36 protein-coding genes and 1 pseudogene (2 of these 37 only partly in view) are annotated in these 57,671 nt (G+C 62.7%); 20 read left to right on the top strand and 17 right to left on the bottom strand.

From position 1 onward, the window contains the following. From E4631_RS15385 to E4631_RS15350, 8 genes are all read left to right on the top strand, one after another. Positions 1–767, top strand: the 3' portion of a protein-coding gene (locus tag E4631_RS15385) for a LytTR family DNA-binding domain-containing protein (protein WP_166647989.1). 28 nt of this gene lie to the left of the window's left edge; only the last 767 of its 795 coding nucleotides appear in the window; the start codon falls outside the window, past its left edge; it ends in the stop codon at positions 765–767. 703 nt (positions 768–1,470) lie between these two features. Continuing rightward, positions 1,471–4,671: a TonB-dependent receptor gene (locus E4631_RS15380; protein WP_133656411.1), complete on the top strand. Its 3,201-nt coding sequence runs from the start codon at positions 1,471–1,473 to the stop codon at positions 4,669–4,671. 27 nt (positions 4,672–4,698) lie between these two features. Next, positions 4,699–6,375 carry a RagB/SusD family nutrient uptake outer membrane protein gene (locus E4631_RS15375; RefSeq protein WP_133656412.1) on the top strand — a complete coding sequence of 559 codons (1,677 nt, stop codon included), beginning with the start codon at positions 4,699–4,701 and terminating at the stop codon, positions 6,373–6,375. A gap of 87 nt (positions 6,376–6,462) precedes the next feature. Continuing rightward, positions 6,463–7,599 (top strand): glycan-binding surface protein, encoded by a 1,137-nt coding sequence (locus E4631_RS15370; protein WP_133656413.1) that lies wholly within the window; start codon positions 6,463–6,465, stop codon positions 7,597–7,599. A 497-nt stretch (positions 7,600–8,096) separates the two neighbouring features. Beyond that, positions 8,097–8,933 carry an oxygenase MpaB family protein gene (locus tag E4631_RS15365; RefSeq protein ID WP_133656414.1) on the top strand — a complete coding sequence of 279 codons (837 nt, stop codon included), beginning with the start codon at positions 8,097–8,099 and terminating at the stop codon, positions 8,931–8,933. After that, entirely contained in the window at positions 8,930–9,325 is a 396-nt protein-coding gene (locus E4631_RS15360) for a DUF2809 domain-containing protein (RefSeq protein WP_133656415.1), read from the top strand. Before E4631_RS15365 ends, E4631_RS15360 begins: the two co-directional genes overlap by 4 nt. A 168-nt stretch (positions 9,326–9,493) precedes the next feature. Then, on the top strand, positions 9,494–10,834 hold the full coding sequence (locus E4631_RS15355; protein ID WP_133656416.1) for an SWIM zinc finger family protein: 1,341 nt from the start codon (positions 9,494–9,496) through the stop codon (positions 10,832–10,834). 54 nt (positions 10,835–10,888) lie between these two features. Then, a complete protein-coding gene (locus E4631_RS15350; protein ID WP_240734949.1) occupies positions 10,889–14,032 on the top strand; it encodes a DUF6493 family protein in 3,144 nt (1,047 codons plus the stop codon). Between the two features lie 122 nt (positions 14,033–14,154). Here the strand turns inward: E4631_RS15350 and E4631_RS15345 are convergent, their stop codons facing one another. Further along, positions 14,155–16,707, bottom strand: coding sequence for an excinuclease ABC subunit UvrA (locus E4631_RS15345; RefSeq protein WP_133656418.1), 2,553 nt, complete (start codon positions 16,705–16,707; stop codon positions 14,155–14,157). A gap of 477 nt (positions 16,708–17,184) precedes the next feature. On the opposite strand from E4631_RS15345, the gene E4631_RS15340 reads away from it, so the two are divergent. The 4 genes from E4631_RS15340 to E4631_RS15325 all read left to right on the top strand — a co-directional run bounded on the left by E4631_RS15340 (position 17,185) and on the right by E4631_RS15325 (position 21,251). After that, positions 17,185–17,640, top strand: coding sequence for a hypothetical protein (locus E4631_RS15340; RefSeq protein ID WP_133656419.1), 456 nt, complete (start codon positions 17,185–17,187; stop codon positions 17,638–17,640). A gap of 3 nt (positions 17,641–17,643) precedes the next feature. Then, positions 17,644–18,810: a serine hydrolase gene (locus tag E4631_RS15335; RefSeq protein ID WP_133656420.1), complete on the top strand. Its 1,167-nt coding sequence runs from the start codon at positions 17,644–17,646 to the stop codon at positions 18,808–18,810. A gap of 47 nt (positions 18,811–18,857) precedes the next feature. After that, positions 18,858–19,787, top strand: coding sequence for an isoaspartyl peptidase/L-asparaginase family protein (locus E4631_RS15330; RefSeq protein ID WP_133656421.1), 930 nt, complete (start codon positions 18,858–18,860; stop codon positions 19,785–19,787). Positions 19,788–20,129: 342 nt separating this feature from the next. Continuing rightward, positions 20,130–21,251: an acyltransferase gene (locus tag E4631_RS15325; protein ID WP_133656422.1), complete on the top strand. Its 1,122-nt coding sequence runs from the start codon at positions 20,130–20,132 to the stop codon at positions 21,249–21,251. 14 nt (positions 21,252–21,265) lie between these two features. Here the strand turns inward: E4631_RS15325 and E4631_RS26805 are convergent, their stop codons facing one another. Together E4631_RS26805 and holA are read right to left on the bottom strand one after the other, a co-directional pair. Further along, positions 21,266–24,838 carry an AAA domain-containing protein gene (locus tag E4631_RS26805; protein WP_133656423.1) on the bottom strand — a complete coding sequence of 1,191 codons (3,573 nt, stop codon included), beginning with the start codon at positions 24,836–24,838 and terminating at the stop codon, positions 21,266–21,268. Between the two features lie 86 nt (positions 24,839–24,924). Continuing rightward, complete coding sequence (holA, locus tag E4631_RS15315; protein ID WP_133656424.1) at positions 24,925–25,977, bottom strand: DNA polymerase III subunit delta; 1,053 nt, start codon at positions 25,975–25,977, stop codon at positions 24,925–24,927. A 266-nt stretch (positions 25,978–26,243) separates the two neighbouring features. Here holA and tyrS point away from each other — a divergent pair, with 266 nt between their 5' ends. After that, positions 26,244–27,560, top strand: a complete 1,317-nt coding sequence (tyrS, locus tag E4631_RS15310; protein WP_133656425.1) for a tyrosine--tRNA ligase — start codon at positions 26,244–26,246, stop codon at positions 27,558–27,560. Between the two features lie 226 nt (positions 27,561–27,786). On the opposite strand, the pseudogene E4631_RS26955 reads toward tyrS, so the two are convergent. Next, positions 27,787–27,966: pseudogene (locus tag E4631_RS26955) on the bottom strand (histone H1); the annotation flags it as partial. Between the two features lie 258 nt (positions 27,967–28,224). Further along, a complete protein-coding gene (locus tag E4631_RS15300; RefSeq protein ID WP_133656427.1) occupies positions 28,225–29,463 on the bottom strand; it encodes a pyridoxal phosphate-dependent aminotransferase family protein in 1,239 nt (412 codons plus the stop codon). A 269-nt stretch (positions 29,464–29,732) separates the two neighbouring features. Between E4631_RS15300 and accC the strand changes: the two genes are divergently transcribed. From accC to E4631_RS15285, 3 genes are all read left to right on the top strand, one after another. Further along, positions 29,733–31,244 (top strand): acetyl-CoA carboxylase biotin carboxylase subunit, encoded by a 1,512-nt coding sequence (accC, locus tag E4631_RS15295; RefSeq protein WP_133656428.1) that lies wholly within the window; start codon positions 29,733–29,735, stop codon positions 31,242–31,244. A gap of 16 nt (positions 31,245–31,260) precedes the next feature. Continuing rightward, positions 31,261–31,560: a hypothetical protein gene (locus E4631_RS15290; protein WP_174805442.1), complete on the top strand. Its 300-nt coding sequence runs from the start codon at positions 31,261–31,263 to the stop codon at positions 31,558–31,560. Positions 31,561–31,632: 72 nt separating this feature from the next. Then, entirely contained in the window at positions 31,633–32,505 is an 873-nt protein-coding gene (locus tag E4631_RS15285; RefSeq protein ID WP_133656429.1) for a hypothetical protein, read from the top strand. Positions 32,506–32,556: 51 nt separating this feature from the next. Here E4631_RS15285 and E4631_RS15280 read toward each other — a convergent pair whose 3' ends face one another. Further along, entirely contained in the window at positions 32,557–33,627 is a 1,071-nt protein-coding gene (locus E4631_RS15280; RefSeq protein ID WP_133656430.1) for a LacI family DNA-binding transcriptional regulator, read from the bottom strand. Between the two features lie 314 nt (positions 33,628–33,941). Between E4631_RS15280 and E4631_RS15275 the strand changes: the two genes are divergently transcribed. The 4 genes from E4631_RS15275 (at position 33,942) to E4631_RS15260 (ending at position 38,650) form a co-directional block, all read left to right on the top strand. Then, positions 33,942–34,928 carry an arabinan endo-1,5-alpha-L-arabinosidase gene (locus E4631_RS15275; RefSeq protein ID WP_133656431.1) on the top strand — a complete coding sequence of 329 codons (987 nt, stop codon included), beginning with the start codon at positions 33,942–33,944 and terminating at the stop codon, positions 34,926–34,928. Between the two features lie 122 nt (positions 34,929–35,050). Next, positions 35,051–36,193, top strand: a complete 1,143-nt coding sequence (gene tal, locus E4631_RS15270; protein ID WP_133656432.1) for a transaldolase — start codon at positions 35,051–35,053, stop codon at positions 36,191–36,193. Positions 36,194–36,360: 167 nt separating this feature from the next. After that, entirely contained in the window at positions 36,361–37,338 is a 978-nt protein-coding gene (locus tag E4631_RS15265) for a glycoside hydrolase family 43 protein (RefSeq protein ID WP_133656433.1), read from the top strand. 142 nt (positions 37,339–37,480) lie between these two features. Beyond that, positions 37,481–38,650 carry an MFS transporter gene (locus E4631_RS15260; protein ID WP_133656434.1) on the top strand — a complete coding sequence of 390 codons (1,170 nt, stop codon included), beginning with the start codon at positions 37,481–37,483 and terminating at the stop codon, positions 38,648–38,650. A 131-nt stretch (positions 38,651–38,781) separates the two neighbouring features. Here E4631_RS15260 and E4631_RS15255 read toward each other — a convergent pair whose 3' ends face one another. From E4631_RS15255 to E4631_RS15205, 11 genes are all read right to left on the bottom strand, one after another. Next, positions 38,782–40,476, bottom strand: a complete 1,695-nt coding sequence (locus E4631_RS15255; RefSeq protein WP_133656435.1) for a beta-xylosidase — start codon at positions 40,474–40,476, stop codon at positions 38,782–38,784. Between the two features lie 142 nt (positions 40,477–40,618). Next, a complete protein-coding gene (locus E4631_RS15250; protein ID WP_133656436.1) occupies positions 40,619–42,676 on the bottom strand; it encodes a glycoside hydrolase family 127 protein in 2,058 nt (685 codons plus the stop codon). 162 nt (positions 42,677–42,838) lie between these two features. After that, positions 42,839–44,947, bottom strand: coding sequence for an alpha-galactosidase (locus E4631_RS15245; protein WP_205704248.1), 2,109 nt, complete (start codon positions 44,945–44,947; stop codon positions 42,839–42,841). A gap of 102 nt (positions 44,948–45,049) precedes the next feature. Continuing rightward, positions 45,050–46,897, bottom strand: coding sequence for an NPCBM/NEW2 domain-containing protein (locus tag E4631_RS15240; RefSeq protein ID WP_133656438.1), 1,848 nt, complete (start codon positions 46,895–46,897; stop codon positions 45,050–45,052). A gap of 25 nt (positions 46,898–46,922) precedes the next feature. Further along, complete coding sequence (locus E4631_RS15235) at positions 46,923–48,440, bottom strand: arabinan endo-1,5-alpha-L-arabinosidase (protein ID WP_133656439.1); 1,518 nt, start codon at positions 48,438–48,440, stop codon at positions 46,923–46,925. Between the two features lie 140 nt (positions 48,441–48,580). Then, positions 48,581–50,632 (bottom strand): alpha-L-arabinofuranosidase C-terminal domain-containing protein, encoded by a 2,052-nt coding sequence (locus E4631_RS15230; protein WP_133656440.1) that lies wholly within the window; start codon positions 50,630–50,632, stop codon positions 48,581–48,583. A gap of 193 nt (positions 50,633–50,825) precedes the next feature. After that, positions 50,826–52,313 carry an L-arabinose isomerase gene (araA, locus tag E4631_RS15225; RefSeq protein WP_133656441.1) on the bottom strand — a complete coding sequence of 496 codons (1,488 nt, stop codon included), beginning with the start codon at positions 52,311–52,313 and terminating at the stop codon, positions 50,826–50,828. A gap of 84 nt (positions 52,314–52,397) precedes the next feature. Then, a complete protein-coding gene (locus E4631_RS15220; protein WP_133656442.1) occupies positions 52,398–53,099 on the bottom strand; it encodes an L-ribulose-5-phosphate 4-epimerase in 702 nt (233 codons plus the stop codon). An 80-nt stretch (positions 53,100–53,179) separates the two neighbouring features. Further along, positions 53,180–54,916, bottom strand: coding sequence for a ribulokinase (locus E4631_RS15215; RefSeq protein ID WP_133656443.1), 1,737 nt, complete (start codon positions 54,914–54,916; stop codon positions 53,180–53,182). Positions 54,917–55,024: 108 nt separating this feature from the next. Next, entirely contained in the window at positions 55,025–56,233 is a 1,209-nt protein-coding gene (locus E4631_RS15210; protein WP_133656444.1) for an aldose epimerase family protein, read from the bottom strand. A 362-nt stretch (positions 56,234–56,595) separates the two neighbouring features. Next, a protein-coding gene (locus E4631_RS15205) for a RagB/SusD family nutrient uptake outer membrane protein (RefSeq protein ID WP_133656445.1) crosses the window boundary here: on the bottom strand, positions 56,596–57,671 show its 3' portion. The gene runs 460 nt beyond the window's last position; the window shows 1,076 of its 1,536 coding nt (coding positions 461–1,536); the start codon falls outside the window, past its right edge; the stop codon is at positions 56,596–56,598.

The raw sequence follows: 57,671 nt of genomic DNA, 5'->3' as shown, positions 1-57,671 counted from the left end.
CCCCTACGGCCGCCCAGGTTCGCAGCTTCGCGGCCCGCTACGGCCTGCCGACTCACGACGTGCACGAGGTGCGCAGCATTAAAAAAGGCCTGGCCTGGTTTGCCGAGAACGACATGCCCGCCCTCATTTTCTCCGATATTGAGCTGTTGGATGGCAACGTGTTCAGCCTCTACGAGCAGGTGCGAGTGACCTGCCCCATCATTTTCCTCACGGCCTACGACCAGTTTTTGCTGCCCGCCTTCCAGGCCAATGGCATCGGCTACCTGCTCAAACCCTTTACGTACGAGCAGTTTGCCGCCGCCCTGGCCAAGTATGAGGGCCTGCGCGCCAGCTTCGCCCCAGGCCCCGCACCGGCCCTACCCCCCACCCAGGGCCTGCCGGCGGCCGTGGTCGAGCAGCTGCGGGCGGCCCTGCACCAGCCGGCCCCCAGCTACCGCCAGCGCCTGACCGTGCGCCAGCCCAACAACAGCTTCTACCTGCTGCCCGCCGCCGACGTAGCTTTTTTGCAGGCCGACGAGGGGATAGTCTTTGCTATCGACCAGCGCGGGGCGCGCCACCCACTGGCCGGCACCCTCACCGAGTGGGAGCAGCAGCTCGACCCTGCTCATTTCTTCCGCCTCAATCGCAGCGAGTTGGTGCAGCTCAGCGCCGTGGCCAAGGCCGAGCCGTATTTCAACAACCGCTTGCTGGTCAAGCTCCGGCACGGGGCCACGCTCACCAGCAGCACCACCCAAACCGCGGCCTTTCGCCGCTGGCTGGAGGGGTAGCGACCAGGCCCTGAACCTACATATTGCGCGCTGACCTAGCCGACCCAGATGCGGGATTCGGCTGGGTCAGCGCGCGGTAGCCATGCCCCTGCGCGGCAGAAAACAAGTGCCTGCCTACCGTCCCAGACCCAGCGCTCCAGCACCCTAGGTCATAAGAACTGAGTAATTACTCACTTTTTATGCCGCTAAACGCAAAAAAATAACGCTGCAATCCAACTCTGGCCGCGCCATCTTCCCCTGGCTTTACTAGTATCATTCTATCAAAATTTGATAAGAAAATGCCAATAATTAGTTTTTTTCTTCTAAGAAGCAGCCCCTTTTGCCACCAGCCGCAAATTGGCGGGTGAACGGGTATCAAAAAAGCAGCTGGTAGCGGACGTAAAAACACTTTTCTGCAGATTACATGTAGTTCAGATGTACTTGTGATGTAGTACCTTGCCTGCGTTAACGACAGCACCCTGGGAAAGAATAACCCTCACAAACGTTTGCGATAGTTTGGCTTCAGGGCTGCTCGCCTACGGGGCTAATCGGTTTCTTCATACCTCTCTTTTTCACTTTTCTCCAGTCCCACCCAATGAAACAGCGATTTTCGTCTGCTTAACCCCGTGCCCGTGCTGCCCGTCGGCCACGGCGCGCCCACAGCAGCTAGCCCGCCCAACAGGCGCGGGCCATTAATCCAAGTTTCCATATTTACTCACTCTGTATGAAGAATTTTACTCCCCTGATAGTAGCTACTATGCTGGCGGCGGGGCCGCTGGCGGCGCAGGCCCAGACCTCCATCAAAGGGGTGGTCACCGGCGGGCCTAAAAACGACCGCCTACCCGGCGTGAGCATCGTGGTGAAAGGCACGACGCGAGGCACCACCTCCAACTCGGATGGCACCTACGCGCTGGTGTTGCCCACAACCACGGCTACGCTCATATTCTCCTACGTGGGCTACGAGCCCACCGAGCGCAAAGTGAACAGCACCCAAACTACCCTCGACGTGAACTTGACCGAGCAAAAAGCGCTCGATGATGTTGTGGTAGTAGGCTACGGCAGCGTAAAGCGCAGCGACCTCACCGGCTCGGTAGCGGTGGTCAAGACCGAAGACCTGCTCAAAACCATTCCGACCAGCATCAACCAGGGCTTGCAGGGCCAGGTGGCCGGCGTATCGGTAAACCGCAGCGACGGGGCGCCGGGTGCGGGTATCAGCCTCACCATTCGGGGGGCCAACTCGCTCTCGGGCAACACCGAGCCGCTTTACGTTATCGACGGCATTCCCTACATCGCGCCCGCGGCCTCGGCGGCCTCGGCGGGCACGGGCATTGCCTCGCAGCAAAGCACCAACGCGCTCTCGTTCCTGAACCCCCAGGACATTGCCAGCATGGAAATCCTCAAGGACGCCTCGGCCACGGCCATCTACGGCGCCCGCGGGGCCAATGGCGTGGTGCTCATCCAGACCAAGAAGGGCCAGGCCGGCACCGACAAGGTGGAGGTCATTGCCAACACGACCCTCTCGCATATAGCGAAGCGCATTAAGGTGCTCGACGCCTACCAGTACGCCCTGTTTCAGAACGAGGCGTACCAGAACAGCATTACCTACAACGGGTACGCGCCGACGCAGGCGCCCTTCCCCGGCATCACGGGCCCCGACCCCCTCACGGGTAAGGTAGTGCGCCAGCCGGCGCCCGAAGACTACCTCACCGGCCTGCAGGGCACCTCTTACCCCGACGGCTTTACGGGTACCAACTGGCAGGACCAGATTTTACGCACGGCCGTTACCAAGGACTACACGGTGCGCATGTCGGGCGGCAGCGACAAGGGTGGCTACTCCATCTCGGGCAACGTGCTCGACCAGCAAGGCATCGTAAAGAACTCCAGCTTCACGCGCTATGGCCTGCAGGCCAACATCAACCGCAAGCTGTTTAAGTGGCTGGAGTTTGGCACGAGCAACAACGTGACGTTCAGCAACTACAACCTGGCTAAGTCAAACTCTAACGGCAACGAGGCCAGCCTCATCAGCTCGGCGCTGGTATTTCCGCCCACGTTCCCCACGGTGGTAGACGCCGCCGCGCTGGCCCGTGAGAACAACGTGTCGTGGTACGCCGCCGCCAACCCGCTCACCTACTTGCAGCAGGCCAAAGACCAGACGGCCTCGACCAGCATTTACTCGGCCAACTACCTGCAGGTGCAGTTTACGCCCTGGCTGAGCTTTCGGCAGAACATCGGGGTAAACTTTAGCGGCAACAACCGGGAGGTCTACTATGGACGCCGCCTGCAGGAAGGCCGCACCGTGAACGGCTCCGCGTTCGTGTCGGACGATACGTGGCGGGCACTCACCCTAGAGTCGCTGCTGAACTTTAATAAGACCTTTGGCCAGGACCACTCGGTGAGCGCCGTAGTAGGTGCCACGCGCGAAAACAACAGCTACTACATGCGCAACATGTCGGCCACGGGCTTTCCCGACGACCTGCTGCAGGACAATAGCATCGGTAACGGCGCCAACCAGCGGCAGTTGAACAGCAACAAGTCGGACGGTGCGATTATGTCGCTGCTGGGCCGCGTCAACTACAGCTACAAGGGCCGCTACATGGCTACCGTGTCGTTCCGGCGCGACGGGTCGAGCCGCTTCAGCGAGCTGAACAAGTACGCCAACTTCCCCTCGTTTTCGGTGGGCTGGAACGTGAACGAGGAAAGCTTTATGCAGCGCATGCAGGTCTTCAGCACCCTGAAGCTGCGCGGCGGCTACGGCCTCACCGGCAGCCAGGCCATCGGGCCCTACGGCACGCTGTCGCTGCTCTACTACACGCCCTATGTGGCGGGCGGCAGCCTGCAGCCGGGCTACTCTGACAACCCCTACATCGGCCCGGCCGACCCGAACCTGCGCTGGGAAACGACCGGCCAGTATAACGTGGGCCTAGACCTTGGCTTTATGCAGAACCGCTTCACCTTTACGGTGGATGTGTACCGCAAGCTCACCCGCGACCTACTCCAGCGCATTTCGCTAAACCCGAGCAGCGGCTCGTTTTACCAGCAAACCAACTTCGGCTCGGTCGAGAATAAAGGCCTGGAGCTCTCGGGCATCGGCACGGTCCTGAGTACGCAGCGCTTTAAGTGGAACGTCAACGCCAACATCTCCTTCAACCGTAACAAGCTGCAGGACCTGCCCGGCGACCAGTACGCCCCGCGCCTATACTTCGGCGCCGACCAGTTCTTCCTGCAGCGCAACGGCCAGCCCATCGGGGCAATACTCGGCTACGTGGAGGACGGCTTCTACGACAACCTGGCCGAGGTGAAGGCCGACCCGCAGTTTGCTAACCAGTCGGAGGCCGTGCAACGCCAGCAGATTGGGGAGATTAAGTACAAAAACCTGGACAACAACCCCACCAGTATCAGCGCCTCCGACCGCACTATTATCGGCAACACCAACCCCAAGTATGCCTACGGGGTGACCAACAACTTCACGTACCGCAACTTCAACCTGAGCCTGTTTGTGCAGGGCGTACAGGGCGGCGACATCATCAACAGCAACCTCTACCAGATTCGGATGGGCCAAGTGGCCAACGTTCCGCAGTTTGTGTACGACGGCCGCTGGACGCCCGAAACCGCCGCCACCGCCACCTGGCCCAAGCCCCTGACCGCCGACACGCGCCAGGCCCGCCTCTCGAACCGCCTCGTGGAGGACGGCTCCTACGTGCGCCTCAAGAACATCAACTTCGGCTACGTTTTTAACAAGCCCCTACCCTTCATCGACAGCATCAACCTGTACGGGGCCATCGGCAACGTGCTTACTATTACGAAATACAGCTGGTACGACCCGGACGTGAGCGCTTTCGCCGGGGATGCTACCCGCCGGGGCGTGGACATGAACTCCTACCCCACCAGCCGCACCTATACCCTGGGGCTGCGCCTGGGCTTCTAACCGTATTTCTCCCACCCTGCCTGCTATATGAAAAAGCTCGTTACCTCGGCCCTCCTCGCGGCCACGCTGCTGGGGGCCACCTCGTGCAAAGACTTCCTCACCGAGAAGCCGGTTTCCGGCGTGGCCCCCGCCCAGATTACCTCGGCCGACCTGTACATTAATGGCGCCCTGAACACGATAATCGGGGAAACCATGTTCCGCTACGGGCCTTTCCCCAACCTGTGGGACTACGACAACGACGACGCGACCGGGGCCACCTGGGCCTTCGGCGATATTGGCGCCGGCAACTTCCAGAACTACTGGGGCATCGACAACGGCTGGAACGGCCCCTACATCCTGATTAACCACTGCAGCTTTGCGATGGCCCGGATTCAGGCCCTGACGATGGACGCGACGGCCCAGAAGGATGCCATTGCGCAGCTGCGGTTTTTGCGGGCCTGGGGCTACTACCTGCTGGTGCGGGCCTACGGGCCGGTGCCGCTGCTCAAAAAATCGGTGGCCGACGGCGAAACGCCGCAACTACCCCGTTCGCCCGTGAAGGACGTGTACGCCTTCATTATCGAAGACCTGAAAGCGGCCGAAGCCGACCTCTACCCGGCCGCAAATGCCGTGGTGGGCCACCCCAACCAGACGGTAGCCAAGAGCCTGCTGGCCAAGGTATACGTGACGATGGCCTCGGGCTCGCTGGCCAGCGGGCAGGTCACGGTGATGGGCGGCCCCACCTACAAGCTGGTGGCGGGCAAGCGCGTGTTGCTGGCCCCGGTGGCCCTCACCCACACCAAGACCGTGGTAGGAGGCCTGGAAGGACTGAACTCGACCGACTACTTCAAGCTGGCCCGCGACAAGGCCCAGGAAGTGATGAGCAGCGGCGCGTACACGCTCTTCCCCACTCACGCCGAGGTGTGGACGGTGGGCAACCAGAACAAGGGCGAACACATCTGGTCGCTGCAAACTATCTCAAACGACCCGAATTTTGGCAACGAGGTGTCGATGTTCCACATCGGGCGCATTAATCCAGCGAACAACGAGATTGAGGGCGGCTGGATTGCCTCGTCCGACCACTGGTACCACCTGTTTGAGGACAACGACCAGCGCATTACCACGGGCGTGCTGCACCGCTGGAAGCTCTACGGCAACTTTATGTACTACCCCTATTCCGACAGCTCGGTGGTGAAGGGCACCGACATGAGCGCCGAGGCCCAGGCCAAGCGGGCCCGCTACGGCTACCAGCCCACCGACGTGGGCAACATCGACGACGCGCACGTGGCGCGGCTGCGCAAGTTTGAAGCCATCAGCGACCGCACCGTCACGCGCGGCAACTTCAACTACCCGCTGCTGCGCTACCCCGATGTGCTGCTTATTTACGCCGAAGCGGCCAATGAGGCCAACGGCGGCCCCACGGCCGAGGCCCTGGAAGCCGTGAACAAGATTCGCCGCCGCAACGGGGCTTCCGAGGTGAAAACCATGAGCCAGCAGGCCTTCCGCTCCTTCGTGCTGGAGGAGCGCCGCCGCGAACTGGCCCACGAGGGCGACCGCCGCTGGGACCTGCTGCGCTGGGGCATCTACCTGCCCGTGATGAACGCGCTCGACAGCGACGAGAACAACGTGCTGAAGCGCCGCAGCACCAAGCACCTGCTGATGCCTATTCCGGTGACGGAGCTCAACATCAACCACGAAATCTCGGGCAACAACCCTGGCTGGTAAGCTTGCCGGCCCGTTGCGGGCGGCCGGTACCAGCCGGCCGCCCGCAACGGGCCTTCTTTCCCTCACCCTACTCCTGACCCTCTCTCCATGTTAAAGTTATATAGAACTTTCCGCCACACTTTTGCCTACGGCTTGGTGCTGAGCGCCATTGCCTTATCGTCCTGTAAAAAGGAAGATATAAGCAGCTGCGGCGGCACGCCGGGTATCATGACCGTATCGGCCACGACCAGCCGCTCGACTGCCGTGACCACGGGCAACCTGGCCGACTGGGTCATTATCCAGGGCAGCAACTTTTGCAGCGTCAGCAGCGTGGCCTTCAACGACGTAGAAGCCGACCTGAAAAATGCCTACATCACCCCGAACGAGATTACCTTGCAGGTACCGCGGGTGGTGCCCAAAAACGTAACCAACACCATCACGGTCACCACGGCCGGCGGCACGGCCCAGGCCAAGTATACCGTGTCTATTCCGCCCCTGGCCGTGACGGGCATGTCCAACGAGTACGCGCTGGCGGGTGAGAAAGTAGGCCTGGCCGGACAAAACTTTGACCTCTACGGCGTTACTGCTGCCACGGGCAAAGTATACTTTAATACTACGGCGGTAGCTATCACCAAGGCCACGCCCGATTCCGTCTACTTTATAATGCCAGCCGGGGTAGCAGTGGGTGCCGTTATTAAAGTAGCAGGAACCAACAACTTCGAAAAACAGGCTACCTTCCGCTACAAAGACGACCGGAATATTCTCTTCAACTACGATAAAAATGGTAGTGTGTGGGGCGGCACCGACTTTATTACCTCGGGCGCCGCGCCGGGCTCTATCAGTGGCGCCTACCTCCGCGTGAACCAAAGCATTGCTGCCTGGACCTGGACGGAGGTGAGCGCCAACAATAACATTGTAATTCCGGCCGATGCGCTAGCCAAGCCCGGCAACTACCTGCTGAAGTTCGAGATGAATACCCTCAAGCCGTTCACTACCAATACTCTGCGCATAGCAATTGATGGTGACCCCGGCGGAAACCCTCCCGTTAATACCTACCTCTGGCATCCTACTACCCCCTTCAGCACTGGCGGCAAGTGGCGCACCCGCAGCGTCAAACTGAGCGATTTTCTTACCAAAACAGACCCCACTAAAGCTACTCACGAGGTTCGCGTCATCATCTTTGACGGCGACGCGCTGGAGGCAGATATGTCCTTCGACAACTTCCGGATTATACCGGTCAATTAGGTTCTTAGCCTAACTGGGCACAGTATTTTAGCTCTACTACCGTGCGTTGCTAGCGCCGTCGGCCCCAGGCCGGCGGCGCTTTTGCGTGGGGGCTCTGGTGGTTTGCACGGCGCATAGCCGCCTACCCCACCTCACTCGGGCCAAGCCAGCACCTTAGCCAAAAGGAGCTGGCTGACCGCCCCAAGTATTAGGTGTTGATGTTATGCAGGCGGGTCGTTCTAACGTGCGCCTCACCCCCTAGCCCCCCCCTCCGAAAAGGAGAGGGGAACTAGCACTAGTTTTATAATTCAGTATAAATTACTGATTTTTATGATTTTAAGCTAAAAACAGTTCCCATCTCCTTTTTGGAGAGGGGGTTAGGGGGTGAGGCGCACACGGAGGCAGACAAGAACTGCGTAACATCAGTTAGGTGTTGATTAACTTTGCATTTCAAAGTAGTAGTAAAAACAAAGCTTTAACTGGGCACCTCGCCCTACCCCTGCTTGTTAGCGCAGCCTATGGAATATTTCGTGGCCCAAAGCTCCATCGTGCGCCGCATCTGGGGCACCTCCGATACGGTACTCTTCATCTTTGCCGGGGCGGCGGCCGAGTTTGCCCTTAACAAAGCTGTGGACTGGCTCTACTTCACCGGGCGGCTGCCGGCCGACCCGCTGGGCCGCCTATTTTCGACGGTGGACTACTCGCGGCGCATCCTGTTTTCGGACCAGGCCGGCGCCGAGCGGGCCATTGCCAGCATTGCCGCCATTCACGGCGCGGTGGAGGCCAGCCGGGGCCAGCGCATTCCGGATTGGGCCTACCGCGACGTGCTGTACCTGCTCATCGCGTATTCCATCCGGGCCTTCGAGCTGCTGGAGCGGCCCCTCACGCCGGCCGAGTGCGGGGAGATAGTGACCGTGTTTGGCCAAGTGGGCCGGGGCCTGGGCATCCCCGATTTGCCAGTTTCCTACCCCGCCTGGCAGGCCGACCGCGCCCGCCACCTGGCCACCGACCTGGAGCTAAGCGCCTGCACCACCGACCTGTACCGGCAGTACCGCAAGCACCTGGGCGGCCCGCGCTACTGGCTGCTGCGCGGGGTGCAGGGCCTGGTGTGCCCGCCCACCGTGCGCCGGCAGCTGGGCCTGGGCACGGGCGCGTGGCTGCGGCCGGCGCTGGCTTTTTACCGCGCCACGAAGCAGCTGGCCGTGAGCCAGTGGCTGAAAAACGCCATGCTGCCCACCGAGTACGCGGCGCGCATTCGGGCGCTGGATGAGGTGCCGGCGCTGGCCCGCCCGGCCGCCGCTCCAGTCGCCTACCCCCCTCCCGCGCCTGAAGCGCCGGTAGCCTCTTGCCAATGACCCGCTTCCATTACCGTTATTTCCTGCTTGCGGCCGGGCTGCTGGCCCTGGAAATCTGCATTGCCCGCTTTGCCCACGACCGCTTCGTACGGCCTTACGGGGGTGATTTTCTAGCCACTATTCTACTTTATTGTTTGCTGAAGAGCGTCTGGCCAGCCCCGGCGGGCCGGGTAGTGGCGGTGGCGTTGCTGGTTTCCTACGCCATCGAGGTGGCGCAGCTGGCGCACCTACTTAGCTGGCTGGGCTGGCAGCATTCGCCGGCGGCGCGACTGGTGCTGGGCAGCCAGTTTGAGTGGGGCGATATGCTGGCGTATACGCTGGGGGCGGCCTTAGTGCTGGGGCTGGAGCAGGTGCGCGGACGGCGCACAGCGCGGGATTTGAGCGAGCAGTGAGGCTATCAGTAGGAAAGACTACTGCTAAACAAGGTTGCATGAGGAGGGCAGAATTTTACTAAAATTATTTGCCAATTTTTTTAGTAATTATCATTTATACCGTCCATCTTTGCCAAACCAAAACGGCATACTTCCCTACCCCATCTACCTCTTCCTCCTTTCTGAGCTATGTCAGAAATAACCTACGCCTACGCCCAGCCATCGGCCCTACTGGCTACTGCTGCTGGTAATTCGCTGCAACTCGCAGCTTATGCCGAAGAGGCACCGGCCGGCGGCGCGGCTTGCTTTTTTCGGGGGCAGCTACGCGACGCGTGGCTGGCGGCGCGGGGACTAAGCACATTAGCCAAAGTGGTGGCCGCGCGGTTCGTGCCGCTGGGCGCGGTGCTGCGCGACCCTATCGTGACGGCCGGTGCGGGGCAGCTGCGCTTCGAGGCGTTTTCGTCGTGCAACGGCGTGTACGCCCGCCTCGACCTGGGACCGGCCGCGCTCGACGGCGAGTTTGTGGCCAGCGGTACCACCAACGTCGATTTCAACGAGCCGATGGTGAATGCGCTGGCCCGCATTGGCCGCCACGAGCCGGTGGGCCTGGCCGTGGGCCAGCAGGCCGTGGCCCTGACCCGCGCCACCGGCACCGTCACCGAGCGCAAGGTGGCCCTACCCCTGCGCTGGCTCAAGGGCCTTACCGCCGCCCAGGGCTACCTGGCTCAGATGGAGGAGCGCCTGCGCCTCGGCCGCGCCCAGGCGGCCCAGCTGCTGCACAGCCTGCCGGCCGGCGCGGCTAAGGCTGATATGTTCCTCACACTGCGCGGGGCGCGGCCGCATTTTGGGCTGGTGCCGGCGCCGGGGGCCATGCGGGTGGGCGGCGCGCACCGCCTGCGCCTGCTCGACGGCCTGCTGCCGCTGGCCCAGGCCGCCCGCCTCTACGCTACCCCCGACGGCCAGGCCAGCGCCGTAGTGCTGGAGCTAGGGGGCGGCCACGAGTTTCTGCTGGCGCTGTCGGCGGCGGCCAACCGGGGCTTTTCGGGTGAGGGAACCCAACTGAGAGAGCTGCTCAACGAGCTGCCCGCCGAGTGGCTGGCGGGAGCCAACTACCTGTTTCGGGCCAACGAAGCCTTCAACCCGACCTTGTTCGGGCTGGCCCACGACCTGGCGCCCGATACCGTGGCACGGCTCTGCGCCAGCCTCTCGGCCATGGGCCTGCTGGGCTTCGACCTTACGGAAAATCAGTATTTCTACCGCCGCCTGCCCTTCCGCACCGACCGCATCTTGCAGCTCAACCCGCGCCTCAAAAACGCCCGCGCCCTACTCGCCGCGCCCGACGAGGTGCAGCTGGTGGGCGTGGGCCCTAGCGGCCGCACCGAGGCCCGCGTGCGCGGCACCGACGTGTGGCACACCGTGCTGGTGGGCGGCCCCGAGCCCCCGCGCTGCACCTGCCAGTGGTTTACCGCACACCAGGGCCAGCGCGGGTTGTGCAAGCACGTGTTGGCCGCGCAGCTGCGGTTTGGGTAAGGAGGAAATCACAATCATATTTCACTAACAGACAGAATATTATTAATTATAAAAATGCTACCTACTGTCGAAATTTTTGAGCAAATCATCCTCCATCAAAGCGCAGCAGAATTAGTACCCTTTCTGTTAGCGCTTGACAAACAAGGAATAGTAGCTATCCGCAAACGGGTTCAAACCCTGGCAAGCGAGCTAGAAGATATTAGGCAGAAAGGGGAACAACATTGGGAGAAAGGCCCAACTCAGTTACAGCAATCTTTATTTTTTTTAACACGCTTGGCGACTTACTCTAAAAAAGAAGCCTTGGCACCGCCTTTTGCCAACAGCTTATGGGTACTAAGTCGGCCATCGGTTTCTACTTCTACAAGTGGGTTCTTGCCACTCAATGAGCTAACGGATTATGCTTGCCAACTGCTGGTTCACCGGCGGCCCGAATGGCTGGATACTTGGCTAGGCAATACTGCGGATAGTCGCTCCTTAAGAAGCTTGAATTTTGACTTTTTACTGAAGTTAGAATCAAGTGCGCTCATTGTACCAACCGCCAAGCTGTTAGCCCTGTCAGGCGTTACAGAGTTGTCTAATTATGGCAAAGAGGCCAATACACTATGGCAATTACATGGCTACTTAAAAGCGGGAGTTAAGCTTACCAATAGCCAGCTGACAGACCTAACTCAACTCACTAAATTCTTTCCCTGGCTCCGTGAAGGCGAGTTATTACCTGCCATTGAAGACCTTATTCTTGAGCGTATTAAGCGCAATAAAGATTTGCTCGAACGAAGTGTTCCGTATTTTTTTGAGTTTGACACGGAAATTAATTGGGGATTTGCCCAAACTGTAGACCACATAGATAGAAAATGGATTACGTGGCACGAGATGCTTGCTCGCCTCACCGCCACCCACCACCTCGACCGCGCCGATATCCTCACGCGGTGCCTGCTGGCGCTGCGCCGCGACTTTCGCCGCCCGCTGCTGACGTGGTTTAAGGAGCTGTTTGTGAGCCTGCAGCCCACGCGGGCCGAGCGCCTGGCCCGCCAGGCCGAGCTGACGGAGCTGCTGGCTCACCCGCTGCCGCTGGTGGTCAATCTTGCCATCGAGCAACTCAAAGACGTATGGCCGGAGCCGGGGTTTGCCCTGGCTCCGTTGCTGCACTACGCCGATACCCTGCTGCTGCGGCCCGACCTCAAAACCGGCCTCAAAACGCTGCTCGCCGGCCTGGCCAAGCTACCCAGGCAGGATGCCGCCCACGCGCCCGCCGTGGCCCGGCTGCTGGCCGCCGCCCTCGCCCACCCCGACGCCACCGTGCAGGAGCGCGCCGCCAAAGGCCTGGCCGACCTGCTGGCCGCCAAAAAGCCGCTCCTACCCCCCGCCGACACGACCGAAACCCTCGCCACGCTGGCCGACCAGGCCGAGCTGCTGGGCGCCGCCGCCCGCACCGCGCTGGCGCCCTGGCTGGCGGCCCCTACCCCCGCGCCCGCCGCCGACGCCCCTGCAGCTTATGCCCCGCGGACGCAGTTCGTGCCGGATATTTCGCCCGCCACGGCCATCGCGCCGGTAGCCGACTGGCACGAGCTGCTGTTCCTCACCGGCCAGGTGCTGCGCCACGACGCCCCCGCCGCTCTGGAGCGCTGGCTCGATGGCCTGCTGCGGCTGCACGAGCAATTGCCCGAAGGCTACGCGGCGCAGCTGGAGCCGTATCTGGTGCAGGCGCTGCCGTTTTTGCAGGGTAAGAGCGGGGCGCAGGCCGAGGCTATTTTGGCGGGCAACTCGACGCAGGGGCACGCCGGGTTGGCTGAAGCACTGCTGCTGAGCTGGCACGCGGGGTTTCGGCGGTTGCGCGTAGCCAAAGTGCCGCTGCTTGGCCGCCACCTGGCTAGCGACCCGCTGGTGACGCTGGAACAGCAGCGCCTCAGCTTTGCCGAAGAGTTGTTGCACCGGGGCATAAGCCTGCCCCTACTGAGCACACCCAGCCACGCACCTTATTGGGTAACACCTACTGCTTTAATAATCCGCCTATTAGCTTATGAGCAAGCCCAGCAGGAACCCAATGCCGCCGACCTGGTGGTGGCCTTGGCCCGCACTGCCCACGCCTACCCCGCCGAAGCCGAGGCGGCACTCACCAAGCTCCCTGAACTGCGCCACGAGGGCCTACGCGAGCTTCTGCACTGGCTGCTGAGCCCGGATGCGGCGGCGCTGCCGGCCACGGTGGGCAACCCAAAATCCCTGCTTCGGCAATTTACCGAACGGCTGGCGCGCTTGCTGCCGGGCGCAGTGGCGCTACCAAGCTCCATCACGGAGGCCCTACCCTGGCTATGGGCCGTGGCCGCCCGCACCAAATATCCGGAGGGCAATTTTCCAGAGCTAACTGGCCTGACACCAAATGCCTGCCCTGGCGTAGTGCAGCCGTGGCAGCCCCGCTGGGAATTGCAGGCGCAGGCTAAATCCTACGTTGACAAGTGGAAGCCCGGCCAGCCTACCATCACGGAGCGCTGGACGAAACTGCGCCTGCTACCAGCCGGTGCGCCCGGCGCCCTGCCCAATAGCCTACTGCTGTATTCGGCCCACGCTACACAGTTGCTGACTCAGCAACCCTACTGGCACCAGTTGGCATTGGCTTTCGAATATCCATTTTTGCAGGCGCTGCTGCCTCACTACCCAGCCCCGCTGCAGTGGCACGCCTTGCGGGTGGCCGCCGTACGCAATGAAGCCGATGCTACCAGCCGCGATATCCTTACCCAGGCTCTACACGGCCTATTGCTGCCGGGGACGGCGCTCGATGAGCCCGCCTCCTTGCTGCTGGCCGTGGGCCTAGTGCACTACGCCCCCACCTGCCGGGCGCTGGCCCAAGAGGTTTTGCTTGCTGCCGTAGTCCATCAGCGCCTCGTGCCGACCGCGCTGGGCCGGGCGTTGGGCCAGCTGCTAGCCGCCGATTACGCCCCGGTAGCGCGCTTGGCCGATGCGTTGCCCCAGCTCCGCGCCATCTCGCCCGAAGCAGATGATGCCCTGCGCCAAACGCTCGATGTCTTGCTGCCCGAGCTGCCGGCCCTCCCCCCCCGCAACCTGCGCAAGCTGCTCGAAGCCTACGCCGACCTCGTGGCCCGCACCGGCCGGGCGGTGCCGCCGGCTGTGCAAGGCCGCTTGGCTGACTGGAGCCAAACGGCTACGCTCAAGAAGATTACGGCCAGCTTACGGCAGCCCGTGTAGCAACGCGACCCTTCGCGTCTCGCCGTTGAACGATGACACTCGAACGAAGGAGCCCAACTGGCGCGGGCACCGAGACGCGAAGGGTCGCGTCGCTACCATCCTAACCTTGGCGGGATATACCCCTACCCCCCCGCCAGGAAGCTAGCTAGGTAGGGGGCGGTGCGGCTGGCTTTGGATTGCGCTACTTCGGCGGGCGGACCGGCGGCCACGATGCGGCCGCCTTCGTCGCCGGCGCCGGGGCCCACGTCGATAACCCAGTCGGAGCCGGCCACCACGCGCATATCGTGCTCCACTACCAACACCGAGTGGCCGCCCTCGACCAGACCGTTGAGCTGGGTGAGGAGCTTTTCGACGTCGGCGGGGTGCAGGCCGGTGGTGGGCTCGTCGAGCACGTAGAGGGTGTGGGCGCGGGCCTGGCGCTGCAACTCAGTGGCGAGCTTGATGCGCTGGGCCTCGCCGCCGCTGAGCTCGGTGGCCGACTGGCCGAGGCGCAGGTAGCCCAGGCCCACGTCGCGCAGCACGGTGAGGGCGCGGCGCACGCTGGGCTCGTCTTCGAAAAAAGCCCAGGCCTCGTCCACGGTCAGGCGCAGCACGTCGGCCACGTTCTTGCCCTGGTAAGTGATTTCGAGGGTTTTGGCATTGTAGCGCGCGCCGTGGCAGGTGGGGCAGGGCGAATACACGCTGGGCAAAAACAGCAGCTCGACCATCACGAAGCCCTCGCCCTGGCAGGTTTCGCAGCGGCCCTTGGCCACGTTGAAGGAGAAGCGGCCGGCGTCGTAGCGCCGTTTTCGGGCCTCGGGCGTGGCCGCGAAGAGCTTGCGCACGTGGTCAAACAGGCCGGTGTAGGTAGCCATATTGGAGCGCGGCGTGCGGCCAATGGGCTGCTGGTCCACGCGCACCAGGCGCTTCACCAAGTCGAGTCCGGCTGTAATTCTGCCTTCGGCAGCCGCGCCCTGTTCGGCCAGGTCGAGGATTTCTTCGGCGGTTTCGCCCACACTGGCTTCGGCTTCGTCGCGGCCCATCCCCAGCGCTTCGCTTACCAATTCTATCAATACCTGGCTAACAAGTGTTGACTTACCCGAGCCCGACACACCCGTTACAGTTGTAAACACCCCTAGTGGAAATGTAGCATCGAGGCCGCGCAGGTTGTGGCGGGTGGCGCCGGCCAGCTGCAGCCAGCCCGCCGGCTTACGCGGGGTGCGGGGGGATAGGGCAGCTTGGTCGAGCAGGAATTTGCGGGTTTGGGACTCGGCCACGTCGGCCAGGCCGGCGGGCGGGCCGCTGTAGAGAATCTGGCCGCCTTGCTCGCCGGCGGCGGGGCCTACATCTACGAGCCAGTCGGCGCGGCGCACCACGTCGAGGTTGTGCTCCACTACGAAAAGTGAATTACCGGCTCTTTTGAGGCTGTCGAGCGCTTTCAGCAGCGCCTGGGTATCGGAGGGGTGCAGGCCAGCCGAGGGCTCATCGAGCACATATACTACGCCGAACAAATTGGAATAGAGCTGAGTAGCTAGCCGCAGGCGCTGTAATTCGCCGGGCGAGAGCGTGGGCGTGCTACGCTCCAGGGCCAGGTAGCCGAGGCCCAGGTCGAGCAGTACTGCGAGGCGGGCGCACAGGTCCTGAGTGATGCGGCGCGTCACTTCGGCCTGCTCGGGATGGGCCGCGTCGTGCTTTTGGGCGGTGGCCGTGCCCTCCGCAAAGGGGCGCAGCCGGGCCGCCACCTGCTGGAGGGGTAGGCGCGCCAGGTCGGCAATATCAAGGCCGGCGAAGGTGACGCTCAGCGACTCGGGGCGCAGGCGCTTGCCGTGGCAAAGCGGGCATTCCTGGCTCAGCATGTACTGCAATACGCGCTTTTTCATGAGCGCGCTTTGGGTGTTTCCAAATGTATACAGCACGTGTCGCCGGACGCTCGAAAAGGTACCCATGTAGTTGGGCTGCTCTTTTCTTTTCAGCGCCCGCTGGGTTTCGGCGGGCGAGTAGCCGGGGTACACGGGCACCACGGGCTGCTCGTCGGTGAAGAGAATCCAGTCGCGCTCCTTTTGGGGCAGGTCGCGCCAGGGGCGGTCCACGTCGTAGCCCAGCGTGACTAAAATATCGCGCTGGTTCTGGCCGCCCCAGGCCTGGGGCCAGGCCGCAATGGCCCGCTCGCGGATGGTGAGCGAGGGGTCGGGCACCATCGAGTCTTCGGTTACTTCATATACCCGGCCCAGGCCGTGGCAGCGCGGGCAGGCACCCTCGGGCGTATTAGCCGAAAAGCCTTCGGCGTAGATAATGCCCTGGCCTTTGGGGTAGTCGCCGGCCCGCGAGTAGAGCATCCGCACGAGGTTGGAGAGCGTGGTGACCGAGCCCACCGACGAGCGCGTGGTGGGCGCGCCGCGCTGCTGCTGCAAGGCCACGGCCGGCGGCAGCCCATCGATGCTATCGACTTCGGGCACCGATAATTGGTGAAAAAGCCGCCGTGCGTAGGGCGACACCGACTCCAGGTAGCGCCGCTGGGCCTCGGCGTAGAGCGTGCCAAACGCCAGGCTCGACTTGCCCGAGCCCGACACGCCGGTGAAGACGACTAAGGCATCGCGCGGGATATCGACGTCGATATTTTGGAGGTTGTGCTCGCGGGCGCCGCGCACGCGCACAAAGCCGGGGGTAGGGAGGGGGAGATTGGTAGTACCAGGCATAGACAGGAAAGCGGTGCAACGCGCCGCTGGCCGTTACTACGCAATATGCAGGGGCAACATCTACCGCTGCCCGCACAAATACCAGTGTTCCCTACCCCCCACCAGCGGCTACGGGTGCCCTGTTGTGCAGCGTTTTGCTGATAAGCTTAGGGTTATCGCTATCGAGCTGATATACGGCCCGGTAGTGCCCCTGGTGGCCGGCGCACCCATAAACTGCGCGGCTTTGGCGGCCGCGGCCGCGTCGGGGGCGGGTAGGGCGCGGGAGTAGCCTGGGCGTGGGCGGTGGCGCAGGTGGCCAGTAGCAGGCCCGTGGCCAGCCAGGAAAGCTAAGACTTCATACGAAGAAAAGGAAGGGGGTAAGACAAGCGGCCGCAAAGCTACCGGCAGCCGAAAGCTACGGGCAGCCCACCACTTTTTGGCTAGGCTTGGTGCCGTGTACATTTGGCCCGGCGCGAGCTGTTCTTGCGCGCACTTGCCATGACCAGATTCTTACTCGGCGGCCCTGCCCTGCTCCACGCGCTGGCGCTGGGTGGCCCCGCGCGCCAGCAGCTGCTAGGCCAGGGGGCCAGCACCATCACGCTGCTGGTCCTCAACCAGGCGCCCTGCACCGTGCCTACCCCCCGCACGGTTATCCAAGCCAAGCTGGCTTACCACCTGGCCGCGGGCGAGCAGTCGGACTATGGCTTTGCCGTTTCCATTAAGTTTCAGACCACTACCCCCGGCCGCACTTATTCGGAGGGGGAGCTGGGCATTCGGGAGATAACGCGGCGCAGCGATACGCTCACCATTCGCTACCCGCTGGCCGCCGTTTGGGCCGATGCCCGCCTGCGCCGGCCCATCACCTGCTATTTCTACCTGCACCGCAACACCGCGCCCGGCCGCAGCCGCGTCGTGGCCCAAACGCCGGCCATCATTTTTCAGGAATGTCAATAGCCCATGTCTGCTAAAACGCTGCTCCTTGCCCTGCCGCTGCTGGCCGCCTGCACCCGCGCCGCGGCGCCCACTACCCCCACCGCGCGCGCCGAAGCGGCGGCCTACTACCCCGCGCCCGGCGCCGGCTGGCAGCACCACGCCCCAGCCACCGAAGGCCTCGACCCGGCCCGGCTGGCCGAGGCCGTGGCCTTCGCCCAAACCCAGGAAACCACCCAGATGACGCCTGACTTCTCCACGCAGGAGGAGATTTTTGGCAAGCTGCTCGGGCCCATGCCCACCAGCCGCGCCGCCACCAACGGCCTGGTGCTGCGCCACGGCTACATCGTGGCCGAATGGGGCGATACCGAGCGCCCCGACCCCACCTACAGCGTGGCCAAGAGCTACCTCTCCACCATTCTGGGCATTACCCTCGACCGGGGGCTTATCAAGGATATGCACGAGCCGGTGGCCGATTACGTGCACGACGGCGGCTATGACTCGGCGCATAACCGCCTTATTACCTGGGAGCACCACGCCCGCCAAACCAGCGAGTGGCAGGGTGAGCTGTGGGGTAAAAATGCCGATTTTATCGGCCACGAGGCCTTTGGCCAGGGCGAGCGCAAGCCCCGCCCGCTGCAAGCGCCGGGCTCCTACTTCGAGTACAACGACGTGCGCATCAACCGGTTGGCGCTGTCGCTGCTGCGGGTGTGGCAGCGCCCGCTGCCCGAGGTGCTGCGCACCGAAGTGATGCAGCCCATCGGAGCCTCCGCCACCTGGCAGTGGATGCCCTACCCCACCGCCGTGGCCGAAGTCAATGGCCTGCCAATGCCCTCAGTGAGCGGCGGCACGCGCTGGGGCGGCGGCCTGCGCATCAGCGCCCGCGACGAGGCCCGGCTGGGCTACCTCATGCTGCGGCGTGGGCGCTGGGGCCGGCGCCAGGTGGTGTCGCCGGGCTGGGTGGCGCAGGCCACCGCGCGCGGCCCCGTTGGCCCCGACTACGGCTACCTCTGGTGGCTCAACACCGCGCAAAAAGCCTGGCCCGATGCTCCAGCGGACAGCTACGCCGCCCTGGGCGCGGGCCAGAATACCATCTGGGTCGACCCGGTGCACGATATCGTGGTGGTGTGGCGCTGGCACAACGGCAACCCCAACGAGCTGCTGAAACGGGTGCTGGCGGCGGTGCAGCCGTAGCTTTCGGCTAATATATTCTTCCCGCCCTACCCCCTCTCGCGTTGCTAATGGCTTCTTCCGCAGCTTTTCCCGTTACCATTTTGCTGCACGGCGGGTCGGGCCGCTTGCATCCGGCTGGCACGCCTTTTTTGCAGCAGGCTGCTTATAACGAAGCCCTTACGCAGGCTACCGAGGCCGGCTACGCGGTGCTGGCCCAGGGCGGCAGCAGCCTCGCTGCCGTGGAAACCAGCCTGCGCCTGCTCGAAGACTGCCCCTTGTTTAATGCCGGCCGGGGCGCGGTATTTTCGCACGCCGGGGTAAATGAGCTGGACGCCGCCCTGATGGACGGGGCCACCCTGCGCGCCGGGGCCGTGGCCGGCGTGCGCACGGTCAAAAACCCCATTTCAGCGGCGCGGGCCGTGCTGGAGCGCTCGCCCCACGTGCTGCTCACGGGCGCCGGGGCCGACGAGTTTGCCGCCGCTACCGGCCTCGAGCTGGCCCTACCCCCCTGGTTTCGCACCGAGGAGCGCTGGCAGCAGTTTGAGGCGCTACGGCGGGGCCAGGCGCCGGGGGCCAAATTCGGTACCGTGGGCGCCGTGGCCCTCGACCAGGCCGGGCACCTGGCGGCCGGCACCTCCACGGGCGGCATGCTGAATAAAAAGTATGGCCGGGTGGGTGACTCGCCCCTCATCGGGGCCGGCACCTACGCCAACGCGGTGTGCGCCGTGTCGGGCACCGGGCACGGTGAATTTTTCATTCGCTACACCGTGGCCCACGACATTGCCGCACTCATGGAGTACCGGGGCCTGTCGGTACAGGCAGCGGCCGAGTTGGTTATTCACCAGAAAGTGGCCCCGGCGGGCGGCCTGGGCGGCGTTATCGCCCTCGATGCGCAGGGCAATATGGCCATGCCCCACAGCACCGAAGGCCTGTTCTGGAGCTACCGCAGCGCCGACGGGCGGGCGGCGACCAATGTGTGCAATATGGTAATTGAGTAGGATTAGTAGTAGTCACAAAGTGCAGTTGCGCTAAACACGTGTTGGTTAGAGCAGTTTCGGGGTAAGTGCATGTGTTATCAGCGGCGGGCTGCCGGCTTTTGGGCCGGCTGTTCGCTTACGGTGCGCGCCGTCCGTTCAACGATGAGCGGACAGCCGGCCCAAAAGCCGGCAGCCCGCCGCTGACACTGGTTCCGGAACCGCTGCAGGTGCTTGATGTGGGTCCCAGGTTGGCTGGCTAAGCTCATCTTGGCCGTAATTTGCAACTGCATTTCCTGCTATTTAATCTTTAAATAAGACTGTGCTGTCCAGCTTAGCGGCGGCTATTTTTCGTCTTCTACCCCCATGAGAGAACTCAAAGGGCTGACCGGCCTGCGGTTTCTGGCCGCGTTCTACGTGTTTGTGTTTCATTTTGACATGCCGCACCGCACCCCGCTCACGTACCTGCCGAGCCGCGTGGAGGCGCTCATCCAGGAAGGCCGGCTGGGCGTGTGCGTCTTCTTTGTGCTGAGCGGCTTTGTACTCACCTACAGCCACTTGCGAGACTACCCAACCGCCGATTTACCGAGCTGGCGCTATTATATGGGGTTTCTTTATAAGCGACTGGCGCGCATTTACCCGGTTTTTTTTGTGGGCTTGGTGAGTTGCCTACTCATCAGCCAATGGCAGGGCACGCGGCCCTCGCTGCTGCTGGTGGGGCTCAGCGCCACATTTCTGCAAACGTACATTCCGCGGGTATCCATGCAGTGGTATGACATGGGGGCGTGGTCGGTGGCAAATGAGTTTTTCTTCTACCTCCTCTTCCCGCTGCTGCTGCCCTTGCTGCTGCGCCTGCAACAACGCGGCTTGTTAGTAGGGCTGCTGGTGGGGCTGGCGCTGCTGAGCACCGGGCTGGGGCTAGGGCAATGGCTGCGCCCCGGCTTGTTTCGCTACGAGCTGGTGTTTGCATTTCCGCCCAGCCGCCTCCCCGAATTTGTGGCCGGTATGGTTGGCGCGCTGCTGGTGATGCGCCAAGGCTGGCGGGTGCCGGCCAGGGCCGCGGTGGCGCTGCTGCTGCTCACGGCGGGCTACCTGGCCTGGGCGGGGCCGCTCACAGAAGGCCGCCTCACGCACCATTGGCTGGTGGTGCCCACGGTGGTAGTACTGCTGGTAGTACTGGCCCAGCCCCAGCAGAGCCGGGCTTTTGCGTGGCTAAGCAGCCGGCCCATGCAGTACCTGGGGCACATTAGCTACAGTTTCTACATTGCGCAGCTACCCCTGGTATTTTTGCTCGACCCGCTTTGGCAATCGGGCCGCCTGCGCCACACCGACTGGTGGGTGGCCCCGGTCGCGCTGCTGGCCAACCTGCTGGGGGCGGTGCTGCTGCACGAGCTGGTCGAGAAAAAAGCCCACGCTTACCTGCTCACCCGCTACCACGCCTACGTGGGCCGGGGCCGGCTGGTAGCCACGGGAACTCAGGCCGGGTAAGCTTCTTCTGCGGCCTACCCCCCCACCCAGCCGCCACCCGCGCGCACGCGCTCCAGCAGCGCCGCGTGGTGCGGGGCGCGGCTCAGCACCAGCTCATTGCCAAGCAGCACCAGCTGCTGCCGCGCCCGCGTCACGGCCACGTTGAGCTTGCGGTCCACCTGGCCAGTTTCGTCGGGCGAAACCATATTTTCCAACTGGTGCTCGTGGTGACAGCAGAAACTCACAATTATCACCTCGCGCTGCGAGCCCTGGTAGCGCTCCACGGTATCGACGCTGACCTGGGCCAGTTGCGGCAAATCATACTCCTGGGCCAGCTGGGATAACCTAGCCCGGATGCGGGCCGCCTGGTTGCGGTAGCTGGCAATAATGCCCAGGGTGGCGTCGGGGTCGAAGGCCGGGCCATAGCCCTGAACTACTTGCAGGGCGGCACGGGCGGCCAGCTCGGCTTCCTGGCTCGATTCTTTTTGCGAAAAGTCGTCGGGCTGGCGGCGGGTGGGCACGAACACGAGCCGCTGGCGGCGCAGCGCCGCGCCGAAGGCATCGGCCGGGTTGGCGGGCGCGGCCCAGGCGCTGGGGTTGAGGCTGGCGTGCTGCCAGGGACTCGGGCTGCGCAATTGGCCGCCATAGAAGTCGTCGTTGACGAGCGCGGCCAGCTCGGCGTGGGCGCGGTACTGGTTGGCCAGCGTGCCGTGGGCGTAGGGCCACTGCGCCTCGGCCCGCCGAAACAGGCGCTCGAAATACGAGTTGCGCAGGTTGGTGAGGCCCAATTGCTCACGCAATAGCTCAGCCACGGCGGGGGCCACGGCGCTGGTTTCGGTTTCCTGGGTCACCACGGCGGGCAGCTGGCGGTGGTCGCCGATGAGGATAAATTTCTTGGCTTTCGCTAATAAAGCCAACATGGGGCCTTCGAGCACCTGGCTGGCCTCGTCCACCACGGCCACGTCAAAATTCTTGAGCTGAAACAGCTCGGGCCGCCCCAGCAAGCTGCTAATGGTGCCCACGTAGAGCGGCGTGCTGGTGAGGCGCGCCCGCACCATCTGGCGGGTGGGCAGGTCGCGAATCATGTTATCCAGCAAATACGGCCGGTAGGCGGGCGAGGTACCCAGCCGCGAGCCGATGCGGATAAACGGCAAGCCGGCGTCAATCAATTGCTCGCAGATTTCGTCCACCGCGCGGTTGGTGTAGGCGGCCAGCAGCGTATTTTTATCGTCGGCCACGAGCCGAATAGCCAGCTCGCGCAGCACCGAGCGGGTTTTGCCGGTGCCGGGCGGACCGCAGAGCACAAACCAGTCGGGCGCGGCCAGGGCGCGGGCCACCACCTCGTCGGCCGCCGTGGCAGGGGTAGGACGGGCAGCATCCCAGCCCTCGGGCGGGCGCGGGCCGGTGCGGGCCAGCAGCTGGCGGCGGCGGGCCGGGGGCAGGCTCAGGAAGCTGGTCAGGCCGGCCCACTCGCGGCGGAAGGTGTCGTAGGTATCGGGCTCCATGGCCCAGTGCGAGTGGCCATGCAGGTAGCGCGGCGCCAGGCGGCGGTTGCGCACGGCCAGCACCACGCGGCCATCGGCGCCGAGGTCCTCGGCCAGGGTCACTTTAACCACCTGGGCATCAAGCACACTGAGCGAATGGGTGGCGGGCTGCATGGGCGCGTGGGCCTCAGCTTCCGCCTTTCTTCGGGGGTAAAGAATGAGCGTGTCGCCGGCCCGGAAATTCACCTCCCTACCCCCCGCCGGGCGCTGGAAGATGAGGTGCGGGCCCAGGCCGTCGCGGGCATCGTCGGGGGCGTTGCTGTGGTCTTCGATTAATTCGAGCTCATCGAGCAAGCTGAAATTCTGGTGCTTGCGGGCCTGGGGCAACAGCCACAACCCGGCCTGGCCGCCAGCGTCGCCGGGGCGGCCCTCGTCGCCGAGCAGGGCCAGGCGCATTTCGCGCGCCGCGAAGCGGGTCAGCTCCAGGCAGTAGGCGCGCTCGGTGCGGTCGGCGCTGCTCCAGACGTTGGCCGTTTTTTCGGCCTTTTCGCGGTTGAAGGGCGGCACGGCGGCCAGGTTGGGGCGCAGCACGGAGGCCAGCAGGGCGGCCGTCTGGCCGGGGCCGGTGGCGCGGGCCAATTGTAATTCGAGCCCTACTAATTGGTTGCGGGCGGCCAGCAACTGGTCCACGAGGGCCAGGTTTTGCAGCACCGGGCGCACGGCCGGCTGGTCCTCGGCGGCGTTGGAGTAGAGGATACTGGTGCGGCCCCGGCCGGCGGTTTCGCCATCGGCCCCAAATACTGATTCCAACAGTAAACGGTAGAGCTGGGCCTGGGCGGCGTGGTTGGTCCAGGGCTCGGCCACGGGCACTTTCACCGAGCTTTTGAGCTCCACCAGGTCGTAGCCGGTGGGGCTTTCGTGCAGCAGGTCGAGGCGACCTTGCAGGCCGTAGGTAGCCGACAGAAAAGTGGGTTCGAGGAAGCAGTCGGTCAGGCGCAGGGGCTGCTGCTGGTAGCCGCTGCGCGAGCTGGCCGCGAAGCCCTGCCGCTGCGCCTGCCGCAGCGTGCGGTGATGCCGGCGCAGGTCGTTCAGCAGCTCAGGCACGCCGGTACGGGTCTGAAACTCGGGCAACGTGCTCAACGTGAGAGGCTCGGCCCGAAAAAGCTTTTTGGTCAAAAAGTACTCCAGGTCGAAATCAGTACTTGGTGCTTGGGTTGCGGCGTCTGGTTCAGCAGTTAGCTCGTTCTCATTCCTAGCTTCCTCGCCAGTTGACAATTGATACTTGTTAACTGATACTTGACTGGCCGCGTGGCTCACCTCCTCGTCGAGCAGGCGGTTGACCAGGTTGCCCACTACCAGCGAGCGCGAGGTTTCATCGGGCAAAAACGACTTCAGCAAGGCCAGCTCGCCGAAGGTGCCGTCGCGCTGCGCACATTCGGCCAGGGTGGTTACGCTGATGAGGTAATCGGGCTCCAGCACCACGCGGCGCGGGCGCACGCGGCCATCGGGCAGCAGCACCGGGCCGATGAGGTTGAGCGCCGGGTGCAGCGCGGCGGCGGGCAGCAGCAGGTTCTCGTAGGCTTCGGGCAGCACCAATTGGAATGGGCCAGCCGGGCGGCCGTCGGCGGGCGTACTCATTTCGACGGTAATCGCGCCGCTGGCCAGGTCGGCGTGCACTACCTGCACCCGCCACACGGCGCGCGGGTCGGCGGCTTCGGGGACATCAGGCCGGGCGGGGGGGGTAGGGCCGGCGGGCCGCACCGCATCGAGCGCGGTGGGGGGGGTAGGGCCGGTGTAGGCCTCGCCGGTGAGGGCGGCGAGCAATTCGGCCACGGCCGCAAAGCCGGCGGCAACCTCGGCGGCGGTGCCGGGGTAGCTTTCGTGCAGCACCAGGTTGGCGGCCACGCGCAGGTCTTGCAGGCGCGCGCGCAGGCCGGGGTCCAGCTCCAGGGCGTAGCAGGCACCACCTATCGCCTGAAACAGGTTGCCAAACGGCGCCTTGCGGCGCTTGTAATCGGCCCGCAGCAGGCTTTCAAGCAGCTTGCGCAGGCGCGGCAGCTGGTCGGCGGGCGCGGCGGTGGGGTCGGCTAAAGCGGCGAGGCGGGCGTGGGGCGAATCAGACAAAACAGCGGGGCAGAAACTACCCTTAAAGGTAAGCCCAGACCGTAAAAATAGCTATGGCCGAATAATAGCCGAGCCACCAGCGGCCCCTACCCCACCGCCGACACCGGCACGGTATGCAAAATGAGCCACACCAGCTCGCGCAGAATTTCACCCTCGTCCATGCTGCCGCTCTCGATGCCCTTGCTCTGCGCGTCGGCCCGCCGGATGAGGTGAATGAGGTCGATGGTGCGCTCGGGGCTGAACTGGCGCTGGGCCAGCTGATACTCCTTCTGGGCAAACTTGTTGATGCCCATTTTCTGCATATCAACGTCCGAGGGGTTATTGCCGGCCTGGTGCAGCATGAGCAGGCGGGTGAAGAAGTTGAAGAGCAGCGTGAGGTTGGGAATCAGCGGGTTGGCCTTGGGGTTGGCGGCGAAATGCGTGAGAATGCGGTTGGCCTTCAGCACATCGCGCTGCACCAGGGCGCGCTGCAGCTCAAAAATATTATACTCCTTGCTGATGCCCACCATGCGCTGCACCAGGTCTTCGTCAATGGCCTGGCCGGCTTTCACGTTGAGCAGCAGCTTGTTTACTTCGTTGGCCAGCCGGCTCAGGTCGGCGCCGATGTACTCGGCCAGCAGGGCCGTGGCGCCGGGCGTAATCTGCTGCTTGCGGCTGCGCACGTAGCCGCCCAGCCACTGCGGCACTTGGTTGTCGTAGAGCTTTTTGCTCGTCATCAGGGCCACGCCGGGCGCGGTGGCCAGCAGCTTGCCCAGCTTCTTGCGCGAGTCGAGGGTTTTGTGCTTGTAGCAGAGCACGAGCACGGTGCTGGTGAGCGGGTTTTTGAGGTAGGCTTCGAGAAAAGGCCAGACTTTTTCGGTTTCCAAATCGGCCACGGCCTGCGCTTCTTTCACGATGACGACCGAGTAGTCGCTCATCATCGGGAAGCGCTTGGCCTGGCCCAGAATGCCCGAGGCGTCGGTGTCTTTGCCATAGAGCACCGTTTGGTTGAAGCTGCGCTCACTCTCGGGCAGCACCGCGCTTTCGAGTGCGTCGGCCACGGTATCAATGAAATACGGCTCCTCGCCCTGCAAAAAATACACCGGCTGAAACTGCCGCTGCTGCACTTGCTTAAGGATAGCGTCCGAATCGAGTATCAAGGAGAAAGTAGTAGAAAAGCGAAAAACTAGCCGCTTGGCAAGCTCAGCAAAGGTAAAACAGCCGCTTTACCTTTGCCCTTCGTTTTCAGATAACTGATTTACTACCGACTGTCATGCTCATCTGGCGTCCGCTTGCCGAAGCATCTCGTGTGTAGTAGCGCTCAACGTCGTTGCAACGATGCGAGCAAGCTGCTTCGGCAAGCGGACGCCAGATGAGCATGACAGAACCAAAAATATTACTCACTTACTCGAATCCCCTTTTTCTCTTGGACCTTCTCTCCGAACTCCGCTGGCGCGGCATGTACCACGATGCTATGCCCGGCACCGCCGAGCACCTGGCCAGCGCTGCGCCCGTGTCGGGCTACATCGGCTTCGACCCCACCGCGGCCTCGCTGCACATCGGCAACCTGGCCACCATTATGCTGCTCGTGCACTTGCAGCGCGCCGGCCACCGCCCGGTGGCGCTGGTGGGCGGCGCCACCGGCATGATTGGCGACCCCAGCGGCAAATCGGCCGAGCGCAACCTGCTGGATGAAGCAACCCTGCGCGCCAACCAGGCGGGCATCCGGGCGCAGCTCGAAAAATTCCTGGATTTCAACGACTCGCCCACCGGTGCGCTACTCGTTAATAACTACGACTGGTTCAAGGACTTCGGCTTCCTGGGCTTTCTACGGGAGGTAGGCAAGCACCTCACCGTGAACTACATGATGGCCAAGGATTCGGTGAAGCGCCGCATCGGCGGCAGCGACGACAGCGCCGGCGCGGGGGGTAGCGAGGGCATCAGCTACACCGAGTTCAGCTACCAGCTGCTGCAAGGCTACGACTTTTTTCACCTCTACAAAAACCTCGGCTGCACCCTGCAAATGGGCGCCAGCGACCAGTGGGGCAATATCACCACCGGCACTGAGCTCATTCGCCGCCTCACCGACGGCCAGGGCAAGGCCTACGCCCTCACCGGCCAGCTAATCACCAAGGCCGACGGCACTAAATACGGCAAAAGCGAAACCGGCACCGTGTGGCTTGACCCGGCCCTGACCTCGCCCTACCAGTTCTACCAGTTCTTCCTGCGCGCCGAAGACGCCGACGCCCCGCGCCTCATCCGCGTGTTTACACTGCTAAGTGAAGCTGAAATCAATGCGCTCGAAGCTGAGCACGCCCAGAATCCCGGCCTCAAAACGCTGCAAAAGGCGCTGGCCAAGGACGTAACCATCCGGGTGCACTCCGAGGCCGCCTACGAGGCGGCCGTGGCGGCCTCCGAGGTGCTGTTTGGCAAAGGCGACCTGTCGGCGCTGGACGAGGCCACGCTGCTCGATGTGTTTGCCGGCGTGCCGCACCTGCGCGTGCCCCGCGCCGAAGCCCAGGCCCTACCCCTCGCCGTGCTGCTGAGCGAGGCCACCGACAAGCAAATTCTGCCCTCGCGCGGTGAGGTGCGCAAGCTGGTGCAGGCCAACGGTCTGAGCATCAATGGTCAGAAAGCAACGTCTGCCGATGCCCCGGTGGCCGAGATGCCGCTGCTGCTCGACCGCTACCTGGTAGTGAAAAAGGGCAAGAAAGAATACTTCCTGGTAGAGCTAACTACCTAACCAGCAGCCTAACCGTAGACCAATAACGCAAAAAGCCCCGCCGGTTGGCGGGGCTTTTTGATTAAGAGTCGGCCACAAAATCCGATTAATCCGGTCGAATCCGTGGTTCAGACAGCTACTTCTTCTTGGCAGCGGGGGCAGCCTTTTTGGCGGCGGCCGGTGCGGCTTTCTTCGCGGCGGCGGGAGCGGCCTTTTTAGCAGCAGGAGCGGCAGCCGGAGCACTGTCTTTCGACGAGTTCTTCTGGTTTTGCACGGTCAGGCGAATTTCCTGGGCCATGTTCTTGAGCTCCTGCATCCCTTTGCGGACGCGGGTACCAGCGGCCGCGTTGTGCTTATCGTACGACTTTTCGAAGTCGTCTTCCAGCGACGTAACGAGGTCCTTCAGTTTGTTGAATGGGTTGGCCATGAAAGGTAGTTGAAAATGGGTGAGAAAAAGGGGAATTGTGCTTACGCGGCCCTAATATACAGGCACTTTCTACGCAAGCAACTTTTTCTGGTTTTTTTAAAACCCCATTTCTAGCCTCACAGGGCAGTTTTTAAGAAAAATATGTCTGTTTGATGGATTTCTAAGCCGGGATTTATCCCCTTAAAATACAATAACCCTACGCAGCCAGCTTTTGCAACTGGGCGCGTAGGGTTAGTAGTGGGGGTAGCAATCAGCCTTTTAGGCGGTAGCAGGCTGTTTGCTGTAAAGACCCTTGTCGAGCTTGGCGGCAATGGCCTCAAAAGCGGCAATTGTTTGGCGCACATCGTCGAGCGTGTGCACGGCCGTTGGGATGAGGCGTAGCATAATAATGCCCTTGGGCACCACCGGATACACTACGATAGAGCAGAAAAGGCTGTGATTCTCACGCAAATCGAAGGTTAGGGCCGTGGCGTCAGAAATCTGACCGTTGAGGAACACCGGCGTCACCGGCGACTCGGTGGTGCCGATGTTGAAGCCTTTTTCGCGCAGGCCGCTTTGCAGGGCACGCACGATGGTCCAGAGGTTTTCGCGGTACTCGGGGTGGTTGCGAATCAACTCCAGGCGCTTGAGCGCGCCCACTACCAGGGGCATGGGTAGGGACTTGGCGAAAATCTGGCTGCGCATGTTGTAACGCAAATATTCAATAACGCCCTCCTGGCCCGCTACGAACGCGCCAATGCTGGCCATGCTCTTCGCGAACGTGTAAAAAACCAGGTCTACCCCCTCCGTAACGCCCAAATGCTCGGCCGTACCGGCGCCCGTGGGGCCCAGCGTGCCAAAGCCGTGCGCGTCGTCAACGAAGATGCGGAAGTTAAACTTTTCCTTCAGCTTCACGATTTCGCGCAGCTTGCCGAGGTTGCCCGACATGCCAAACATGCCTTCGGTGATAACCAGAATGCCGCCGCCGGTTTCGTCGGTGAGGCGCTTGGCGCGCTCCAGCTGCTTTTCGAGGTTCTCAATATCGTTGTGCGGGAATACGAAGCGCTTGCCCTGATGCAGGCGTACGCCGTCGATGATGCAGGCGTGCGACTCGGCATCGTACACAATGGCATCGTGGCGGCTCACCAGCGAGTCGATAATGCTCACTACCCCCTGGTAACCGAAGTTGAGCAGCAGGGCGGCGGGCTTCTTCACGAAGTCGGCCAGCTCATTTTCGAGCTGCTCGTGCAGGGTCGAATTGCCGCTCATGATGCGCGCACCCATGGGGTAGGCCATGCCGTAGGCGGCCGCGCCGTCCATGTCGGCCTGCCGCACTTCGGGGTGGTTGGCCAGGCCGAGGTAGTTATTTAGGCTCCAGGTGAGCACTTCTTTCCCGCGAAACATCATGCGGGGCTTAATATCACCTTCGAGCTTGGGAAAGGTGAAGTAGCCGTGGGCGTAGTGCGAGTGTGAGCCCAGCGGGCCCCGATTGGCCGTAACGCGGTCGAAAATATCCACTGAAAACTAGGGGGGAATAGGTAAGAGGGCGAAAACGGCGAACTCAGCCGGCGCGCACGTCCTTAAGATTAGCTAAACGACAAAGATAAGCCTACTCAGCCGTTGTACATAATTTGGGCGTGGCTGCAAGGTAGGGATTACCCCTTTATTACCGAGGAAGTGATTTAAGGTTTTCTTTGTGGCTGTAAATCGGAGTGGCACTCCGTTTAGCGTTGAACGAGTCGCTCACCCAGAAACGGAGTACCACTCCATTTTACTGCCCACCCCACATGAAGAAAATTGCTAAGCTCCTGGTTGCCAATCGGGGCGAAATTGCGCTGCGCGTGCTGCGCTCGGCCCGCGAAATGGGCATTGCCACGGTGGCCATCTACTCGGAGGCTGACCGCCTCTCGCCCCACGTGCGCTACGCCGACGAGGCCGTGTGCGTGGGCCCGCCCGCCTCAAAGGACAGCTACCTGCGAGGCGATAAAATTATTGAAATCTGCCACCAGCTGGGCGTCGATGCCATTCACCCCGGCTACGGCTTCCTGTCGGAGAATGCCGGCTTTGCCCGCGCCGTGCGCGCGGCGGGGCTCATTTTTGTGGGCCCCAGCCCCGAGGCCATGGAGCTGATGGGCGACAAGCTTTCGGCCAAGCAAACAGTGAAGGCCTATAATATTCCGCTGGTGCCGGGCACCGACGAGGCCATTTCCGACGTGGAGGCGGCCAAGCAGATTGCCCAGGAAGTGGGCTTCCCGATTCTGATTAAGGCCTCGGCCGGCGGCGGAGGCAAGGGTATGCGCCTGGTGCATCATGCTGACGAGTTTGAGGAGCAGATGCAGCTGGCGGTGAGCGAGGCCATGTCGGCGTTTGGCGACGGGGCGGTGTTCATTGAGAAATTCGTAACCGGGCCGCGCCACATCGAGATTCAGGTACTGGGCGACGAGCACGGCAACATCGTGCATTTATTTGAGCGCGAGTGCTCGATTCAGCGCCGCCACCAGAAGGTGATTGAAGAGGCACCCTCGGCCGTCCTTACCCCCGAACTGCGGGCCGAGATGGGCCGCTGCGCCGTGGAAGTGGCCCGCGCCTGCCAGTACGCGGGCGCCGGCACCGTCGAGTTTTTGCTCGACGACCAGCACCGCTTCTACTTCCTCGAAATGAATACCCGCCTGCAGGTCGAGCACCCGGTGACCGAGATGATTACGGGCCTCGACCTAGTGAAGGAGCAGATTCGGGTGGCAGAGGGCCAGCCCCTACCCTTCCGCCAGGAAGATTTGGCCATCAACGGCCACGCCCTGGAACTGCGCGTGTACGCCGAAGACCCGCAGAACAACTTCCTGCCCGACATTGGCCGCCTCAGCACCTACGTGCGGCCCCAGGGCCCCGGCGTGCGCGTGGACGATGGCTTTGAGCAGGGCATGGACATCCCCATTTACTACGACCCCATGATTGCCAAGCTGGTAGCCTACGGCGCTACCCGCCAGGAGGCCATCGCCCGGATGCTGCGCGCCATTGCGGAGTACCAGATTACGGGCATTGAGACGACGCTGCCCTTCGGCACGTTCGTGCTCCGGCACCCGGCCTTCGTGAGCGGCCACTTCGACACAAATTTCGTGCGCGACCACTTCAGCGCCGCCGTGCTGGTTCCCGGCATGCCCGACGAGGGCACCGCTCAGGTAGCCGCCGCCCTGGTGGCCATGCTACTGAGCGAAAAGCAGGCCCCTACCCCCTCGGTAGCGGGCGAAACGGCCGGCGCGCCGGTTTCGGCGTGGCGGCGGAACCGGCTGGGAGTGGGGTAGGGAAGTTCAACATCTAATGAATATTCTTGAGCTCAGAGAAGCGTTAGTAGCTGCTAATATTAGTCAGGGTGCGTATTGGCTCAGCGGTGGCCTGCCAGTTGAAGCCTATACAATAGGCCAGGTCGGTGAAAACTGGGAGGTTTATTATAGTGAGCGAGGACAGAAAGCAGGTTTGCAGACATTCACCTCTGAACCGGAGGCTTGCACCTATTTTTTCAACCTTATCACAACTGATAAGACCACTCTCATCACAAGGCGAGAGCCCACTGCAATAACTCGTGCATTGAATCTTCTCTTTCGGCGCAAAAACAATTAGATTTCTTTGCCCAAACTGGCGCGAGTTTAGGCAAAGCCGTAACTCGCGCCAGAACATTTAGCATAGCAACTAGTGCTTTACCTTATCCGCGACCACCTCTTCCCAGTGCTCGTGTTTTTGCACGCGCTGTTAGCGGGCGTGCCGCCCAATGACGGCCACGGGCGCTTTACCCGCCTGCGCCACTACCGGGTGGCGCGGGTGGCGCGCCTACCCCCGCCCATTCGGGAAAGCTCGGGGCTGGCGGCGGCCGACTCGGCGGGGCAGGTGTGGACCCACGGCGACGGCGGCACGGCGGCCACACTCTACCGGGCCGGCCTCGACGGGCGCTTGCGCGGCGCCCTACCCCTGGCGCCGCTGCCCAATCGCGACTGGGAGGAGCTGACCCGCGACCCGGCCGGCCGCTTCTACGTGGGCGACTTTGGCAACAATGGCAACGACCGGCGCGACCTGGCCATCTACCGCCTTACGCGGGGCGCGGGCGGGGTGCGGGTCGATACCATCGCGTTTCGCTACCCCGACCAGACGGCTTTTCCGCCGGTGGCGGCCCGGCGGCACTTCGACTGCGAGGCCATGGTGTTTTACCGCGACTCGCTGCACCTCTTTACCAAAGACCGCAGCCCGGCGCACCGCACGCGCTACTACGTGGTGCCCGCGCGGCCCGGCCGCTACGTGGCCACGCTGCGCGATAGCCTGCGCCTGCGCACGCTGGTAACGGGCGCGGCACTCAGCCCCGATGGCCGCCGGGTAGCGCTGCTGGGCTACGGCGGGCTGTTTATACTTGACGGCCCGCCTGGCCCGCGGCTATTCAGCCAGCCCAAAACCTACCGGCGGCTGCCCACTACGGGGCAGGCCGAGGCAGTGCTGTTTTTAGAGGAGCGCGAACTGGTTCTGAGCAACGAGCGGGGGCAGCTGTTTCGGGTAAATAGGCGCTCGCCAGGCCTATGAAGCCAGGAAGCTAGCAACTCTAGGGTGCTGGATGAATAGGCGGCTGAGATTCTAACCCAGCCCTACCCCCTCGCCCTGGCGCGACGACTCGCGCACAAACAGCTCGGGCTGGAGCACCACCTGGCGCTGCACGAAAGGCGCATCGGGGGTGGCGGCGAGCTCCAGAAACAGGCGCACGGCGGCCTGGCCCATTTCCTCGCAGCGCTGGTCTACGGAGGTGAGCTGCGGCTCGGTGATGGCCGTAAAGAACTCATTGCTGAAGCCGGCCAGCGCGATATCCTGCGGCACGCGGATGCCTTGGGCCTTCAGCACCTGCAGCGCGCCGAGGATGGCCGAGTCGCCGGCTGCAAACACGGCATCAATGGGATTGGCCAGGGCCAGGAGCTGGCGCATGGCCTGGGCGCCCTCCTCCAGGCTCATATCGGAGCGGATAATCAGCGACTCGTCGGGGGCGATGCTGTAGGTAGCCAGCGCGTCGAGGTAGCCCTGGCGGCGGTGCTGGTAGATGTTGAGGTGCGCCGGGCCGGCTAGGTGTGCAATGCGGCGGCAGCCCTGCTCCAGCAAGTGGCGCGTGGATTGGAACGCGCCCTCGCGGTCGTTGAGCACCACCGAATTGACCTGCTCGCCGGCTGGGATGCGGTCGAAAAACACCAGCGGCACGCCCCGGCTGCGCACCTTATCGAAGTGGTGGTAGTCCTGGGTATTGCGGGCCAATGACACCAGCACGCCGGCCACCTGGGCATTGAGCAGCGTCTCCACGTTGCGGCGCTCCAGCTGCACGTCTTCGTGCGACTGGCACACAATGACGCTGAAGCCGGCCTTACTGGCCGCCTGCTCAATACCCTGAATGACAGAGGGAAAGAACTTGCCTTCGATGTACGGCACTACTACCCCCAGCAGGCGGCTCTGGCCTTTGCGCAGGGCTGCGGCGAGGTGGTTGGGCTGGTAGTTGAGCTTCTTGGCCAGCTTAAGCACGCGCTGCTTGGTGGCGGCCCCAATGCTGTGGTGGTCGCTGAGCGCGCGCGAGATAGTCGTCATCGACACGCCTAGCTCGCGGGCCAGGTCGGCCATCGAAACGGCGGGCGGGGCGGCGCCCGGCGTTTGTTTTTTTGGGGAACCCATTCGTAGTAGAAACAGCCGGCGGCACTAATAGAGTAGCCTCGCCTCCGTGCAAATTTAGAGCTATTCGTGACATACCCCTACTCACTAGGTAGGTGAAGCGAAAGCTTCCCCAGCAGGTTGGATAAGGGTTGATAGCTATTGTCTCTGCACAAACGTTTGTGTATATCCTTCCGTAAAGTCCAATCCGGCGTTGACCGAAAAAAACATCGTAGCTAATCAAAACGAAGGATTTAATGAATTTTCAGTAGGTTTCAGAAAAAATGACGTACTTGCCAACCGGTTACACAATCGATTATGTAAAATTTGTCCCAGGAATGAAGAAACTCCTGTTTGTCGCGCTGCTGGCAGCGGGCTTACCCGCCGCCGCTCAGTCTATCTCACCCGCTATTCCTATTCACGACCCGGTGCTGACGCGCCAAAACGGTACCTATTACCTATTTGGCACCGGCAACGGCATCACGGTTTGGTCGTCGCCCGACCGGCAGCACTGGACGGCCGAGCCGCCCGTGTTCCCTACCCCCCCGGCCTGGGCCCAACGCGATGTACCGGGCTTTAAGGAGCACATGTGGGCGCCCGATATCTCGTATGCCAACGGGCAGTACAGCCTGTTTTACTCGGTTTCGACGTTTGGCAAAAACCGCTCGGCCATTGGGCTGGCCACTAATAAAACACTGGATTCCAAGGCAAAAGACTTTAAGTGGGTCGACCACGGGGCGGTGCTTGAGTCGGTGCCCGGCCGCGATATGTGGAACGCCATCGACCCCAACCTGGTGCGCGACGAACGGGGCACGCCCTGGCTAACGTTTGGCTCGTTCTGGAACGGCATTAAGCTGGTGCAGCTGCGGCCCGACCTTTCGGGGCCGGCCGAGCCGCGGCAGTGGCGCACGCTGGCGCGGCGCCCGCGCAACGCCGCCTTCACCGACTCGCTGCCCGGCGATGGGGCCATTGAGGGGCCGTTTATCTTTCGGCACGACGGGTATTATTATCTTTTTGCGTCGTTTGACTACTGCTGCCGGGGGCCGCAGAGCACGTATAAAATGATGGTGGGCCGCGCCCGCGCCGTAACGGGCCCCTACCTCGACGAGGCCGGCACGCCGATGGAGCAGGGCGGTGGCACGTTGGTTTTGCAGGGCGATGCCGACTGGTACGGCGTGGGCCACAACGCGGTAGCCACCTTCGATAAGGTTGACTACCTGGTATTTCACGGCTACGACGCCCACGACCGCGGCCGGCCCAAGCTGCGCATCGAGCCGCTGGCTTGGAGCCCCACCGGCTGGCCCACCGTGGCGGCCAAGCACTAGTATTACCTGGCGGTATGGCCCTACCCCCGCCTAAACTGTTGAGTTGTGCGTAGAACCTGGTAGCCGCCTGCCTAAATTGGGCCGCGCTTACCATCCTTCGTTTCACCCAAGTTTCCCCAATCATGAACCCTTTAGTTGACATTCGCCGCTTCGACCAGAGCCTGTGGCTCGATTTTATCAGCCGCAAAGTTTTGCAAAACGGCGAGCTGAAGAAGCGCATCGACGAGGACGCCCTGCGCGGCGTGACCTCCAACCCCGCCATTTTTGAGAAGGCCATCGGCGGCTCGGCCGACTACGACGACACGATTAAGGAGCAGGCCCGCCAGGGTAAGTCGGCCGAGGACATTTACATAGGCCTAGCCGTGGCCGACGTGCAGGCCGCCTGCGACCTGTTTCGCCCGCTCTACGACAGCAAGGACAACTCCAGCGACGGCTACGTGAGCCTGGAAGTGTCGCCCAACCTGGCCAATGATACCCAGGGCACCATTACCGAAGGCCGCCAGCTGTGGGAGGCCGTGGCCCGGCCCAACGTGATGATAAAAGTGCCCGCCACGCTGGAGGGCTTGCCCGCCATTCGCACGCTCATCTCGGAAGGCATCAACATCAACGTGACGCTGATTTTTGGGCTCGACCGCTACAAGGCGGTGACCGAAGCCTTCATTGCGGGCCTCGAAGACCGAGTGAAAGCCGGTAAGCCACTGGCCCGCATCGACTCGGTAGCCAGCTTCTTCCTGAGCCGCATTGACGTGTTGATTGACCCGCAGCTGGATAAACTTGTGGCCGCGGGCGGCGACCAAGCGCAGCTAGCGGAGCCGCTGATTGGTAAGGTGGCCATTGCCAGCGCCAAGGTGGCGTACCAGATGTACAAAGACATTTTTGCGGGCCCGCGCTGGCAGGCTCTGGCCGACAAAGGCGCGCACACGCAACGCCTGCTGTGGGCCAGCACAGGTAACAAGAACCCCAAATACGACGACCTGATGTACGTGGAAGGCCTCATCGGCCCGAAAACGGTAGACACGGTGCCGGTGGAGACGATGGACATCTTCAAGGAGCGCGGCAAGTCCGCCGACACCCTGGAGCAGGGCCTCGACCAAGCTAAGAAAGTGCTGGCCGACCTGTCCAAAGTGGGTATCGACCTCGATGCCCAAACGGAGCAGCTGGAAAAAGAAGGCGTGCAGAAGTTCATCGAGCCCTTCGGCAAGCTGATTGACTCGGTGGAGAAGAAGCGCCAAGCCGCCGCCGACGCGGCCAAGCAGCCGGCGTAGCCAGCCTTCTTGCCGAGCTAAGCAGAACGTCATGCTGAGCTTGTCGAAGCATCTCGCTCGCGCCGCTGGAGTATCAACCCAACGATGCGAGCGAGATGCTTCGGCAAGCTCAGCATGACGTTCTTTTTTTCATAAGACTTTACCCCAAAACCAGATACCTGCTTTCCATGCGAATTCCCTTTACCTGTTTGGCCGGCGCGTTGGGCCTGTATTTGGCCGCTGGTGCGGCGTGGGCGCAGGCCCCTACCCCCCCGGCGGCCGGTAACCCTATCATCAAGGACAAGTTCACGGCCGACCCGGCGGCGCTGGTGCAGGCGGGTACGGTGTACCTCTACACGGGCCATGACGAGGCGCCCGCGCCCCAGGAGCGCTACGTGATGCACGAGTGGCTGTGCTATTCCTCGACCGATATGGTGCACTGGACCGAGCACCCGGTGCCGCTGAAAGTCAGCGACTTTGCCTGGGCCAAGGACGATGCGTGGGCCTCGCAGGTGATTGCGCGCAATGGCAAGTTTTACTGGTACGCGGCCGTGGAGCACGGCACCATTCACGGCAAAGCCATCGGGGTAGCGGTGGCCGATAACCCGGCCGGGCCATTCAAGGACGCGCGCGGCACCGCTTTGATTACCAACGACATGACCAAGGTAAGCCCGCACGCCTGGGAGGATATTGACCCCACGGTTATCATCGACCCCAAGGGGCAGGCCTACCTCTTCTGGGGCAACGTGACGTGCTACTACGCCAAGCTCAAGCCCAACATGACCGAGCTGGACGGCCCGATTCAGCAGGTGATGGGGCTACCCAGGTTTACGGAGGCGCCCTGGGTGCACCAGCATGGTGGCTGGTACTACCTGAGCTACGCCACCGAGTTTCCCGAGAAAATTGCCTACGCCATGAGCCGCAGCCTCGACGGGCCGTGGCAGTACGAGGGCATCCTGAACGAGCTGGCCGGCAACTCCAATACCAACCACCAGGCGATTATTGACTTCAAGGGCAAGTCGTATTTCATCTACCACAACGGCGGGATAAATACCGCCGGCGGCAGCTTCCGGCGCTCGGTGTGCGTTGATTATCTGTATTATAACAAAGACGGCACGATGAAGCGCGTGCAAATGACGACGGAAGGTGTACTCCCCGCCAACTAATCCGTAAAAGCCTTTTCGCTCTGCTTGCTGCCCACCCGAAATGCTCCGGCCACCTGGTCGAGAGTGGCTCGGGTGGGCATTTTGCTGGGCAGAAGCCGACAAGCGGCGGTAATTTTGATACTAGACGATAGATTTCAGGAATATGACGGCAACTACAAAGAGCCGGGTGGCGGTGAGCGCCTTTTTTTTCTTACCCGGCCTGTGCTTCGCGAGCTGGGCCTCGCGCATCCCCGACATCAGCGCCAAGCTGGGCATGAACTCGGGGCAGCTGGGGCAATTGCTGCTGGCCATTCCGGCGGGGTCGCTGGTATCGCTACCGCTGGCGGGCTGGCTGGTTTCGACCTGGGGCAGCCGGCGCACGCTCCTGCTGGCATCGGTGCTCTACGCCTGCTTTTTGCCGCTGCTGGGCTGGGCCGGCAGCTTCTGGACGCTGGCCCCGGCGCTGGCACTGTTTGGCTTCGCGGGCAACATGCTCAACATCTCGGTGAATACCCAAGCCATTGGGGTACAGCAGTATTATGGCAAACCCGTAATGGGTTCCTTTCACGGGCTCTGGAGCCTGGCGGGGTTTCTGGGCGGGGCGCTGGGCACGCTGCTCATCGGCTTGCACCAGCCGCCGCTGCACCATTTTTTCCTGGTGCTAGGCCTTTGCCTGGCCCTGGCGGCCTGGGCCTATGGCGGCACGCTACGCCAGGACGTGGGTAAAGTGGACGAGGGCGGCCCCAGTCTAAGTCTGCGCCGGCCCGACCCCTACCTGCTGCGCATCGGCCTCATCGCGTTTTGCGGCATGATGAGCGAAGGGGCGATGTTTGACTGGGCGGGGGTGTACTTCCAGAAAGTAGTGCGGCCCGATGCGGCGCTCGTAACGGCGGGCTACGTGGCCTGCATGAGCACGATGGCGCTGGGCCGCTTTCTGAGCGACTACTTCACCCACCGCTTCGGCACTATGCGGATGCTGCAAGCCAGCAGCTTACTCATTGTCGGCGGCCTGGCGCTGGCCGTGGGCCTACCCTACCTGGTGCCGGCGGTGGCCGGCTTCCTGCTCATTGGCTTCGGCATTGCGTCGGTGGTGCCGCTCTCCTATAGCGCGGCGGGGCGGGCCACGTCAGTATCGCCGGGCGTGGCGCTGGCGCTGGTTTCGACCATCGGCTTCTTGGGCTTTTTGCTGGGGCCGCCGCTCATTGGCTTTCTGGCGCAGCTGCTCACGCTGCGGGTGGCGTTTGGCCTGGTGGCCGTAGTGGCGGCGGGCATCGGGGTGCTGGCTTCGCTGCCGAACCCGGTGCCGGTGCGGGCGGCGCAGCCGGTGGCGTAGGGGGCACCTCACCCCCTGACCCCCTCTCCAAAAGAGAGGGGGCACCGGTCTTGCGCTTAAGTTGGGTATCGTCTGGCTCCCCCTCTCTTTTGGAGAGGGGGTCGGGGGGTGAGGTGCCCCAGTCGCGCCGCTTACCAGCTCAAGCGCAGCAGCGATACGCCCTGGCGGGGCAGCGTGAAGTGCAGCACCGTCTGGCCACGCTCGGTAGTTACCCAGTTGGGCGAGGTGAGCAGGCTCAGCTGACCGGCTTGGGCCAGTTGGTCCTGCTGGGCGGGGGTAGGCGGCTGGGGCGAGCCCAGGGCCTGCCAGGCGGCGTAGGAGTTGCTGTGTGCCTCATCAATGCGGTAGTGCTGGAGCAGGGCCTTGTCGGCCGCGAGGCCCTGCAGCGTCAGGGCTATTTCGGCGGGGGCGGCGGGCAGGTCGTCGTTGTGGTAGTTCCAGACCAGCACGGCGGCCGAGTGGGCGTCGGCCGTGGCCAGGGAGCCGATGTCGGGGCGCTGGCTCTGGACCTGCGCCTTGATATCGGCGCTGGTGAGGGCCGTGGGGTTGCGCACGGCCACGCGCGGGCCACGCATCATGCCCAGCATCCGAAACACGTTGAGCACAGGCTTATCGACGCCATTGGTAGCCAAATCGCGGAAACCGGCAAACCAGGGCTGGTTTTCAAACTCAAACGACCAGCTCACCCCGCCCTCCAGGTTGACCCCATATTGCGCGGCCAGCTCGGTGAGGCGGGCGTAGACGGCGGCCGTGTAGCTGGCGTAGAGCGTGCCGTTGCGGTAGGCATTTTCGGGGCTGGTCTGCACACCGCAGGCGGCGCAGCCCTCGGGGTCGTTTTCGCCGATGATGATGGGCAGCTGGCGCAGCGTCGGGAACGAGGCCACGATTTTGAAGCCTTCCTCGATGTCCTTAAACTGCGTGCCCATGTTCATGCGCACGTGGCCGTCCACGAGCTTGGGCGCGCCCTTGGCGTGGTAAGAAATGTAGTCGAGGCGGGTGCCGGTGTGGCCGGTCACGTAGTTTTTACCGCTTACGCAGTGGGTCAGGAAGCCGCGCAGGTAGGTGGCGGCCTTGTCCCAGCCGGGGCCGGTGGTTTCGGGGCCGCCCAGGATGGCGGCGGGCAGGGCGCGGTGCACGGCCGCCTCGGTGTAGTCGTAGAGCTGGTTGTACTCCTCGGGCGTGCCCTTCCAGTAGCTGATGTTGGGCTCATTCCAGAGCTCCCAGCGCCAGGTTTTGACCTCGGCCTCGCCGTAGCGGGCCACGCTGTGCCGCACCCACTGGTACACCAGCTCGCCCCATTTTTTATAGTCTTTAGGGGGGTAGGCCCAGCCGGTGTAAATGGTATTGTAGTCGTCGCCCGGCTTCCAGTAGTGGCGGTAGGGCACGGGGTGGGTCGAAAAGGCCTCGGGCATGAAGCCAATCTGGGCAATGGGCTTCATGCCGCGGCTCACGTAGGCATCAAAAATGCGGTCCACGATGCGCCAGTCGTACACCGGGCGGCCCTTTTTGTCCTCGGTGTAGGCGTTGGTCGAGCCCCACTTGAGGGCGGCGGTGCCGTCGCCGGTGGTCAGCAGGTTGTGGGCGCGCACGTATACCGGCACGGGGCTCAGGGCGGCCAGCTCGGTCAGGAGCTTTTGGCCATCCTTCATGTAGGTGTAGTTGGGCTCGTCGTAGCCGAAGTAGGCCCACACCGGCGGCAGGGCGCCCTGGGGCTTGGCCACGTCAACCGTGATAGCAACGGGGATAGGCGCGGGTTGGGCATGGGCAGTGAAAGGCTGGCTGGCCGCAATCAGCAGACTGAGAATAAAGCAGGATACGTACTGCATAAGCTGTTACTAGTTAGACTTTTAGTATCATAAAAAGAATGTCATACTGAGCTTGTCGAAGCATCTTGGGCGCCTCGTTGAATGAAGCGGCCAAGATGCTTCGACAAGCTCAGCATGACATTCTTTTAAGTTGAATAAATTTCTACTTCTGCACCGTCACGTCGGCCGCGGCCGTGGCAGGCTGGCTGAGCAGGTCGAGGTCCGTCAGCTTTTCGGGAAACCAGACGGTCATCTCGCCCCGGCCGCGGTTGGCCCAGGCGTAGTACGGGATGGCCACCAGCGTGCGCGGCGTGGTGCTCACGCTCGTGCCGTTGGCACCCACCAGCACCACCGGCACGGTGGCCGTGAGCGTTTCCACGCCGTGCAGCAAGCCCGGCTGGTAGCTGCTCGCAAACTGGGTACCGGCCGGCACCACGATGTTGCTGGTCTTGCCGTTATTATCCTGCCACTCAGCGCAGTATATTACGGGGCCGCGCTGCAGGGCCACCTTGCCCAGGTCGTCTTTTACCAGTGGGTTGGCGTGCACGCGGCGCACTTCCAGCGGCAAGTTCACTTCTACCACATCGTGCTTGTGCCACTTGCGCGGCAGCACGGCGTAGCCGTTTTTCAGCTGATAATCAACTGCTTTTCCGTTGATTTTAATGGTGGCCCGCTCGGCCGAGGGCTGCTCGAAGGTGTACAGATTGGACGGCATGGCTTCGTTGCGGGCCCAGCCGGGGATGCGCACCAGCAGGTCGAAGTCGGCGGTTGACTTGGCCGGGTCCACGGTGAATTTCAGGCCGCCGTCCCAGGGATAGTTGTTCTCCTGGGTCAGTTCAACCTTCTGCTTGTTCACCGTGAGGTTGGCCTTGCCGCTCACAAACAGGTTGGCGTACAGCGCCCTACCCCGCTCGGCGTACACGTAGCCGGGCAGCGCGGGCATAAGGCGGGCCAGGTTGGTGGGGCAGCACGAGCACTCAAACCAGCCCGCCCGCGCCGGCTCGGTCTGCGGGAAGCTGGCCGAGCTTTTTATCTGCATGGCGTTGGAGTAGAAAAACGACTTACCGTCGAGCCCTACCCCCGAAATCAGGCCGTTGTACAACACCTTCTCCATCACGTCTATATACTTACTGTCGCCGTGCAATTGGAACATACGCTCGTTCCAAAACACGTCGGCCACCGAGGCGCAGGTTTCGTTGTAGGCCGTGGTGTTAGGCAGCTCGTAGTTGGCCCCGAAGCGCTCGCCGCCGGGCACCGCGCCGGTGCCGCCCGTCACGTAGAACTTCTTGGCTACCATGTTATTCCAGATGGTGTCCACGGCCGCCAGCAGCTGCTTGTCGCCGGTGAGGGCGGCTACGTCGGCCATGGCCGAGTACAGGTATTCGGCGCGCACGGCGTGGCCTTCGGCCTCGGTTTGGGCCGCTACGGGCTTGTCGTCCTGCCAGTAGGAGCCGTTTTTCCAGGTGTCAGGGCTCTTGGGGTCGTAGCCCTTATACTGGCCGCGGGCATCGAGGAAAAACTTGGCCTCATCGAGGTACTTGCGCTGGCCGGTCACGCGGTAGAGCTTCACCAGGCCCATCTCCACAATCTCGTGGCCGGGCGCCACGCTGCGCTTGCCGGGACCAAATACTGAGCATACCAGGTCGGCGTTTTTGAGGGCAATGTTGAGCAGCGTTTTTTTGCCCGTAGCCTCGTAGTGCGCCACGGCCGACTCGTAGAGATGGCCAGCGTTATAAAGCTCGTGGCTCAGCTCGCGCTCCTTGCTCCAGCGCTCGGGCCCGGCCCACGGGTGAGGGTGCGCGGGGTCGATGGTGCGGGCCGTGTAAAGGTAGCCGTCGGGCTCCTGGGCCGCGCCGACTTTGGCAATCAACTCATCGAGGTAGGCCGACAGCTTGGCATCGGGGTACACGCTGAGCGAGTATGAGGCGCCCTCAATGGTCTTGTAGATGTCGGTGTCATCGAAGGGAAAGGTCGTCGCAAACTTGCCCTGGTGGGCCGCCGCCATCTCAAAATTCTTCACCCGGCTAGTGCTTTCGCAGCGCGCAAACGAGGCCGGAATGGTGACATCCGTATTCGTTTTGAGGCGCGGCAGCCAAAAGCTATCCGTGAGCTTGACCTGCGTAAACGGCACGGCCTGAATGGGATAATCCAGCTTTTGGGCGGCGGCGGGTAAAGCGGCGGCCAGGCCGAGGGCGAGGAGGAAGGGCTTGGATGGGAGCATGGGGGGTAGAGATGATTAAAAATCAGACTGAAAGCAGAAGGTCATGCTGAGCTTGTCGAAGCATCTCTACCGCCTCCTCCGCGCCGTTCAATGAAGCGGTAGAGATGCTTCGACAAGCTCAGCATGACAGCCTTCTTTTTTTCTTGATTAGCTAAAGCCACCTCACTCCGCCGTCACCTCCAGCACGTGGCTGGTGAGGGCTTTGGCTTCGGGGTCGCTGAGCACTACCCCCACTTTTTGGAGGTAATCGCCGGAATAGGTCTGGCCATTGGCCGGCAAGTTCGATTTCTGGCCGGGCATCAGGTTGATTTCAGTGAGGCGGTAGCGGCGGGCCGGGTCCAGGCCCAGCAGCTTTACGGGCAACACCGTTTCGTGGAAACGCGTGCGCAGGTTGTAGCCAAAGACCACCGCTTCAGCTTGGTTCTCAGCCACGTAGAGCAGCGCGGCCTGGTTGCCCTCGTAGGGCGAGCGCAGCTTGTACAGGTCGCCCTGCCAGATGACCGGGCTCAGGCGCTTGTAGTCCTTCACGGCCTGCTGGCTGAACTGCAGCTCGGCGGGCGTCATCTTGCTCACCTCGATATCGTAGCCGAGCTTGCCCGACATGGCCACGTCGGTACGGAATTTCAGGGTTTGCTGCGGGTTCCAGTTCGTAACGTGGCTGGCTATCGCATTGGAGGGGAAGAAGTTAAGAAAGCCCCACTGAATGTAGACGCGCTCCAGGGCATCGGTGTTATCGCTGGCCCAGAACTCGGTGAAGTACTTCAGCCCGCCGTAGTCGGCCCGCGCACCGCCGCCCGAGCACAGCATCATGGGCACGTGCGGATACTTCTGGCGCACGCGGTCGAGCACCCGGTACAGGCCGCGCACGTAGTCCACGTAGAGGTGCGACTGGTCCTTACCCAAATACTGCGAGTAGCCGTTGGTAATCATGCGGTTGCAGTCCCACTTGAGGTAGGCCACGCCCTGGCTCAGCTGCGCATCCACGATGCCGTACACAAAGTCCTGCACCTTGGGGTTGGTGAGGTCCAGCACCAGCTGGTTGCGGTAGTAGTCCTCGGGGCGGCCCGGCAGCTTAAGGACCCAGTCGGGGTGCTTCTCGTATAATTCGCTCTTGGGATTCACCATTTCGGGCTCAATCCAGATGCCGAACTTGATGCCCTCCTTGGTGGCGGTTTGCACCAGGTGCCCTACCCCATTGGGCAGCTTCGACGTGGTGGGCTGCCAGTCACCAAGGCCCTGGTGGTCGTCTTTGCGCGGGTATTTGTTGCCAAACCAGCCATCATCGAGCAGGAATAAATCGGCGCCCAGCTTGGCCGCGTCGCCCATCAGGGCATCCAGCTTGGGCTCGTTGAAGTCGAAATACGTGGCCTCCCAGTTGTTGAGCAGCGTGAGGCGGGGTAGGGTGCCGTCGAGCTCGCCGCCCTGCTGGCGGGCCCAGCGGTGCAGGTTGCGGCTGGCCTGGCCCTTGCCCTGGGTACTGTAGGTAAAGATGAACTCAGGCGTGGTAAATACCTGACCCGCAGGCAACGTATACTGCGACGAGTAGGGGTTGATGCCGGCCGACACGCGCAGCGCCTGCTCGTTATCCAGCTCAAAGGCGAGGCGGAAGTTGCCGGTCCAGGCCAGGCTGCCGGCCAGCACATTGCCGGTGGTTTCGGTGGCGGGCCGGTCGGTAGCCAGGAAAAATGACGCCGTTTGATACATGGCGGCGCGGGTGCCGAGCTTGGTATCGAGCACCTTAGTGCCGCTGGTGAGCTGGCTTTCGACCTCCTTGCCCTCCTCGGCCCAGTCGCCGTGCAGCTGCGTCAGGTAATACTTGCTGGCCTCGAAGTGCAGCATGGCCGAGGCGTAGTTAGTGAGCACCACCGGCTTTTTCTCGTGATGCACGATTTCGGTCCAGGTCTTGATAACGTCCTCGCGCTGGTAGGCCACGAAGTGCAGCCGCACCTCCACCGGGTAGAGCGGGTCGCGCAGGCGAATGATGGTGGTGGCCGCATCGTCGGTTTTCGTGGTTTCGGTGCCCACGTAGGCCAGCGCCAGGCCGGGGTTGCCGTCGGCGTGCACCACGCGCAGGGCGGGCTCAAACAGGTTATCTGTGCCCGCGGGGGGGTAGGCCTCGTGGCGCTGGGGCAGGCCCTGGTAGTCGGCGGCAGCGGCCAGCTTCGGCCCCAGGTACGTCTGGTAAAGCTTGTGGTTTTGGCCCACGGCCAGCGCCAGGCTCAGGTGCGCCGTTTCAATAACAATGGGCGCGGGCGGTTGGGTTTGGGCCACAGCGGTAAAGGGCAAAGCCAAGATTATCAGCCAACTAACAGAACGAAACGCAGTCATAAGCAAAAAAGCCAAGTCGGCCAATGGGTGGGAAATGGGCCGGCGCTACTTTTTGATTTTCGGACCCGAAATTCGATAAAAGCCCGCGCCGTGCCGCCGAATGTAGGGCGCAAACTCACCCCGCACGGCCCCCAGCGAGTGGCCGCTCCACAAGTCCTGCACCGTAGCGCCTGCAGGCAGGCCCAGCTCGGCCAGCGCCACGGGTACGCGCACCGAGTCGGCAGGCGCCGCCTGGTACGGGCTTTGGGTAAATACCAGGGCCTGGAACGTGCCGCCGGTATTCTGGCCCGCCGCCGCCTGGTCGAGCCCCACGGTGGCCGTGAAGCGCGAATAGCCCGCCGGCAAGTCGTACTCAATCACCGAGTTGGCGTGGGTGCCGATGCCTGCCGCGTAGGTCTGGCCCGCCACGCTAAGCGGGCCGCCGCTCACGCTCTTGCCCACCGTGGCCTGGCCCCAGCCGGCGCTGGCCGTCCGCCAGGGCAGCGTATTGATTGCCAGGGTTTTGCCCGCGCCGTCGGTCAGCGTGGGGTTCAGCCAGTCGGCGTGGTCCCAGGCAGTGCCGTCGGCGCCGCCGCGCACGGCCAGGTACAGCTTTTGGGCGCCCGTAATATCCACGTCGAGCTTGGCCTGCGGGGCTTGCCGGCTGATGAGGGGGGTAGTGGCCGCCGCCGCGCTGGCGGGGGCCTGCTCCTGGTCCTGGGCGTTGAAGAGGGCCAGGAATTTATCACCGGTTTTCGGGTCGTCGGCCACCCAGCCCACTAGGTCGCCGTGCCGGAACAACTGGCGATTGTGGGCGCTGGCCTTGTTCACGGCCAGCACCCGTGGGTTGGTGAGCAGGGCCAGCGTGGCCGGCGTGTTGCTAGGCAGGTCGCCGCCAAACATTAGCGGCGAGCGGAAGATACTCCACAGCGTCATCAGCGTGCGCTGCTCGTCGGGGGTGAAGCGCGTCTGGCGGTCGTCGCCGCGCTCGGCCCGGATGCCCAGGCGGCCCAGCGGCAGCATGTCAGCATCGGGCCAGGCCCCGGTCATGATGAACGGCGCCCAGCGCGCGCACACCGCAAAGTGCTCCTTGAGCTGCTCCCACGAGTCCCAGAAATCGCCCACCGTGCGCCACATGTTGGCGTGCTGCTGGGCGTGCTTGGCGTCGGCAATGGGCGTTTCACCCGGCGACATGCTAAACACGATTTTGCGCCCCGTGCGGTCAATTGCCTTCCGAATCAGCTCAATCTCGGCCGTGTGGTAGGGCTCCGAGAGGTCGTCAATCTTCACCAAATCAACGCCCCAGCTCGCGTACAGCTCAAATAGCGAGTTGTAGTATTCCTGCGCACCGGGCCGCGCGGCCACTACCGTGTACATGTCGTGCAGCCACGCGGCCTGGCCTTCTTTCGAATAAATATCGGCCGCTGTGAGCTTGGTGCCCTTGATGGGCAGCTTGCGCTGCACCGCAATCACGGGCACGCCACGCATGAGGTGAATGCCGAACTTCAGCCCCTGCGCGTGCAGGTGGTCGGCCAGCGGCTTGAAGCCCCTACCCCCCACCGCCGACGGAAAGCGGTTGGGCGCGGGCACGAAGCGGCCGTACTGGTCGATGTTCCAATCGGGGTCCTTCTCGTTGTAGCCGTGGGCCGTATCGTTGCCCACGTACCAGCGAATGTCCACCACCACGTATTCCCAGCCGCTCTTTTTCAAGTACTTGGCCATGTAGTCGGCGTTGGCCTTGGTTTCGGCTTCGGTCACGGTGGGGCCGTAGCAGTCCCAGCTGTTCCAGCCCATGGGGGGGGTAGGCGCCCACTGGTGAAAGTCGGGTTTGGGCACAGCCTTTTGGGCGAGGGCCGGCGCGGCACTACCCAGGGCCCAGATACTACCGAAGAAGAGGTTACGCAGACGATTCATGTGCTAAGAGCAGCGGCGCGGCCGCCTATTTTTTCTTACCCCAAATGGCCGTGCCGTTGGTATCGAGGCCCGTGAAGATGATAGTGGCTTTCTTGTTTTCCCAGTCGCGGCCCTGCTGCACGTACACCGGCGCGCTGGTGCCGTTGCCAAAGCGCAGCGTGAGCCACGGCGCGGCGTAGGTCCAGGTGCCGGTGGTGGCGCCGCCGAAGGTGCCGTCGGCCGCGAGCGTGAGGGCAGTACTGTACTGAAAGTTGGGCGTGAGCTGCTCGTTGGCGTAGCCCGGAATCACGATGTAGTTGAGGGTAATCTGTTCCCAAGTGCCGGCCAGGTCGGCCTGGGCCACGGCGCTGTTGTCCTCGCCCGCATAGCGCTCGGGCGACACCACCGGCCAGCCCGAGGGCGTCCAGAAAATCTTGCGCACGTGCAGGTCCATGTAGTACGAGTCGATGCCCGGCCGGCCCTGGTGGGCCATGAAGTACTGGCCGTTACCATCCGAAAACACGCCGCAGTGGCCCGTGCCCTGCCAGCCGCTGTGCCCGCTAAACTGGTAGGGCGCCAGTATCATGGGGCCGTGGTCTTCGGCCAGGTTGATGTCGCGGCCCTTAAAATCGAGGAATGGCCCGGCCGGCGAGTCGGCGCGGCCCACCCGCACGTTGTACTTGGTTTGGAGCCAGTCGTAGGAGATGAATAGGTAGTACTTCTTCTGCTCCGCGTTGTAGATAATCTCCGGCCCCTCGATGTTGCCGTTGATTTGGGTGCCCGTGAAACCGCGCTGCGCGATGCGTGGGCCGCGGTCGCCGGGGGTAGCATTGAGGCCAGTGGCGGCATCGAGCTTCACCATATGAATACCATCGAAAGCCGAGCCGTAGTACATCCGGTGCTGGCCCTGCTGGTCGATGATGACCGTGGGGTCGATGCCGTTGGTGATGTCAGCCGATGAGTTGTCGGTAGTCACGACCAAGCCCTTTTCCGTCCAGGGCCCGGTGGGCGACGAAGCCGTAGCCAATCCAATGGTACTCAGCTTGAACACATCGGAAGCCAACGAGTAATACAGCCGGTATTCACTGCCTACTTTCAGCACGTAGGGCGCCCACAGCAGCTTGTTGGGCGTGCCGCCGCGCTGCGTAATGTAGGCCACGCCCAGCGGCGGCAGGCCCTTCAGGGCCCAGCCTACGAACTCCCACTGCACCAGGTCCTTCGAGCGGCGCATCTGCAAGCCGGGCGTCAGCACGGCATCCGAAATGCCGTAGCCCACGTCGGTGCTGTACATGTAGTAGTAGCCATCATCGGCCTTGATAACGGCCGGGTCGTGCACGTTATAAGGCCCCCACTGCGCGTAGAAGCTCAGCGCCGCCACGTTGGCGTAGGTGTCGGTGATGCTGTTGATGTCAAACGCGGCCGGCGTGGGGGTAGGCGTCGGGACTGGCGTGGGCGTGGGGGTAGGCGTGGCGGCAGTGTCCTCCTTCTTGCAAGAAGAAGCGCCGAGCAGCAGCGCCAGCAGCAAGCTGCTCCAGCGCAGCGAAGGAGAAACGGGCTTCTTCATGGGAATTCTGTGGAATAAGAGCGAAAATGGCAGACTTAAAAAATGAGGTGACCGGCGCATTGCTCCAAAAAAAACGTCATGCGGCGCGGGTGGCCGCATGACGCTTCTCTTATAGCGGTTGCCAGGGCAGCCCTACCCCCCTATTTCCTGCCCGGCACGCGCAGCACCGTGAACGAGTTGGGGGCCAGCGTGTAGCTCAGCGTCGAGCCTTTCACGCTGAAAGTCGATTCCTGGGGAGCGAGCTTTTTGGGCTGCGTCAGGCTGTTCTGGGTTTGCAGGTCGGCGCTGGCCAGGGTTTGGGCGCGGCCGGTTTTGCCGAGCTTTTTGGCCCCGGCCAGGTTGATGCTGACCGGGCGCGGGCTGCTGGAGTAGTTCACCAGCTTTACTACCACGTCGCCGGCTGCGTCGTCGGCCACGGCGCTGGCAAAGAGGTTGTCGGCGCCGTTTTTGGCCCCGGCGGGCATAGTCACGGGCAGCACGCGGGTGCCCTTGTTAAGGGCGTAGAGCTTCTGCACGTAGTAGCTCGGCGAGCCGTACGAGTTCAGGTTATCAAACCAAATCATGTCGGGCGTCCACTGCCAGGCGTCCACGTTGGCGAAGAGCGGGGCGTAGCTGGCCATGCCTACTACGTCGGCGTTGCGCTCCAGACCGGTCATAAACGCGGCCTCCGAGATGGCGCACTCCCAGGTATTCTTGTTGTCGGGGCTACCGATGGCCACGCTCTGGGCGGCGTACTCGCCGGCGAAGATTTTGGGGCCGGTGCGGGGGTACTTATCGTAGCGGTCGGCGTGCTCGCGAAACCACTCGGGCTTGGCGTAGTAGTGCTCGTCCACGTACTCGGCTTTGAGCTCGCCGAGGCGCTTGCTGGCCTTGTCAAACAGCTCGCCGTCGGGGCTGGGGCCGGCACTGCTCACAATTTCCATCTTCGGGTATTTAGCCTTGATGGCCTTCGCAAACGGCTCGTAGCGCTCCAAATACTGCGGACCCCATTGCTCATTCCCTACCCCTATGTACTTGAGGTTGAACGGCGCGGGGTGGCCCATGGCCACGCGCTTGGCGCCCCAGGTACTGCTGGCCGGACCGTTGGCAAACTCCACCAGGTCGAGCGCATCCTGGATGAATACGTCCAGCGACGGGTCGCCGGTGTTGGGCGCGGCTTCCGCGTTCGGGCCTTTGCCGGCGGCGCTGGCGCTGCCCATCGGGGCCAGCTCGCCCGAGTTGAACTGGCAGGCCATACCCACGTTCAGGATGGGTAGGGGCTCGGCGCCAATGTCTTCCGAAAGCTGGAAATACTCAAAGAACCCCAGCCCGAACGACTGGTAGTAGTCGGGCGTCGAGCGGTGCTTGAACTCCATATTCCAGCGGTTGATGAGCGGCATGCGCGCGGCCACGTCGCCGATGGTTTCCTTCCACTGGTAGCGCTCCGAGAGGGTGCGGCCCTCCACGATGCAGCCGCCCGGAAAGCGCAAGAAGCCCGGCTTCATGTCCTTGAGCAGCTGCACCAAATCGGTGCGCAGGCCGTTGGGCCGGCCCATCCAGGTATCCTTCGGAAAGAGCGATACCACGTCCAAATCCACGCTGCCGGTGCCGGTGAGCACCAGCTTGAGGTGGGCCTTATTGTTCGTACTGCTGGGCTTGAGCACGGCCTTGTATTGCTGCCACTGGTCGCCAAAGCCCGTGACCGGCGCCTGGGCCAGCACCTCGCCCTTCTCCCCCACCAGCATGGCGGTGAGGCCGCTAATGCTGCCTGCGCCGCGCCGGGCGTAGAAGGAGAGATTATACTCTTCACGCACCTTCACGCCCATGCCCCGGAAGCCCTCGTTCTCGATGCCCGCCTCACCGGTGCCGCCCGCCCGGGTCGCCAGGCGCAGGTAGTGCGTGTTGTTCTGGCTGATGCCCTGCTCGTTGCGCACGGCGTAGGTATCGAGGTTGAAGCCGCTTTGCAGCGCCTTCCAGCCAATGAGGCCAGGGTTGATTTCGAACGACTTGTTCTTGACCAGCTCGGGGTACAGGCCCCCGTCGGCAGCAAAGTTGATGTCCTCGAAGAACAGGCCGTACATATTCTTATTCACGGCCGCGCCGGGCTTATTCACCTGCACGGTGAGGGTAGCCGGCGCCTGGGCGCTGGCGGCGAGTGCACCCAGCAGGGCAAGGCCGGTGGTGAGGGCAGGGAGGCGGGTGGGACTGGTCATGGGTATCAGTGTTAAAATCGAAAAATGTGGGCAGGCGCGAACGGCTCACCTCACTCCCTAGCCTCCTCTCCAAAAAAGAGAGGGAACTAGTTTTTAGTCCTAGCTCCTAACCTAAGAACTATGCTAGAGCTAGTTCCCCCTCTTTTTTGGAGAGGGGGCTAGGGGCTGAGGTACCCCCAGGGGTCATTTCCCCCTACCCCCGAAAAGCTACCTCATTGAAGCGCAGTTCGTTCTTAAAGGTGCGCAGCTTGGTGTCAGCATCGATAATCAGGAACTCAATGCCGGCCATCTCGGCGAAGTCCTCCAGGTACTCGGCGGTCAGGTTTTGGCTGAAGCCGGTGTGGTGGGCGCCGCCGGCCAGAATCCAGGCGGCCACGCCGGTTTTCATGTCGGGCTTCACCTCCCAGAGGATGCGGGCTACGGGCAGGTTGGGCAGCTCGTGGGCGGGGGCCACGGCCACTACTTCGTTGACAATCATGCGGAAGCGGTTGCCCATGTCCACGATGGTGGCGTTCAGGCCCTCGCCGGCGGGGCAGTTAAACACCAGGCGCACCGGGTCTTCCTTGCCGCCGATACCGAGTGGGTGCACCTCGGCGCGCACCTTGCCCTCGGCAATGCTGGGGCAGATTTCGAGCATGTGCGAGCCCAGCACCTGCTCCTGACCGGGCGCGAAGTGGTAGGTATAATCCTCCATAAACGAGTTGCCGCCGGGCAGGCCGGCGCCCATCACCTTCATGGCACGCACCAGAGCCGAGGTCTTCCAGTCGCCCTCGCCGCCGAAGCCGTAGCCGTCGGCCATCAGGCGCTGGGTAGCGATGCCGGGCAGCTGCTTCATGCCGTGCAAATCCTCAAACGTGTCGGTGAAGCCCTTGGCGTTGCGGTCAGTCAGGAACTTGCGCATGCCCAGCTCGATGCGGGCCGCGTCGCGCAGGCTTTCGCGCTTGGCACCGCCGTCGCGCAGGTCGTCGGCCAGCTCGTATTCGGTTTCATAGGTAGCCACTAGCTCCGCAATCTGCGCGTCGGTCACCTCATTCACCTCGGCCACCAGGTCGCCGATGCCGTAGGTATTCACCTCGTAACCAAACTTGATTTCGGCCTCTACTTTATCGCCCTCCGTCACGGCCACGTAGCGCATGTTGTCGCCAAAGCGCACAAAGCGGCCGCCCTGCCAGTCGGCCCAGGCGCAGGCCACGCGGCTCCAGATGCTGAGGCGCTCGTGCACGTCGGTGCTCTGCCAATGACCCACTATCACCTTGCGGTTCAGGCGCATGCGCGAGCCGATGAAGCCAAACTCGCGGTCGCCGTGCGCCGACTGGTTGGTGTTCATGAAGTCCATGTCGATGGCATCCCACGGAATATCGCGGTTGTACTGCGTGTGCAGGTGGGCCAGCGGCTTCTGCAATATTTTCAAGCCGTTAATCCACATCTTGGCCGGCGAGAAGGTGTGCATCCAGGCAATCAGGCCCACACAGTTAGGGGTCGTGTTGGCCTCCTGCATCAGCTTAAAAATCTCGGTCGGGCCGGTGAGCACCGGCTTGTACACAATTTTGATGGGCAGCTTGGTGCCGAGCTCGGCGGCGATTTCCTGCGAATGTTGGGCTACCTGCTCCAGCGTTTCGGGGCCGTATAGGTGCTGGCTGCCGGTAATGAACCAGGCTTCGTACTGCGAAATGTCAATCATGGGAAGTAGCGCGGACTTTCAGTCCGCGAGTAAGGCTTATTTAATGGATTACTAGGCGTTGCAGTCGCGGACTGAAAGTCCGCGCTACGACTGCCCGTAGTAAGAGCCAGCGCCGTGCTTGCGCTGGTAATGCTTGTTAATCAGTGCGTCTTTGAGCCGCGCTACCCCCGGCTTGAGGGTACAGGTGAGGTAGGCCAGGCGGGCTACTTCTTCGAGTACGGCGCTGTGGTACACGGCTTTCTCCACCGTTTTGCCCCAGGTAAAGGGCGCGTGGTTGCCCACGAGTATCATCTCCACCTCGCTGGGCGAGAGGCCGCGCTTTTTAAACTCGTTGATGATTTGCCAGCCGGTCTGATTCTCGTAGTCGCCCTGAATGAGCTCGTCGCTCATGGGCGGGGCGCAGGGCACGTCGGCGGTGAGGTGGTCGGCGTGGGTTGTGCCCAGAATGGGAATATCGGCCTGCGCCTGGGCCCAGGCCGTGGCGTAGGTGCTGTGCGTGTGCACGATGCCGCCAATCATGGGCCACTCCTTAAAGAGCAGCGCGTGCGTTTTGGTATCGCTGCTCGGGCGTTTGGTGCCCTCCACCACGTTGTTGTCGAAATCGACAATCACGATGTCCTCCGGCTTCAGCGTGGCGTAGGGTACGCCGCTGGGCTTGATGGCGAACACGCTCCGCGCGCGGTCCACCACGCTCGCGTTGCCAAAGGTGAAGAGCACCAGACCCAACGCCGGCAATTGCATATTGGCCTCGTAGCAGGCTTGTTTTAAATCTTGGTACTGGCTCATTTTTAAGCGACTAAGAACGTCATGCTTCATCTAGCGTCCGCTTGTCAAAGCATCTCGCGCGCATCGTTGAACGATTGGATTTACTGCTGCACGCGAGATGCTTCGACAAGCTCAGCATGACGGTCGGTAGAAGTTGGGCTAGAAGTAGCGCTTTCCACAAACTGGCCCAGCGCCTGGTACTGCGCGTAGCGGCTGGCGTAGTCGGCCACGCGGGCCGGATTAGGCGTGTAGGTTTCGGCGAAGCCGCTGCCCAGCGCCTTTTGGGCGGCGAGAACGTCGGCGTAAATGCCGGCGGCCACGGCGGCGTACATGGCCGCGCCCAGCGCCGGCGCCTGCTCCGACACCGCGATTTTGATGGGCCGGTCGAGCACGTCGGCCAGGGTCTGCATCACGAAGGCCGATTTTTTCGCTACCCCCCCTATTCCAATCACTTGCTTAATGGGGATGCCTTCGCTCTCAAAGCGCTCCACAATCTGCTTCGAGCCGTAGCAGATGGCCTCGACCAGCGCCCGGAACACCTGCGGGGCCGAGGTGCCCATCGTCAGGTTCATCAAGGCGCCTTTGAGGGCCTGGTTGGCGTCGGGCGTGCGGCGGCCGTTCACCCAGTCGAGGGCGATAACGCTGCTCTCGGCGGGGTCCACCTCCGAGGCGGCCTGGGTGAGCTGACGGAGCAGGTTGTCGCTCACTTCCTGCTGAAACAGGGCCAGCTGCTCGGCGCTCAGCACCTGCGAGTGGGCCAGCGTGGCGGCCTGCAAGGGCCACTCCAGCATCTGGCGGAACCAGGCCAGCAGGTCGCCAAAGGCCGATTGGCCGGCCTCCAGCCCTACCATGCCGGGAATCACGGAGCCATCGACCTGCCCGCAGATGCCGGCCACCAGGTGGTCGCCCACCTCGGCGGTCGGGGCCACCACAATGTCGCAGGTGCTGGTGCCCATCACCTTCACCATCGAGTACGACTCGATTTCGCCGGCCACGGCGCCCGCGTGGGCGTCGAACGAGCCCACGGCGATTACCGTGTTGGTAGTCAGGCCCAAACGCTCGGCCCACTCAGCCGAAAGATGCCCGGCAACTTGGTCGGCGGTGTAGGTTTCGGTAAACAATCGATTGCGTAAGCCGGCCAGCTTAGGGTCGAGGTGGGTCAGGAACTCCTCGGGGGGTAGGCCGCCCCAGCTGGCGTGCCACAGGGCCTTGTGGCCGGCGGCGCAGCGGCTGCGCTTGAACCCGGCCAGCGGCTGGCCGGTGAGCGTGAGCGTGAGCCAGTCGCAGTGCTCCATCCAGGAGTAGGCCGCTTTGGCCACGGCCTCATCCTCGCGCACGGTGTGCATGATTTTGGCCCAAAACCACTCCGAAGAATAGATGCCGCCCTCGTACTTGGTGAAGTCCTCGCCGCCCCAGGTGCGGGCCTTGTGGTTGATTTCGGCCGCCTCGGCCAGGGCCGTGTGGTCTTTCCAGAGGATAAACAGCGCGTTGGGGTTCTCCGCGAATTCGGGCAGCATGCCCAGCAGCTGGCCCTGCTCGTTCACGGGGCCCGGCGTGGAGCCGGTGGTGTCGATGGCAAGACCCAGAATCTGCTCAGACGGCACCTTCAGCGCTACTTCGCGCACGGTGGCTTCGAGGCCTTCGAGGTGGTCGAGGGGGTGCTGGCGAAAGCGGTTTTTGGCGGGGTTACAGTATTGGCCCTGCTTCCAGCGGGGGTAGTAGTGCACGGCCTGCGCCACTTCGGCGCCGGTGCGCGCATCCACGAGCAGCGCCCGCACCGAGTCGGTGCCGTAGTCGAGGCCAATGACGTAGGCCGGGGAGGCGGATTGAGTTGACACGAATAGTAAATGAGTAAGTGAGTAGATGAGTAAATGGGCACAAGGCCTTGGTAGCAAGCCGTAAGTGAGCAGGTAACGGGTTACTTGCTCACTTACTCATTTGCTCATTTACTGCTTGCGCACCCCAAACGTGTAACTGGTGGTGGTGTGGTAGGTTTCGCCCGGCTTGAGAATCGTATTCGGAAACTTGGCCTGGTTGGGCGAATCAGGAAAGTGCTGGGTTTCGAGGCAGAAGCCGGCGTGCTTGCCGTACACTACCCCGTTCTTGCCGGTCAAAGAGCCGTCGAGGAAGTTGCCGGTGTAGAACTGCACGCCGGGCTCGTCGGTGGTTACTTCCATGGTGCGGCCGGTGGTGGGCTCGTACACGGTGGCGGCGCTGTGCTGGCCGGTGGCCTGGTTCAGGACCCAGTTGTGGTCGTAGCCACCGGGCACCTGCGCAATGCGCTCGCCGATGGCGTGGGGGGTAGTAAAGTCGAAGGGCGTACCCTTCACCGGCTTCAGCTCGCCGGTCGGGATGAGGTTAGCATCGACCACCGTGTAGCGGTCAGCGGGAATTGTGACCATATGGGCCAGCACGTCCTTGCTCTGGCCCTGGGCCAGGTTAAAGTAGGCGTGGTTGGTGAGGTTGACGGGGGTAGCCTTGTCGGTGGTGGCGGTGTAGTCGATTTTGAGGGCGTTGTCGGCCGTCAGGGTATACACCACCGTCACGGTCAGGTTGCCGGGGTAGCCTTCCTCGCCGTCTTTGCTGAGGTAGGTCAGCGTCAGCGTTTCGCCGTCGGCTGAGGTGCCGGGCTTGGCGGTCCACACTTTTTGGTCGAAGCCCACGGTGCCGCCGTGCAGCGAATTGCCGTTGTTGTTTAGGCCCACGTGGTAGGTCTTGCCATCAATGGTAAACTGCCCCTTCCCAATGCGGTTGCCGTAGCGCCCGATGAGCGCCCCGAAGTAGGGGCCGGCTTTCCTAAACGCGGGGCTGAGGTAGCCGCTCACGTTATCAAAGCCTAGGATGACGTCGCTCAGCTTGCCGGCCTTGTCGGGCACGAGCAGGCTGGTAAGCGTGCCGCCGTAGGTGCTGATGCTGGCCTTGAGGCCGTTCTTATTGGTAAGGGTGAAAAGCTGGATTTCGGTGCCGTCGGCAGTTTTACCGAACGAAGCGGAGGTGGGCATGGCGGAAGCGCTGGCGCCGGTAGCGGCCGAGTCGGCCGGGGCCGACGTAGTAGCCGCTTCCTGGCTGGTGGTGGAATTGGACGAGCAGGCGGTCAGCAGCAGGGCGCTGCCGAAACCGGCGGCAAGTACGCAAAGGCGCGGGTAGGTGGGCATGAAAGTGGAGGGAAAGATTAAAAAACGGACACTTTTTGCGTAAATATGCCCCCTTCGCGGCGTATTCGCACCAAGTAGCTGCTCGCACGCAGGCCCGTATTCACGGCTGGCGGCGCTTGCGGCGGGCCCAACTTACGGCTGGCACACCGCCTGGCTTGCAAATTCACGGCTTTTACTACCGTGCTGCCCCTACCCCCCTCGTGTTGCCCAGCGCCACCGTAGCGTGGTTCGCCAGCGCTGGCCGCCACGCACAGCGGCAAAGAGTCAGGCCCTAGCGGGCAGGAACGGATGAGGATGGCCCAAGCCCCTACCCCACCCATCTGAGCCAGATGAGGGGGTAGGGGCAGTCGCCATTAGCTAGGCTAATAGCCAGGATTTTGCTTGATGGTGGGGTCGAGGTCGATATCCGTCTGCGGAATCGGCAGCAGCTTCGACTTGCCCAGTACAAAGTTGGTGAAGTCGGGGTCCTTGGCGATGAGGTAGTTGAGGCCGGCCTGGTTGTCGAGCAGGCCCCAGCGGTTGATGTCGAACCAGCGTTGGCCTTCGCCGGCCAGCTCACGGCCGCGCTCATCGCGCATGTAGAGGCGCAAGGCGCTCTGGCTACTAGAGTTAGCTGCCGAAACGGGGGCCAGGCCCACGCGGGCGCGCACTTGGTTCACGAGCGGCACGGCGGCGGCCGTCTGGCCCAGCTCGTTCAAAGCCTCGGCTTGCAGCAGCAACATGTCGGCGTAGCGAATGATGCGGAAATTGATACCCGAGTTGAAGTTCTCGGTGGTGGTGCGGGTGCGGTCGTTCAGGTACTTGCGCCAGTACTGCTGGCTGGGGTCATAACCCAGCTCGGTAAAGGTCTTGCCGTAGAAGCGGTCGGGGTTGAGCGAGCTGATAATGGACACATCGCGGCGGGGGTCAATCAGGTGCTTCTTGGTGCTACCCGGCGCCAGTGCCACCGTCGAATCGGTATATACGGCCGTGAGCCACTGGCGGGGCTGCACGTCAGAATACGAGTAAACGGGCGGCCCAAAGAAATTGGGCCGGTCGTAGCCTTCCGATGATGAGGCATTATCCTGGCCCTGCCCCACCTCTCCTACTCTGCCAGTGTACTGCACCTCAAACAGCGACTCGCTGTTATTCTCATTGGCCTCGGTAAAGTTATCCACGTAATTGGGCACCAGTGAGTAACGCCCCGAACCAATAATGGTAGTCAATAGCGCCGACGCCTCGGTGTACTTATGCTGCTGCATGTACATCTTAGCCAGCAGGGCCTGGGCTGCACCCTTGGTAGCGCGGCCCAGCTCGGCGGCGCTATAGCTATTGGGCAGGTCCGGGATAGCGGCTTGCAGGTCGGCAATCACCTGAGCCTCTACTTCTGGCTGGGTCACCTGCTTCACGCGGGTAGTTACGGTAGGGTCTTCTAGGATGAGGGGTATGTTGCCAAAAA

The sequence above is a fragment of the Hymenobacter sp. UV11 genome (genome assembly GCF_004684095.1).
In the GTDB taxonomy this organism is placed as follows: domain Bacteria; phylum Bacteroidota; class Bacteroidia; order Cytophagales; family Hymenobacteraceae; genus Hymenobacter.
This window is presented reverse-complemented; position numbering and strand designations above follow the sequence as displayed.

Coding starts and splice junctions, on each gene's coding strand:
- E4631_RS15230 (WP_133656440.1), bottom strand. CDS start 50,632: ATGACCAGTCCCACCCGCCTCCCTGCCCTCACCACCGGCCTTGCCCTG.
- accC (WP_133656428.1), top strand. CDS start 29,733: ATGAAGAAAATTGCTAAGCTCCTGGTTGCCAATCGGGGCGAAATTGCG.
- E4631_RS15335 (WP_133656420.1), top strand. CDS start 17,644: ATGTCTGCTAAAACGCTGCTCCTTGCCCTGCCGCTGCTGGCCGCCTGC.
- tal (WP_133656432.1), top strand. CDS start 35,051: ATGAACCCTTTAGTTGACATTCGCCGCTTCGACCAGAGCCTGTGGCTC.
- E4631_RS15365 (WP_133656414.1), top strand. CDS start 8,097: ATGGAATATTTCGTGGCCCAAAGCTCCATCGTGCGCCGCATCTGGGGC.
- E4631_RS15280 (WP_133656430.1), bottom strand. CDS start 33,627: ATGGGTTCCCCAAAAAAACAAACGCCGGGCGCCGCCCCGCCCGCCGTT.
- E4631_RS15220 (WP_133656442.1), bottom strand. CDS start 53,099: ATGAGCCAGTACCAAGATTTAAAACAAGCCTGCTACGAGGCCAATATG.
- E4631_RS15260 (WP_133656434.1), top strand. CDS start 37,481: ATGACGGCAACTACAAAGAGCCGGGTGGCGGTGAGCGCCTTTTTTTTC.
- E4631_RS15380 (WP_133656411.1), top strand. CDS start 1,471: ATGAAGAATTTTACTCCCCTGATAGTAGCTACTATGCTGGCGGCGGGG.
- E4631_RS15345 (WP_133656418.1), bottom strand. CDS start 16,707: ATGCCTGGTACTACCAATCTCCCCCTCCCTACCCCCGGCTTTGTGCGC.
- E4631_RS15355 (WP_133656416.1), top strand. CDS start 9,494: ATGTCAGAAATAACCTACGCCTACGCCCAGCCATCGGCCCTACTGGCT.
- E4631_RS15290 (WP_174805442.1), top strand. CDS start 31,261: ATGAATATTCTTGAGCTCAGAGAAGCGTTAGTAGCTGCTAATATTAGT.
- E4631_RS15340 (WP_133656419.1), top strand. CDS start 17,185: ATGACCAGATTCTTACTCGGCGGCCCTGCCCTGCTCCACGCGCTGGCG.
- E4631_RS15330 (WP_133656421.1), top strand. CDS start 18,858: ATGGCTTCTTCCGCAGCTTTTCCCGTTACCATTTTGCTGCACGGCGGG.
- E4631_RS15255 (WP_133656435.1), bottom strand. CDS start 40,476: ATGCAGTACGTATCCTGCTTTATTCTCAGTCTGCTGATTGCGGCCAGC.
- E4631_RS15325 (WP_133656422.1), top strand. CDS start 20,130: ATGAGAGAACTCAAAGGGCTGACCGGCCTGCGGTTTCTGGCCGCGTTC.
- E4631_RS15360 (WP_133656415.1), top strand. CDS start 8,930: ATGACCCGCTTCCATTACCGTTATTTCCTGCTTGCGGCCGGGCTGCTG.
- E4631_RS15370 (WP_133656413.1), top strand. CDS start 6,463: ATGTTAAAGTTATATAGAACTTTCCGCCACACTTTTGCCTACGGCTTG.
- E4631_RS15265 (WP_133656433.1), top strand. CDS start 36,361: ATGCGAATTCCCTTTACCTGTTTGGCCGGCGCGTTGGGCCTGTATTTG.
- E4631_RS15250 (WP_133656436.1), bottom strand. CDS start 42,676: ATGCTCCCATCCAAGCCCTTCCTCCTCGCCCTCGGCCTGGCCGCCGCT.
- E4631_RS15210 (WP_133656444.1), bottom strand. CDS start 56,233: ATGCCCACCTACCCGCGCCTTTGCGTACTTGCCGCCGGTTTCGGCAGC.
- E4631_RS15240 (WP_133656438.1), bottom strand. CDS start 46,897: ATGAATCGTCTGCGTAACCTCTTCTTCGGTAGTATCTGGGCCCTGGGT.
- E4631_RS15375 (WP_133656412.1), top strand. CDS start 4,699: ATGAAAAAGCTCGTTACCTCGGCCCTCCTCGCGGCCACGCTGCTGGGG.
- araA (WP_133656441.1), bottom strand. CDS start 52,313: ATGATTGACATTTCGCAGTACGAAGCCTGGTTCATTACCGGCAGCCAG.
- E4631_RS15275 (WP_133656431.1), top strand. CDS start 33,942: ATGAAGAAACTCCTGTTTGTCGCGCTGCTGGCAGCGGGCTTACCCGCC.
- E4631_RS15350 (WP_240734949.1), top strand. CDS start 10,889: ATGCTACCTACTGTCGAAATTTTTGAGCAAATCATCCTCCATCAAAGC.
- E4631_RS15235 (WP_133656439.1), bottom strand. CDS start 48,440: ATGAAGAAGCCCGTTTCTCCTTCGCTGCGCTGGAGCAGCTTGCTGCTG.